This window comes from Ammoniphilus sp. CFH 90114 (assembly GCF_004123195.1).
Classification (GTDB): Bacteria; Bacillota; Bacilli; order Aneurinibacillales; family RAOX-1; genus YIM-78166.
Genome location: NZ_SDLI01000003.1, coordinates 1 through 57,671, shown reverse-complemented (window position 1 = coordinate 57,671; position 57,671 = coordinate 1). Strand labels below are relative to the sequence as shown.

The following is a 57,671-nucleotide window of genomic DNA, read 5'->3' as shown; positions in this document are numbered from 1 at the left end:
GCACGACATGCTTATCAAGTATTAAACAATGTACGCCGCGTGATAGCCATTGAAGCCATATGTTCAGCACAGGCTTGTGATATCAGAGGGAGTGGGAGACTCGCTCCCAGGACGAATCAATGGTTCCAAGAGATTCGTAGGGTGGTTCCCAAACTAAAGCAAGACCGTGTGTTATCCAAGGACATTGAAAAGTTAGCCAAGGTGATGCCATCTCTCTTGACAGAGCAGGAAGAACAAGGGTAGGATTTGATCAAAACTTTGACAGAGGTAGGTTTGCTATGATTACACTTGTTCCTCCTAACTTAGACTACGCAGGGCGTATTTTTGAGTTAACGGATCATCCTTTGGTTCATGAACACTTAGCTTTTCGTAATGTTTCTGTTGATGATGTAATCAAGTTTATAAAGATGGTTCAATATGAAGAATCAGAAGGGAAAACCGTAAGTCGCTTTGTCCTCAACGAAGGTGGAGAGGTCATTGGGGCGACAACCTTAATGGAAATTAATAAGGTGGAAGGAACATGCAAGCTAGGAAGCTGGTTAGGTCAATCTTACTGGGGCAAAGGATATAATCAAGCAGCAAAGGATGCGATTTTAAGAATTGCTTTTGAAGATTTAGGGTTACGACTTGTATTTGTGGGAGCACGGCGTGCAAATCTTCGATCTCAAAAAGCTCAAGAAAAGCTTCCCTATATTACGTTGGGTGTAGAAGAACAGTTTCCAGATATCCATCAAAAGCTAGAGGAAAAGGAAAAGCAGCCCTGTGTGCTTAATGTCGTGTATAGGGATAGATACTTTGATTATATAAAAAGGTAATCAGGTGGAGTCAGAGATCAGAAAGGTCTGACTCCTATTTTCTTCTATGCAGGGACGATATACATTAATTGTTGTAGACGATCTTCGACGAGTTTCTTCTTTTGTTGTATTGCAGGTGTTTCCTCTGGTTGATGCTCTAATTGACGATTCAAGGATTTAAGCTCAGCGTAAAGCTTAGTGAAATCGTCTATATTGTTGATTCTTCTTGTATAGGGATCCATAGCTGTCCTCCATATTTTGCTGTCAGACTTTTATTTTAGCTGGCTTTCCTTTATTAGGCAATGACAATTTGCGAGAAATTTCGACTTTTTTCCACCATATGAATTGAATTCACCCTAGTATCCTGATAGGAAACAGGTGATAATATAGAAAGATGAGAGTAGAGAGTCGATAGGAGGAAGTTCATGAACCTGAAGCCAAAGATTAAGGGGAATTGGCTGGAAGTCACCATTGAAGCCCCGTTAGAAGGAAAGTCTATAGAGGATTTGCTAAAAGAGGACCTATATATATCTGGACGTATGATTCAACGCTTGACTCGGCAAAAGGGTATTTACTTGAATCGTAAAATTCCATTCCTTAAGAAAAAGGTGAAGGAAGGCGATTTCTTGCGTGTGCTCGTTGGAGATAAAGATGAAGGAACGCTGATTCCTGAAAATATCCCTATCGATGTCGCTTTTGAGGATGATGAGGTGCTGGTTGTTAACAAGCAGGCAGGAATTGTCGTACATCCCATTAAGCAAGGACAAACAGGGACGCTAGCTCACGGCGTAGCTTTTTATTGGATGAGTAAAGGGGCAACAGGGAAGGTAAGACCTGTTCATCGTTTGGATAAGGATACCTCAGGGCTCATTCTGATAGCTAAGAATAGTTACATCCATCAGCTTTTAGATAGGCAGCTTCGTGAACAAACCATTAAGCGAGCTTATTTAACTGTGGTTAAAGGACAATTGGAGCGTAAGAAGGGGACGATTAAGGAGCCGATTGGACAAGATCCGCACAATCCAGTGAAGCGAAAAGTAACTCCAAAAGGGGAAGAAGCCATTACTCACTATGAAGTGATGGAGGAATTTGGAGATGCCAGCTTGATTCGAGTCGAGTTGGAAACGGGTCGCACCCACCAGATTCGGGTTCACTTCGAACATATAGGTCATCCTGTCCTAGGAGATAGTTTATACGGTCAAAAACACCCTTGGATCCAGCGTCAAGCTCTTCATGCTTACCAGTTGCAATTCGTGCACCCTTTTCGGGAGGAAGAACTGCAATTTGAGCAGCCAGTTCCAGAGGATCTCAAGAAATTATTGGAAAAATTGAAGGAATCCGGACCCAGTTTGTAGAAAAATAAAGATACAGGAAGAACAGCTGGACGGAGGAAAAAGCTTGTGACAGCTCCCATTCTATTAGAAGAAGAAAAAGTGTTTAAAGATCCGGTACATAAATATGTTCATGTGCGTTATAAAGTCATCTGGGACTTAATCAATACACCTGAGTTTCAGCGTTTGCGCCGTATCCGCCAATTGGGAACATCCTTGTACACTTTTCATGGGGCGGAGCATAGTCGGTTCAATCACTCTTTAGGTGTTTATGAGATTATGCGCCGCATGGTCACAAAGTTTGACCTCTCCATAGATGAGGTTTTGCTTTGTCTATGCTCGGCTTTACTCCACGATGTCGGTCATGGACCGTTTTCTCATTCGTTCGAGAAGGTATTCAAGACGGATCATGAGGTGTGGACCCAGAAAATTATTGAAGGAAATACAGAGATTAACCGGGTATTGACGGAGATTTCTCCCGACTTTCCGAAGAAGGTTTCTGAAGTGATTGGCAAAACATATCCGAATAAGATGGTCGTCAGTCTTGTCACTAGCCAGATTGATGCGGACAGAATGGATTACCTGCTAAGGGATGCCTATTATACCGGAGTAAACTATGGTAACTTCGATATCGAACGAATTCTGAGATTAATGAGGATTGTGGACGAACAAGTCGTAATTAAATATAGCGGCATGCATGCAGTAGAGGATTATATTCTATCGCGATACCAAATGTATTGGCAGGTGTATTTTCATCCTGTTACCAGAAGTGCGGAAGTGATTCTTCGTAAGATTTTCAATAGAGCGAAGGAGCTATACCACGAAGATTATACGTTTCGTATTTTCCCCGAGCCGATGCTGCCATTTTTTAAAGATGGGAAAATTTCTTTAAGACAATACTTGGACTTTGATGAAGCAACGGTATTATACTATATACAAGAATGGTGCAGAGAAAAGGATCGGATTTTATCTGACCTGTGCAAGCGTTTTCTCCACCGCAGGCTTTTTAAATATATAGAATATGATCCTAATGATTATCGTATGTGGTCTGATCTGGAAGCTCTGTTCTACAAGGAAGGCATCGATCCGCGTTATTATCTTGAGTTCGATTCTCCATCAGATTTGCCTTATGACTTTTACAGAACCGGTGAAGAGGAAGAGCGGATGCCGATCTTACTATTGATGCCTAACGGAGACTTAGAAGAACTCTCTAGGAAGTCGGACATTGTACAAGCCATTTCTGGTAAACGGAGATTTGATCACAAGCTCTACTACCCAGAAGATATGGTGTCGGATGAGATCCGCAAGCGTATAGGGGGGAAGTAGGTTGTTGCAAGAACATGCCAAGGTGCTCTTTTTATTAGAGCAGGCAGGGGAGGTTGTAGGTCGCAAGAAGTTGCAGAAGATGGTCTACATCACGCAGAGGCTCGACTACGATTTCAATCAGCGATTCCATTTTCACTTTTATGGACCGTACTCCGAAGAACTATCGCTCGAAGTGGAAGAGCTGTGTCAGCTTGGTTTTTTGGATGAGGTTTTAGAGGATAAAGGAAATTATAATGTCTATCGTTATAGCATTACGGATAAAGGGAAGGATTTTCTACAGCATGTGAAGACGGATGTAGGGAACCTTTCTCCTGTTCTAGACAAGATGAATGAGTCTTCTGCTCGTTTTTTAGAGCTGGTATCCACGGTTCTCTATTTTGAGAAGCTGACTCGGGAAGAAGTGGAAGAGAAGATTCTAACACTAAAGGCTAAATCAAACTATTCTACAGAAGAGATCACCGATGCTTATTCCTGGATTGAAGGGTTGCGTGCAGCTCGTCTAACTCTCTAGTGGAATTGTTTGACAACTAGTAGATGCGTTAGAATAGGAGTAAAGCGAAAAAGGAGCGGGTATCTTTGGATTTATTAAACAATAACAAAAAGAAGGGCATCGACTTAAATATTATCAGCAACACGAATACCCATGGTGGGTTCGGAGCTGGGATGATCAATTTAAGCAATGTGTCTTCCGTTATCATCGAAGGGGAAGAAGCCTACATTGACCTTGGCGCCCTTCATGCGAAGAGTAAAGTGGAAAAAGGGATTAAGTTCTTGACGAACAAGGATGAAGTTCCAAATGGAAAGAAATGCTTTATTGTTTGGGTTGCAGCGGATCGTAACGAGCAAGGAGCTTATTACGCAGGAGCCGCGTCATGTGAGATGATCGTAGATCGTGAAGCGCGCCGAGGATGGAAGATCCTTGCCGACCACGTCAATCGGATGGATGCAGCCATGAAGCGAAAAATCATGCTGGATAACCTTGATGCAACGGAGAAGGCTTCGCTGAAAAAATTGTTGATTGAGAACAATCCTACGATGTGGGAGAACTCTTCTGATGCGTTGAAAGAAGCTTTAGCTTAGTCCAAAATATGAATTTTTTTGACAGGCAATTGTCTCGAGAACCAAAAAGTTGTAAACTAGTTTATGTTGTTTACACACTGAAACAACAGGACAGACAAAAGGGGTAGGGATTCCTACCCCTTTTGTTGTTCTGTCAGATCGCTCTAAGACTAAACCTTACGTATCGATATCGCCGTGAAGAGGAACAATAACTTTATCCCGATCGGTGAGGTGAAAGAGATGAACAACAATCAAGATCATTTTGCACGCCATGGCGGCGTCCATTTTTCCAATAACGTTTCTCATGAACAAATTAACGAGTTTGTACGTCAGCTGCCTGCTGGAAGGCGAGAGAGCTTATTTGAAGTGTTACAGGAGCTTCAGAGTAATGGCTTAATCACCATTCATAATGACCATGTGTTTACCGATGGTGAAGGCAAACTTGGTGGAAGTGAAGAGTGTTAATTTAGGTCAAAAAAGGGTGCCTCATTTACGAGGCACCCTTTCCTTCTGTTGATTGCAAATAAACTGCTATATTTTGCAAATATATATCCACAATTTGCAAATATAATCATTCTACCAATGAAATAACCTCCTCCAGAATGACTGCTCCTTCGGTGGTTGTTCCTCCACAGGCTGTTCTGGATCCATTCCTGGCGGAAGATGATCCGTACAGTACTCCGTCGGTTCGGTCCCTTCAGCAAAGTATAGCAGCTCCTGTACGGGACAGTAGGCAGTGGCGAGCTTGTTGTTCTGCGGATTGATGTACACCGCGTTTACACCGTCTGGTACTTCGAACATCGATGGAGGTCTGCCTTCTAAAGCGGATTCCATAAACTCAGCCCATAATGGCACAGCGAGCCTAGAGTCCTCTACAGGGTCCATTTTCATCCCCTCGTCATAGCCTGTCCAAACGGCCAGAGAGAGCTGTGGAGTGTACCCAACCAGCCAGGAATCATAATCTGTGGTTCCTGTCTTCCCGGCTACAGGGCGATGAAGCTGTGAGGCTACCCGAAAACCGGTTCCACCTTCCTCGAACACACCTTGCATCAAATGGGTGAGCAGAAATGCAGGTACGGGATCGGTAACTCTTGCCGTTGCACCCTTTTCTTCTACAATGACTTTTCCTTCTTGGTCCTCAATTCGAACGACTGCGATAGGTTCTGTCTTTTCTCCAAGATTAGCGATAGCAGCGTAAGCGACGGCCATCTCCAAGGGAGAAACAGGTACGGTACCGAGAGCAAGGGATGGAATAGCTGTCATATTACTTTGGATTCCTAAACGCTGTGAAGCTTCTATAAGCTTGTCTTCCCCAAGGAGCATATGTGTCTTTACAGCATAAATATTATCTGATCGAGCAATAGCTTGGTGAAGATTAATGTAATCATGAGGGTAAGAATCTCCAAAGTTCTTGGGGATATATTCCTTATTATTTCCATAGGTAAAGATTGTTGGTTCGCTCTTTAACTCTGATAAAGGTGTAAAGCCATTTTCCAGAGCAGCGAGGTATAAGAAAGGTTTGAAGGATGAACCTGGTTGTCTCTTGGCAAATACTCGATTGTACTGACTCTCTTTATAATCACGTCCACCGACCATCGCTTTAATGGCCCCGGTTTTAGGGTCAAGAGCAACTAAGGCAGCTTGCAAAGGCCGATCTTTAGGCAGATACTTTTCAACGACAATTTCTGCTTTCTCTTGCATCACAGGATCAAGTGTCGTGTAAATCTTTAAACCGCCGTTAACGAGTTGTTCCTCCGAGATTTGGTACTTCTGCTTTACTAAATAAGTTACATAGTCTCTGAAATAAGGGGCAATAACCCTCTGTTCCGTGGGGACTAATCCAACTAACTGAAATTCTTCAGCATAAGCAAGATCTGCTTGCTCTGTGGTGATATAGCCTTGATTAACCATTGCATTTAATACCAAGCGTTGACGTTGTTTGGCCATCTCCATATTTAAATAAGGAGAATAGAAAGCAGGGCCTTTAGGGGCGCCAGCAAGTATCGTCGACTCTGCCAACGTGAGTTCCGAAACATCTTTGCCAAAATAAGTTTTTGCTGCTGCCTGTACCCCGTAGGCGGAGTGGCCGTAATAGATTTGGTTTAGGTACAGAGAGAGGAGCTGGTTCTTAGAGTAATTCAGTTCTAGCTGAATCGTAAATATCGCTTCTTTTATTTTACGCTCCCAGGTTTTATCTAAGGTAAGATAAAGATTGCGAGCCAACTGCTGGGTAATTGTGCTGGCCCCCTGAACTTTTGCCATATGTTGAATATCTACTACGATAGCACGAGCTAGACGAAGAAAGTCGAAGCCAACATGACTGTAAAAGTTCTTATCTTCAATAGAAATGGTTGCCTGAATCAGTTCGGGAGGAATTCTCTCTAGAGGAACCACGGTCCGATTTTCCCCACTAAACAAGGTATCAATCACTTCCCCATTCTCCGCATAGATCGAAGTAGTTTGTTCTATGAACGAAGGGGGAAGGGGTTGGGATCGCAAGTATAGTAAAAAGAAAGTTAAGAGAATGGCCGATAGTAATAGACCGATAAGAGCAAGCGTGAAGACTTTACGCATAAAGCGAAACATGCGACGAAGTGGAATATGACGAATGACTTCCACAAAAAATTCCTCCTTTCCTGGATTTACAAGGTTATAACTTTTATCCATTATGGGGAATTCTATTAAATCTTATACTACCTCTATTGCATATAGGGGGGTGACCGCATATAATGTAATTTGTTGTTTGAAATGGTATGGATAAACTTCTCAACATAGACAAACACTACCGATAACTATTGCAAAAAATATAGGAAATGAGGAATGGAACATGGGAGGACTTTGGTTTACTGAAAAGCAAACAGAGAACTTTGGAATTACAATTAAGATCAATAAGACTTTACATACAGAACAAACCGATTTTCAAAAGCTAGAAATGGTGGAGACAGAAGAGTTTGGCAATATGTTATTACTTGATGGCATGGTTATGACAAGCAAAGTGGACGAGTTTGTATACCACGAGATGGTGGCTCATCCTGCTTTGAATACGCACCCGAGTCCTAAGACTGTCCTCGTTGTTGGTGGGGGAGACGGTGGAGTCATTCGCGAAATCTTGAAGCATGAGAAAGTGGAGAAAGCCGTCCTCGTTGAAATCGATGGGAAAGTAATAGAGTATTCGAAGAAGTATTTACCTGAGATTGCTGGTGAGTTGGACAACCCGCGTGTCGAAGTACAGGTTGACGATGGTTTCATGCATATCATTAAGAGCAAGGACTTATACGATGTCATCATGGTTGACTCTACAGAGCCTGTTGGACCTGCAGCACCTTTGTTTGAGCGTGGCTTCTATCAAGGAATTTTTGAAGCATTGAAGGAGGATGGAATCTTCGTTGCTCAAACAGACAATCCTTGGTTTAAAGCAGATCTGATCCAAAAAGTAAACAGAGACGTTCGTGAGATCTTCCCAATCACACGCACTTACATTGCCAACATCCCGACTTATCCGTCTGGTATGTGGACATTTACCCTTGGTTCTAAGAAGTATGATCCTTTAACAGTGAAGGAAGAAGACATTAAGGATCTACCAACCAAATACTACTCTCCTGAACTTCACCAGGCTTGCTTTAAGCTTCCGAAGTTTGTAAAAGCACTAGTTGAATAGGAGGGCGCCAAACCATGAGATTTGATGAAGCTTATTCCGGCAATATTTTTATTGGGGCACAGCAAGATTACGAAAAAGCCCAAGTTGTCATCTATGGAATGCCTATGGATTTTACGGTCAGTTTTCGTCCGGGTTCTCGTTTTGGTCCTCAGCGTATCCGCGAGGTGTCTATCGGGTTGGAAGAATACAGTCCTTACGTAGACCGTCATTTAGAGGAAGTGAACTATTACGATGCAGGGGACATTCCTCTCGCTTTCGGTAATCCAAGCCGCAGCTTAGAGTTGATCGGAGATTTCGTGGGGAAAGTATTAGCGGATGGTAAGTTTCCTATTGGCTTAGGTGGAGAGCATCTTGTTTCCTGGCCTATCATTCAGGAAATGTACAAGAAGTATCCGGATATGGTTCTTTTCCACTTTGATGCCCATACGGATCTTCGTGATCATTATGAAGGCGAACCCTTATCCCATGCGACTCCCATTAAGAAAGCCTGCGATTTAATGGGTGGGAAGAACGTATACTCCTTCGGCATTCGTTCTGGCTTAAGAGAAGAATTTGCTTGGGCGAAGGAGAATATGAACCTTTATAAATTTGACGTGCTTGAGCCGCTTAAGAAGGTACTACCAACGATCGGGAACCGTCCGGTTTACCTCACGGTCGATATCGACGTGTTAGACCCATCTGCGGCCCCTGGAACGGGCACATTAGAAGCGGGAGGTATTACCTCTAAGGAATTGCTAGCTTCTATCCATGCCATAGGGGAAGCAGGAATCAATGTAGTGGGATGTGACTTGGTTGAAGTCGCTCCTGTTTATGATCCTTCCGAGCAAACTCAAATTGTAGCATCTAAAATCGTTCGTGAAATGATGCTTTCTTTTATTAAATAGGAGACGCAGTGAGGGCTGACCTTTTGAGGGTCAGCCCTTGTTTTTCCTACCCAAAATGCCTAAAATAAGAAGAATATAGGTAAGATAGGTGATTCCATGCAGTCCGTGACAATACATATTACAACGAATATAAAACAGCAAGGTCAGAAGCTGGAACAAACCTGTTCTGGAAAGTTATTTCCCAAAGGGGAGGGCTGGTATCTTGTTTACAAAGAAGATCTGGGAGAGAACCAAGAGGTTTCGTCGACGATCAAGCTCTCTAAGGAACAGGTAACGATCATCCGCACAGGATCGATACGCATGAGACAGGAATACATTCCGGGACAATGGACGGAAGGAAAGTATGAAGGTCCTTTTGGCATGATGTGGATGGAAACCAAGACGGATCATATAGATTTCAGCGAGAGGCACATGTCCTTGAGCTATCAATTAAAGTTGAACGGTGAAGATATGGGCCGCTATGAAGTGGCTATGAAGATGGAGGCTAAGTCATGAACATTGTTGAAAAAGTAAAAGAGACGATTATTGAAGAGATTAAAGAAGCTGCGCTTAAAACGGGGCTTGTGGAAGCAGAGCAAATTCCTACCTTTGTACTTGAAATTCCAAAAGAGAAGACACACGGGGATTATGCGACGAATATTGCCATGCAATTAACCAAAATTGCCAGAAAGCCTCCTCGTCAAATTGCTGAAGCCATCGTGGAGAACCTGAATACGGAGAAAGCTAGCATCTCTAAAGTAGAGATTGCAGGACCTGGTTTTATCAATTTACACATGAACAATACCTATCTTACAGCTGTGATTCCACAAGTGATTGGGGCTGGTGAAAATTATGGCCGGACGGACTATGGACAAGGGATGAAAATCCAAGTTGAGTTCGTCAGTGCGAACCCGACAGGAAGCTTGCACTTAGGACATGCCCGTGGAGCCGCCGTAGGGGATGCTCTCTGCAATGTGTTGGATATGGCTGGTTTCGAGGTAAGCCGAGAGTATTATATTAATGACGCAGGGAACCAGATTGCGAATCTCGCGCTTTCCATTGAAGCAAGATATATGCAAGCCTTAGGTAAGGATTGGCCCATGCCGGAGGATGGCTACCATGGTCAGGATATTGTTGAATTTGGACAAGAGCTTGCAAAAGAAGCAGGGGAGAAGTACGTCTCGTTAACTCAGGAAGAGAGATTCCAGTTCTTCCGTGACTATGGATTGAAAAAAGAGCTAGCGAAGCTTAAATATGATTTGAAGGATTTTGGTGTGGAGTTCGACGAGTGGTTCAGCGAAACCTCACTCTATGAAACGGGAGCTGTTGTAGAAATCGTAGAGAAGCTTCGTGAACGCGGCTATATCTTCGAGCAAGATGGGGCGACATGGCTTCGTTCTACCGATTTTGGTGATGACAAGGATCGTGTATTAATTAAAAATGATGGCAGCTACACGTATTTAACTCCAGACATCGCTTATCATCAGAACAAGTACTCTCGTGGCTTCGAGAAATTGATTAACATATGGGGAGCAGACCATCACGGGTATATCCCTCGTATGAAGGCTGCGATGCAGGCTCTAGGCTATAATGCCGATCAGCTTCATGTCATCATCAATCAGATGGTAAGCTTGTACCAAGGCGGAGAGAAAGTGAAGATGTCTAAGCGTACAGGAAAAGCCGTTACGATGCGTGACCTTATGGAAGAGGTAGGAACCGACGCGGTAAGATATTTCTTTACGATGCGCAGCTCCGATGCTCACTTGGATTTTGATATGGATCTTGCGGTTTCTAAGTCCAACGAGAATCCAGTATTCTATGTTCAATACGCCCATGCTCGAATCTCTAGCATCTTCCGTAAGGCACAAGAAGAAGGGGTGCAATGGGAAGATGCCACTGCTAATCTTAACTTGATTACTTCGGAGAAAGAAGTAGAATTGCTGAAGAAGGTCGGACAATTCCCAGAAGAAATAAGTGTAGCCGCAGATCAATATGCGCCACACCGTATCGTGCGATATGCGCATGAGCTAGCTACGCTGTTCCATAGCTTCTACAATGCGGAGCATGTGGTAACAGAGGATAAAGAACTAACGATTGCTCGTTTAAGCCTGCTGAAGGCTGTACAAGTGACGCTGCGTAATGCGTTGAGAGTGATAGGAGTAAGTGCTCCGGAGAAGATGTAACCAATGTGAAAAAAGGTGCCTCGGCCATATAAGCCGAAGCACCTTTTACTTTTATATTATTAGATTACCCCTTGAACGATCATTGCGTCCGCTACTCTCAAGAAGCCTGCAATGTTAGCTCCTACGACGAGGTTTCCAGGGTGGCCGTATTCTTCTGCTGCCTTCACGCTGTTTCTGTAGATGTTGATCATGATCTCGTGAAGCTTAGCATCTACTTCTTCGAATGTCCAAGACAATCTCATGCTGTTCTGAGCCATTTCTAGTGCGGATACAGCTACGCCACCCGCATTAGCGGCTTTCGCTGGAGCGAATAGTACCTTGTTATTTAGGAACACATCAATAGCTTCTAAGGAAGAAGGCATGTTAGCTCCTTCTCCAACGGCTTTCACCCCGTTAGATACCATGATCTTCGCAGCCACATCATTGATCTCATTCTGAGTCGCGCAAGGAAGAGCAATGTCACATGGGATAGACCAAATTCCTGAGCAACCCTCGAAATATTGAGCTTGTGGATGTTCTTTTACATATTCGCTGATTCTCTTTCTCTCTACTTCCTTTAGTCTCTTCACAGTATCAAGGTTGATGCCGTTCTTGTCATAGATATAACCATTGGAATCGCTGCAGGCAACGACCTTAGCACCTAGTTGGGTGGCTTTCTCTATAGCGTAAATGGATACATTACCAGATCCAGAGACGACCACTGTGCTTCCATTGAAGCGGAGGCCTTGATCCTTAAGCATCTCTTCCACGAAGTAGACAGTGCCGTATCCTGTAGCTTCTGTTCTAGCAAGGCTTCCACCGTATCCAACGCCCTTACCGGTTAGGACTCCTGCTTCATATGCTCCACGAAGTCTCTTATACTGTCCAAACATATAGCCTATCTCTCTAGCGCCAACTCCGATATCTCCGGCAGGAACGTCAAGATCCGGACCAATATGCTTAGAGAGCTCCGTCATGAAGCTTTGGGTAAATCTCATAACTTCTCCGTCTGATTTTCCCTTCGGATCGAAGTCAGATCCACCCTTACCTCCGCCAATCGGCTGTCCGGTAAGAGAGTTCTTAAAGATTTGTTCAAATCCGAGGAATCGGATGATACTGGCATTAACAGAAGGATGGAAACGCAATCCTCCCTTATAAGGTCCAATAGCGCTATTAAACTGAACACGGAAACCGCGGTTTACTTGTACCTTTCCTTGATCGTCAACCCAAGGAACTCTAAACGTAAACATTCTTTCCGGCTCGGAGATTCTCTCAAGGATACCTTGTTCCATATATTTAGGATGTTTAGCAAAAACGGGAACAAGAGAGTCAAAGATCTCTTTTACTGCTTGATGAAATTCGCTTTCACCTGGATTTCTTTTCTTTACCGTTTCATAAACTTCCGCTACATAAGCTTGTGCTACTTGCCATTCGCTCGGTTTCACTTCAATTAAAGTTGCCATGATCCCACATTCTCCCTTATCTCATCTTTTTTTTCTCTTTTTTTATAAGTACATGATTAGAAACCTAATCAGACTCCGTTATAGACATAGTGCTAATGATAAATTTCTTAAATTTTCACTTTGCTTACCTCTACCTGTATTTTATAATGGTTAATTAATCGAATCAATTCATAGATTAGATGATATTAATGCCATATTGATATGAATTGGGAAAACAGGAGTGGATAAGCAGTGGATTTTCGGCAGATACAATACTTTATTGAAGTGGCTAATCGAGAACACGTGACGGACGCGGCCAATGCTTTACATGTCGCCCAATCTGCTGTCAGCCGGCAAATCTTCAACTTAGAGTCGGAGTTAGGTGTGGATTTGTTTATAAGGGAAGGGCGTAATGTTCGGTTAACGCCTATCGGCAAACGTTTTTTAGTTCATATGGAGGAAGCTATAAAAATTATCGAGAATGCGAAGCGGGAAGTAGAAGAATATTTAGATCCTGAAAAGGGAACGATTCGCATCGGTTTTCCTAGTAGTTTGGCGGCATATACCCTACCTACCGCCATTTCAGCTTTTCGAGAGCTGCATCCGGAGGTGAAATTTCAACTTCGCCAAGGTACTTATCACGGCCTTATTGAGTCGGTTATTAAGGGAGAGATGGATATGGCTCTGATTGCCCCTCTTCCGAAGAGAGAAAAGAAGGTCAAGGGTGATATCTTATTTATGGAAAGGATTGTAGCTCTGCTGCCGTCTAATCATCCTCTAGCAGGTCAACGTTCCCTAAAGCTAAGTGAGTTGAGAGAGGATTCTTTCGTATTATTCCCACGTGGCTATATTTTGCGAGAGATGGTGGTCAACGCTTGTCAGGAAGTTGGATTTGCTCCGGAGGTTTCGTTTGAGGGGGAAGATATTGATGCGATAAAGGGATTGGTTTCAGCTGGACTAGGAGTCACTCTGGTTCCAGAAATCACGTTAATTGACAGCCTGCCGCGTTCAACGGTTAAGCTGCAGATTAGCGAGCCCCGAGTGGACCGTACGGTGGGAGTTATTATTCCAAATGATAGAGGTTTATTGCCTACAGAACAGCTTTTCTATGAGTTTTTGAAAAAATTCTTTACTCGCTTAGGGGGATTTGATAACCACTTTTAGGCTCCGCGGTATGAAATGGACATGGGATACCTTATTTCATACAAAAAATGGATAGGCGTCTATTAAGCGGACAAGGAGTTCGTTATATACTCAAAAAAAGTGTCCGAGGTGCGTATATGAGCGAAATAGCGGAATGTATGTCCGTCCAAAATCACTTCGAAACGATTTTAACTCAATTAAGATGCCTGATGTCCGCTAAGAAGAGGAGGGGAGCCTCTGTGATGGCTCCCCCTAACCTGCAATTAATGATCTCCATGGTTTCCTTTGTCTGGATTAGTGGCGGACCAATTATCTTGCTCTGGGTTGTAATCGATGATTACTCCATCTAAGAATTCATTCCCCTTCTCAAGAATTACTTCTAGGCCAGAGGCTTCAACGACTTCATCCTTTTCACTTGGCTTGTCTAAACCTAGGCCGTAATGGGCATGGTCTCCATGGGCATGAGAAACATAGACACGCAGCTTGAGTTCTTTATCTTCGACTCCAGCCAATATTTCTTTAATCTTTGTTACGGCATTATCCGTTAGGGTACATTTCATTTTGGAAGCTCCTTTATGGTTAATATGGCTATTGTAACGCAATAACAAAAGTAAAACAAAACGGATAGAACACTTGAACCAATTATTCCCTTATACTATAGTTAATGTGAAGAAAGATGCCGGATAACCGGCACTGCAGATGAGAACTCAGCAGCTTGTCTAAAAGGGGGTACACCACGAGATGCGGCAGGAACCAGTCACACATGAAATGCTGGAAGCTATACTAGGAGCGATTGATGAAGGGATACATGTGGTGGATGCAAAGGGGGTAACCATTTACTACAACCATGTAGCGGCTAAATTGGACGGGCTGTCGGTTGAAGAAGTGATGGGCCATCATCTGCTTGAAGTATTTCCATCTTTAAACGTAGAGACAAGCACCTTGCTTAGGGTAATCGAAAATGGTGATCCCATCTACCATCAGCATCAACGATATACCAATAAGAAGGGTAACCAGGTAATTACCGTGAATACAACCCTACCCATCCGAGTGGATGGACAGCTCGTAGGGGCAGTCGAGGTGGCAAAGGATATTTCTAAGGTGAAGGAGCTCTCCGAGAAATTGGTCGATCTTCAGGCTCAGATTGCCCAGAAAACTCAAATGCCAGGAAAGAAAAAGCAAGGATCCAAGGGGGAATCGGGAGCCAAATATCGGTTCACGGACTTAATTAGTCAGAGCCGTAAGATGGAGGAGTTAAAGCAAATGGGGGAAAAAGCAGCACAAACTCCCTCACCCATCCTCATTATGGGGGAAACCGGAACAGGTAAAGAGCTAGTCGTTCAATCCATTCATAATGCCTCCCCGCGGAGCAACGCAGCCTTTATTGCACAGAATTGTGCAGCTTTGCCTACTACTTTGTTAGAGGGAATCCTGTTCGGAACGACGAAAGGGAGCTTCACCGGAGCGGAAGATCGGCCGGGCCTATTTGAACTGGCAGATGGAGGGACCTTGTTTTTAGACGAGATTAATAGTATGCCGCTTGAGCTCCAGGCCAAGCTGCTTCGCGTTATTCAAGAGAGTCGGGTGCGCAGGGTGGGAGGTATGCAAGAGACAACAATCGATGTTCGGATTATCGCTGCACTAAACGAGGATCCGCAATTGGCTGTGAGAGAAAATCGACTTCGTTCGGATCTTTTTTATCGTCTGAATGTTGTTGCTATTCCTATCCCTCCTTTACGAGAACGGAAAGAGGATATTCCGATCCTCATTCATCATTTCATACAAAAGTTCAATTATCTCTTTGGAAAATTAGTTACTGGGGTTAGTAAAGAGGCAGAGGCGATTATTCTGCAACATGAGTGGCCAGGAAATGTGAGAGAATTAGAACATACCATTGAGGCTGCCATGAACCTAGTAGAGGGGGATCGGATTGAGCGGGACGACCTGCCGTTTTATCTGCAGCAAGTCCGTCCTGTGAACCAGACTTCCATTCCAACCCTTCCTCAATTCGAAGACAATATGTCTCTCCCCGACGCGGTGAAGAGGGTGGAAGAAGAGATGATTCGAACAGCACTTGCGCAAACGGACGGAAATATTATGCAAGCAGCAAAGCAACTAGGCATTCCACGTCAAACCCTTCAGTATAAGTTATCTAAGCTGGATTCTTGAGGATCTAAGAGGATTCTTAAATATTTTTAAGGATATCAAGGGTTATCTTTATATAATAGGGATAAAAGTGGAAAAAGACTGGAAATGACGAGTGGAGCGTTTTGTTCCTTTTTCTTCCACCTTGTATAATGAAGCTTGTGAACAAATCAATTCTTCAAACATGAAGTAGATACAGTGAGTAAGCAGTCCGTTGCGAGCATGGGTATGCCCTTTATCTATCACATAAATGAAGGACGGATCGATGTTAGTGACGATTATCTTAGGAGACTGTACATAAGCTGAGAGCTGTATTGAAAAATGGGCAGGATAGGAGACTGGGACTTCCGCTGGCTCAAATGGGCCAGGGGTAGACTATCGCAAGATGGTTTAGGGTGAGTCGTCACTGGCGAAACCTGGGTACTCTAACCTCTATGTAAATAGAGGAAGAGCTCAGGTTTTTTTATTTGTCTTGGAGTTTGAATTGGCATGATTTTTGCATAATTATTTTTAAGATCTATATTCCGGTGTTTCATCCAGCGAACTAAAAACAAGGAGGATGATGCGAGATGTTAACGAAGAGAAGACATTGGAGCGAAGTTAATCTTTGGAAGGATGTTTCGGAAGAGCAATGGAATGACTGGTTATGGCAATTAACGAATACGATAAGAACGGTTGATCAATTAAAGCAGGTCGTAAACTTAACGGCTGAGGAAGAGGAGGGTGTCCGCATTTCGACACAGACCATTCCTTTAAACATTACCCCTTATTATGCTTCTCTTATGGATCCAGATGATCCAGAGTGCCCCATCCGTAAGCAATCAGTACCCATCTCCGCAGAAATTATGAAAACAAAGTACGATTTAGAGGATCCACTTCACGAAGATGAGGACTCTCCAACACCGGGATTGACTCACCGCTATCCCGATCGAGTGCTGTTCCTTATCACAAACCAATGCTCGATGTATTGCAGGTATTGCACACGTCGTCGATTCTCGGGTCAAGTGGGAATGGGTGTACCTAAGAAGCAGCTGGATGCAGCCATTGATTATATCCGAAATAATCCTGAGGTCCGAGACGTATTGTTATCTGGAGGCGACGCGCTGTTAGTTAACGATCGGATTTTAGAATATGTCATTCGTAACCTTAGAGCGATCCCTCATGTTGAAATTATCCGGATCGGGACTCGCGCGCCCGTCGTATTCCCGCAAAGAATTACAGAAGATCTTTGTAATATGTTGAAAAAGTATCATCCTGTTTGGCTCAATACTCATTTTAACACCTCACTTGAGATTACCCCTGAAGCCAAGAAGGCCTGTGAAATGCTTGCGAATGCAGGAGTTCCTCTAGGAAACCAGTCTGTTATCCTGGCAGGTGTCAATGACAGTGTTCATATCATGAAGAAACTCATGCATGACCTCGTAAAAATCCGAGTACGCCCTTATTATATTTACCAATGCGATTTGTCTGAAGGAATTGGGCATTTCCGTGTACCTGTATCAAAGGGCTTAGAGATCATTGAAAATTTACGCGGCCACACATCTGGCTATGCTGTGCCGGCCTTCGTGGTAGATGCGCCAGGAGGCGGGGGGAAAATTACGCTTCAGCCAAACTACATGATCTCACAAAGTCCAGAAAAAGTGGTTCTGCGCAATTTCGAAGGTGTGATCACTAGTTACCCTGAACCTAAGAACTATGTCACAGGGAAAGCGGACGCATATTTCAATAAGGTGTATGGAATTGAGGAGCCTAAGCCTACCGTCGGTATTGCAGCCCTTATGAATGATGACCAGTTTAACTTAGTGCCGGAGGGGCTAAGGCGGATGAGCAAGCGAGAAAATTATCATTCGCAGGAAGGTCATAGTTCGTTGAAGGATCGTAGAGAAAAGCGAGACGAAATGAAGATGAAGCTAAAGAATAAAGATGATCAGGAAAAAGCGTCTTCTTAAGAGGAACTAGCTCCCAGTTGGCCGATATTGAACTCGTGAGGCACAGATTGATCTATTTCAAATGAAGGGGGTACCAGGGCTAACTCTGGTACCCCCTTATAGTAAAAGTTACACTTTAAAATAATCCACTGCTCTCTTCAACTCGGAGGCCATGGCGCTCGTTTCTTCAGCGCTAGCCGATACGGTTTGCATCGCAGCAGAGGTTTCTTGGATGGATGCTGATACTTGCTCCGCGTTGGCTGCCGTATGTTCAATTACGTTAGCTAGAGAGTTGATCAGTTCCACGATTTTCTCCGATGTGGCTACTTCAGCTGTGGTGATGTCTCGAATACCATTTACTTGGGATAAGGCATCATCAACAGCTGTTAAAATGTTTTCTAGGGCAAGCCCAGCTTGAGATACAATTTGAGTGCCTTCTTCTACTTCTAAGCGGTTTTGTTGCATAGAAGAAACGACATCCACCATACTTTTGGAAACCTTGTTAATGAGTTCAGATACTTTACTTGCTCCGTCGTTGGACTGTTCGGCAAGTTTACGCACTTCGTCGGCAACAACAGCGAATCCTCGGCCATGTTCCCCAGCTCGCGCCGCTTCAATGGATGCATTTAAAGCTAACAGATTGGTTTGGGCTGCGATACTTGTAATCATGTTGGTGATGGTCTGAATCTCTTTGGTATATTGATTTAAGGTTGTGATCAGTTCTTCCATCTGGAGAGTTCGGGATTGGATGCTATCCATCTTCCGGATAGTATGATCGACAATTTGTTTTCCATTTGTAGCCGTAGAATAGGTGGATTCGGAATTGTGCTGCGCTTCAGTTGCTTTTTGTTTAGCGATTTGGATTAAAGATGATAACTCTAACAATACTTTGGAAGCATCAACTACGGACTGATTTCCGGTTTCAGCTGCTTGGGCGACGTCACACGTACTAGTGGAAATCTCACCAACAGCAGCGGTTACTTCTTGAGCAGAGGCAGCCATCTCCTCAGAGGCCGCAGCCAATTCTTCTGCGGAAGTTCTAGCTGTACCCACTAGCTGACGAAGATTTTGAACCATAAGATTAAAGGAATCCGCTAAATCTTTAATTTCATCCTTATTTTTGACAGAGATATCTTCAACCGTTAAATCTCCACCTGAGATTCGTTTTGCCTCTTCTGAGAGTTTTACTATAGGAAGGGAGATATTCCTTCCGGCTATCCAACCGATGAACACAGCTAGAATAGCAGAAAACAAAATGACCACCCCTAATATGATAGTAGAAGTGTTAAAATTAACATTGTTGGCTTGAAGGGCTTGGTTAGCCGCCTGCTCGTTTAAATCCATTAATTCTAAAAGGGCAACACTTGCTTTAGTAAATGGTTCTCTTCCTTTTTTAATTCCCTCGAAGGCTTCCGGATAGTCACCCTTACGAATCAATCCGATGTTTAGATTTACCCGTTCTGAAAACTCTCCCCAAGCTCCTTTAAATTCTTCGAATTTTTCTTTTTCCGCCATACTCATGGTCGTTTTCTCATAAGCTACTATAAGCTCATTAATTTCCACGAGATTTTTGGCCGCTTGTTCTGTCGTGGCCGGGTCTTCATTTAAAATGGCCTGCAACATTTGAACTCTTGTATTCTCGGCGAATTTACTTATTTTCCCTAGCTTAGACATCGGAAGGAGCTGATTTTGATACATTTTCTCCCCGTTTTCGTTAATGGTATAGGCGGTGAACATAGAGTATACCCCTACACCCAACATCAGCGCTACGATAAAAAGAAATGATAGAATGAGCTTCCTTGTTAATCTGGCCATATTAATCTCTCCCCCATAAATAAAAACCAACCCTTGTAATCATTCATTATAAAGAAAATGAAGTCTGTTATTTGTTAAAACTTTTCAACACTTATGGTAGGAAAAAAATGGATTACATAAATGAATGATCATTCAACTTTGTTAATTAATTTGATATAGTGTTCATAATCAGAAAATTAAAGGAGTGAAATGGATTGGCTTTTATTAATTTTATCGTCTTCCTTGCTGTTACGGGTTACGCTGTCTATTTGTTTGCTCATCTTATATATAGCCGCGTAACGTTCATTAAATTAGGAAAAAAGTCAGATCTAAAGCAAGATACTAAACAACGTCTTCATGAGATTCTTGTTAATGTATTCGGGCAGAAGAAGCTTATGAAGGATCCTAAGAGCGGGCTCATGCACGTGATCATGTTCTATGGGTTTATCATTTTACAGTTCGGAGCCATAGAATTGATTATTAAAGGGTTTGTGAAGGGGTTTACATATCCTATTGGAGGAGCTCATCATTTCTTTAGCATGAGTCAAGAAATTACGACGCTCCTTGTCTTATTGGCAGTGGGCTATGCCTTTTATCGAAGATATGTGGAGAAGCTTCCACGTTTAAAGCGCGGATTGAAGTCCGGATTAGTAATTATCTTCTTAACTGTACTAATGTTGTCCATTTTCCTATCTCTTGCCTTCGAGCAAATTTGGATAGGTTATGAAGGATTCCTTGGCTTTGCTCCGATCTCATCTGTTATCGCTGGCCTGTTTTCCTCGATGAGTCCAGAGGCAGGAGCTGTTCTGTTTTATATTTTCTGGTGGGTGCACTTGTTAACCTTGCTTACCTTCTTGGTCTACGTACCACAATCCAAGCACGCTCATCTCTTGTTTGCTCCAGTGAATGTGGCTCTTCGTGATACCAAACCAGTTGGAAAACTTACGTCTATTGACTTTGAAGACGAAACACAGGAGGTTTACGGGGTAGGAAGGATTGAAGATTTCCGCCAAAATCAATTGATTGATTTATATGCCTGTGTGGAGTGTGGACGATGTACTAATATGTGCCCCGCATCGGGAACGGGCAAGACGCTATCCCCTATGGATCTTATCGTAAAGATGAGAGATCACCTTACGGAAAAAGGGGCGGTGGTAACCTCCCGAACACCTTGGATGCCTAACTTTGCTTTCCCTAACAACAAAGGTAATCATCTGGCTATGCAAGCTTCAGAAGTGGCAGCGACGAGTGAAGGCTCAGCAGTAGAAGCTCTAGAATACGATGTGAATCTCATTGGCGATGTCATTACAGAAGAAGAGCTCTGGGCCTGTACGACCTGTCGCAATTGTGAGGATCAATGTCCAGTGGCAAACGAGCACGTAGAGAAAATTGTGGATATGCGCAGGTACTTGGTATTAACGGAAGGGACTATGCCGCATGAGGCAACTCGTTACTTCCAGAACATTGAGAGGCAAAGTAATCCGTGGGGGATCAACCGAAAAGAGCGAATTAAGTGGCGTGACGAACGGCGGGACATCGAAGTGCCAACCGTGGCAGAAGTAGAGGAGTTTGAATATCTATTTTGGGTAGGCTCGATGGGAGCGTTCGATAAGCGGAGTCAAAAGATTGCTCAATCTTTCGCGAAAATCATGAATGTGGCAGGCGTAAAGTTTGCGATTCTTGGAAACGATGAACGCAATTCGGGTGATACCGCTCGCCGGATGGGGAATGAATTTTTATTCCAACAGCTTGCTCAAGAAAATATCGGAAATTTTCAGGCTTGTGAGGTGAGGAAAATCGTCACGATTGACCCTCATGCCTATAATACGTTTAAACATGAGTATCCTGAATTTGGTCTTGAGGCAGAGGTCTATCATCATACCGAGCTAATCTATCAGTTAATAAAAGAAGGACGAATTAAACCTACGAAACAAGTAAAGGAAGCGATTGCCTATCATGATTCCTGTTACTTGGGACGCTATAACGACATTTTTGATCTCCCCCGACAAATTTTAAAATCCATTCCAGGCGTAGAAGTGCTAGAGATGGAGAGGAACCGGGAGGATGCTATGTGTTGCGGTGCTGGTGGCGGCATGATGTGGATGGAAGAGACGCAAGGAAAGCGCGTGAATGTGGAACGCACGGAACAGGCTCTTCGGTTAAACCCCACCACGATTGGAAGCAACTGTCCATATTGCCTCACGATGTTAAGTGATGGTACGAAAGCGAAAGAAATGGAAGAACAAGTGAAAACATTAGATATTGCCGAAATAGTTGAAAAATCGTTATAGAAATTTGGAATGTTCTGGATGTATAATAAAGGGAGAAAGCGCCTTAATAGGAACGGATGTGGAAAACTTGGCCGTGGATATCGCTATGTTAAGCGAGCGCGGTCAAAGGTTTTCCTCTTTAACAACAGGTGAATGAGCGGTCAGTCAGAATGGGTTCGAATGCGGATAAGAGGGGGCAAACTCATGACGAAAAGCGTGATTGTTAGTGCGGCTAGAACACCTTTCGGAAAGTTTGGCGGGGTCTTGAAGGATCTGTCTGCGGTTGATTTAGGGGCAGTTGTAATTAAGGAAGTGTTAGAACGAGCCGGACTCGTTGGAGATCATGTGGATGAAGTTATTATGGGAATGGTCGTGCAAGCTGGCGCCGGGCAGATCCCCTCTCGACAAGCCGCACACAAGGCTGGACTCCCTTGGGAAGTTCAGACGGAAACCATAAATAAGGTTTGTGCTTCTGGACTTCGCGCGGTTACGCTGGCCGATCAAATCATTCGTGCGGGTGATGCTGAAGTCATTGTGGCTGGTGGGATGGAAAGTATGAGCAACATTCCGTATGCCATGCCGAATGGTCGCTGGGGCGCCCGCATGGGGGATGCGACGTTGAAGGATTTGATGGTTTCCGATGGATTGACCTGTGCTTTTACGGATCTACATATGGCTGTTCACGGAAGTACGGTGGCCGCGGAGTACAGTATACCACGTGCAGATCAGGATGCGTGGGCCCTACGCAGCCATCAGAGAGCGGTTCGTGCGTTAGAAGAAGGCAAGTTTAAAGAAGAGATCGTCCCTGTGACCATACCGCAAAGAAAGGGGCCATCGCTGGTTATCGATACGGATGAGGCTCCGAGAAAGGATACGAACTTAGAGAGTCTAGCTCGACTGAAACCCATTTTCGTCAAGGATGGTACGGTCACAGCAGGGAATGCCCCTGGAGTTAATGATGGTGCCGGGGCTCTCCTCATCATGTCGGAGGAGAAAGCAGCAGCACTCGGAAAGAAACCTCTAGCTACAATACTGGGTCATGCTGCCGTAGGTCAAGAAGCCCCTTATATTGCTACCACGCCTGGACTTGCGATCCAGAAGTTATTAACGAAGACGGGATACTGCTTAGAAGAGATAGATTTATTTGAAGTCAATGAGGCCTTCGCAGCCGTGACGTTGACTAGTGGAAAGATCGTTGGATGGGACCCGGAAAAAGTAAATGTAAACGGTGGAGCCATTGCTCTCGGGCACCCGATCGGAGCGAGTGGAGCTAGAATTGTTACTACGCTCGTTTATGAGTTGCACCGACGTGGTGGAGGGCTTGGAATCGCTGCGATCTGCAGCGGAGCTGCACAAGGAGACGCTATTTTAGTTAAAGTAGAAGCTTGAAACGAATCGGTACAAAGGGGAGCAAACTAAATGCGAATTGAAAAACTAATGGTGATTGGTGCAGGTCAGATGGGGAGTGGTATTGCCCAAGTAGCGGCAGCGGCTGGGCTTCAAGTTTTACTTAACGATCTGAAACTAGAATTTGTAGAGAAGGGTCTAGCGGGTATCAAGAAAAACCTCTCACGCGATGTTTCTAAGGGTCGAAAAACGCAAGAAGAAGCAAACGCCATCTTGACACGGATGCAATCATCCACGGACATCAACGATGCCAGGGAAGTGGATTTTGTCGTAGAAGCTGTTATTGAGAACATGGAAATTAAGGGAGAGCTGTTTAAAAAGTTAGATGAAATATGTCCTTCTCATGCGATTTTAGCAAGCAATACGTCATCTCTGCCCATTACCGAGATTGCCGCAGTAACTCGTCGCCCGGAGAAAGTGATCGGGATGCACTTTATGAATCCGGTACCGGTCATGAAGCTGATTGAGGTCATCCGTGGACTGGCAACCTCAGATGAGACGTATGCAACGGTAGAGGATCTATCCAAGAAAATGGGGAAAGTCCCGGTCGAAGTCAATGATTTTCCAGGCTTTGTGTCCAATCGGATCCTGTTGCCGATGATTAACGAGGCGATCTACTGCGTTCACGAAGGAGTGGCCACTCCGGAAGCAGTAGATGAGGTGATGAAGCTTGGAATGAACCATCCCATGGGACCTCTTCAGTTAGCTGATTTTATCGGTTTAGATACATGTCTTTACATTATGGAAGTGTTGCATGATGGGTTAGGAGACTCGAAGTATCGACCATGCCCATTACTTAGAAAGTATGTCAAGGCAGGTTGGTTAGGGAAAAAGTCTGGCCGAGGGTTCTATATCTACGAATAATGCATGCGAAAGGGGAAACGGATATGGAACTCGCGTTTACAGATGAACAAGAAATGATGCGCAAGATGGTCCGAGATTTCGCCCAAAACGAAATAGCCCCAATCGTTCAACATATGGAAGAGACGGATGAGTACCCATTGGCATTGGTACGCAAGATGGGGGAATACGGCCTGATGGGTATTCCTATCCCTGAAGAATACGGTGGAGCAGGTATGGACTTCACCTCTTATATTCTTGCAATCCATGAGATCTCGAAGATCAGTGCAACCGTGGGAGTTATTCTATCTGTTCACACCTCGGTTGGTACGAATCCCATACTGTACTTCGGGACGGAAATGCAAAAGAAAAGATACATCCCCAAACTAGCTGCTGGGAACTTCATTGGGGCGTTTGCATTAACAGAACCTGGTTCTGGTTCTGATGCGGTAAGGATGCGGACAACAGCGGTGAAGCAAGGGGATAACTACATCCTAAATGGCTCAAAGATCTTTATTACAAATGCAGGCGCTGCGGATGTGTATATCACCTTTGCTGTGACTAACCCAGGTATTGGAGTAAAAGGCATTTCGGCTTTTATCGTGGAAAAAGACACTCCAGGCTTTAAGGTAGGGAAGAAAGAGAAGAAGATGGGGTTGCATGGTTCGAATACATGCGAGTTGATCTTTGAAAATGCTGTAGTCCCAGCTGAAAATCTGTTGGGGGAAGAGGGAGAAGGCTTTCATATCGCGATGTCTAATTTGGACAATGGCCGTATTGGAATAGCCGCACAAGGGCTCGGGATAGCCGAGGCGGCTTTGGAATACTCTGTTCGTTATGCCAAGGATCGCGTGCAGTTTGGAAGGCCAATTGCTTCTAACCAAGCTATTGCGTTTAAGATCGCCAACCTAGCTACTCAAGTAGAAGCGGCAAAACTATTGGTGTATCGCGCAGCAGATCTGCGAAATCGAGGTTTGAAGTGTGGAAAAGAGGCTTCTATGGCCAAGTGCTTTGCTACCGATACAGCGATGAAGTCGGCGATTGAGGCTGTTCAAGTTTTTGGCGGGTATGGCTATACTCGCGAATATCCGGTTGAGAGACTGTTCCGAGATGCTAAGGTCACTCAAATATATGAAGGAACGAATGAAATTCAGCGTTTGGTTATTTCTAAGTATCTATTAGAGAATTAAATTCAGCGGGGGAGAGGGGAAGTTCATGGATTTTTTATTATCGGAAGAACATCAAATGATGCAAAAGATGGTCCGTGATTTTGCCGTGAATGAGTGTGGTCCGACAGCAGCTGAGAGGGATGAAGAGGAGAGATGGGATATGGCCATCTGGCACAAGATGGCGGAGCTTGGGATGTGTGGAATCCCGTGGCCGGAGGAGTACGGCGGCGCAGGGTTTGATTACTTAAGCTATGTCCTTGCCATTGAGGAGCTATCTCGTGTGGATTCATCCGTAGGAGTGACACTTTCCGCACATACCTCTCTTGCTTGTTGGCCTATCTATAAGTTTGGAACGGAAGAGCAGAAACAAAAATACTTGCGAGCGATGGCCGAAGGTCGCAGTATGGGAGCTTACTGCTTAACGGAAGCGGGCTCAGGCTCGGATGCTGCGGGAATGAAGACGACAGCAGTCTTGGAAGGAGAAGAATACATCTTAAACGGCTCCAAGATGTTTATAACCAATGGAAGCCATGCCGATATTTTTGTTGTTTTTGCCCAAACCAACCCAGCCCTTAAGCATAAAGGCATCGCGGCATTCATCGTAGAAAGAAATTTTCCTGGCTTTTCTGTAGGAAAGAAAGAAAAGAAGTTAGGCATTCGTTCCTCTTCTACAACAGAAGTGATTATGGAAAACTGTCGCGTTCCCAAGGGGAATCTGTTAGGGCAAGTGGGAGAGGGCTTTAAGATTGCGATGATGACCTTAGATGGAGGGCGGAATGGGATAGCGGCTCAAGCTCTAGGAATTGCCCAAGGAGCCTTAGACGCTTCGCTTGAATACGCGAAGGAACGAAACCAATTTGGCAAGCCCATTGCGAAGCAGCAAGCCATTCAATTCAAGCTTGCAGATATGGCCACCAAGATTGAGGCGGCTCGCTTGCTCACCTATCAAGCGGCTTGGCGTGAAGATCAAAACTTGTCCTACGGATTGCAATCAGCGATGTCTAAGCTTTTTGCTGGAGACATAGCGATGGAAGTGACGGTAGAAGCGGTGCAGGTGTTTGGGGGGTACGGGTATACGCGTGAATATCCCGTTGAGCGTTTTATGAGAGATGCGAAGATCACGCAAATCTATGAGGGAACGAATGAGATTCAACGCATCGTCATTTCTAATTATCTTTTAAAAGATTAACGACTGGGAGGGGGACTTTTTTTAGGTACCCTCCCTCTGGTAAATGCTAATACCCCCTTGGCTTCTCGAGTTGGTTAGGGGTATAGTGGATATACGACCTAACGCTCAGTCGAAGAAATAAGAGAAAAGAGGGGGAAAAAGAGGTTGACTAGCGGTAGAAAAAGCATTCCATCCTTAGTAAAGGATCAAAAATTAGTAGAAAAACGAAGAGAGCAGATTGTCGAAGCGGCTGTTAATTTATTTATATCTAAAGGTTTTCACAAGACGACTACAAGAGAAATTGCGCGTGCATCCGGTTTTAGTATCGGAACGCTTTATGAATATATTGAATCCAAGGAAGATGTGTTGTATTTGGTTTGTGATTCTATCCACTCGGAAGTGGAAAAGAAAATGGAGGAAGCGATGGTAGAGTCTCGCACAGGCGCCGAAACATTGCGACATGCGATCAAGGGAATTTTTCATGTGATGGATGACGTGGATGACAAGGTGTTGTTGATCTATCAAGAAATTAAATCTCTCCCAAGCGAACCCATGCAATATGTGCTAGATCGAGAAGAAAAAATAACTGAATTTTTCGAACGTATTATATTGAAAGGGATTTCTGACGGCTCCCTTCATATCCATCCGGAAGCTGTAAAATTAATGGCTCACAATATTGTCGTCTTCGCCGAAATGTGGACGTTCCGCAGATGGGCTCTGCGCAAGCACTACACATTGGAGCAATACGTGGACATCCAGACCAGTCTGCTGTTAAACGAGGTTCATGCAGTGAAGAATTAGCAGGGAAGAGTGAGGTGGCTTATGGATGGAAACAGAGATCTATCGCCCAAGGCAACATGTTCGCTTTGTGACGGCTGCTGCATTATTTGATGGTCATGATGCTTCGATAAATATCATGCGGCGAATTTTGCAGGCCTCTGGTGTGGAGGTCATTCATCTTGGACATAATCGGGCCGTTGATGAGATTGTGACCGCTGCAATTCAAGAGGATGCACAAGCCATTGCTGTAAGCTCGTATCAAGGTGGACATGTCGAGTACCTCAAGTATATGTATGATTTGCTTCAAGAAAAGGGAGCGGGCCATATTAAGATTTTCGCAGGTGGGGGCGGAGTCATTATCCCGTCCGAGATGAAAGAGCTCCATGCGTATGGGATTGCGAAGGTCTTTTCTCCTGACGATGGCCGGATATTAGGCCTGCAAGGGATGATTAATCATATGGTGCGCGAGTCAGACCGACCCACACCGAAACAGCTGGAACAAGCGTTAGAGCTGCTTAAAGAGCAGAATTGGGGAGCGATCGCTAGTCTAATTACATTAGCAGAAGAATTAGCAGAAGGCGAAAAGCCGGATGATACACTAGCAACCACGTTAGAGAAAATTCAAGAAATGGTTGCTGCTACTGTCCCTGTACTTGGAATAACAGGAACAGGAGGAGCAGGGAAAAGCTCTTTAACAGATGAGTTAGTTCGACGTTACCTTGAACACTTCCCTAATCGATCCGTTGCGATTATTTCGGTGGATCCTTCCAAGCAAAAGACAGGTGGAGCCTTGCTTGGCGACCGAATTCGTATGAATGCAATTAACAGCCCTAGGGTTTATATGCGCAGTCTGGCAACACGGGGCTCTAAGAGTGAGCTGAGTGCTGCCACCAAGGAAGCGGTAAATATCGTTAAAGCAGCAGGCTATGATTTCGTTATCGTGGAGACGAGTGGAATTGGTCAGGGGGATTCCAGCATTGTGGATCTAGTGGATGTCTCGATGTACGTGATGACGAGCGAGTTCGGGGCGGCTACTCAGCTGGAGAAGATCGATATGATTGATTATGCTGACCTGATCGTAATCAATAAGTTTGAACGACGAGGGTCTGAAGATGCTCTCCGCGATGTGCGCAAGCAATTTAAGAGAAGCCGTAATGTATTCGATTTGGCAGATGAAGATGTCCCTGTTTTTGGTACGATTGCCAGCCAGTTTAATGATCAAGGAACGAATATTTTATTTGCCAACCTCATGAAAACGATAGAGACAAAGGTAGGGGGAAGCTGGTCTACTTCTCTAGATGCGAAGGTTAGTAAAGTGACCAAGAAAAACATGATTATCCCTCCAGAGAGAGTACAGTACTTAGGAGAGATTGTTTATACGATTCGCCAGTATAAGAAGTTTACTGAAGAGCAAGTGGGATATGCTCGTAAGCTTTTTCAGTTGCGCGGGACTCGAGAGCTTTTTGCTGGGGATGCAGAATTTGTATCGAAGCTAGAAGAGATGATTGCTTTTTATGAGGGTAAACTTCACCCTGAGTGCAAACAGTTCCTTGAAAGCTGGCCAAGACTGAAGAAAGCTTATACGAAGGATCAATTTATCACTCAGATTCGGGATGGAAAGTTAATTACCGAGCTTTTTACCGAGACGCTCTCAGGCAATAAGATTCCAAAGATTAGCTTGCCCAAATATGAGGACTTGGGTGAGTTGTTGCTGTGGGCAATGAAGGAAAATTTGCCAGGCTACTTTCCGTATACGGCAGGAGTATTTCCGTTCAAGCGAACGAATGAGGATCCGAAGCGAATGTTTGCGGGTGTTGGGACACCTGACCGGACGAATCGTCGATTTCACTTTCTCTGTGAGGGTGAGGAAGCCAAGCGGCTATCGACAGCATTTGATAGTGTGACTCTATATGGGCAAGATCCGGATTATCGCCCTGATATCTATGGGAAAATTGGCAATAGTGGTGTAAGCGTATGCACACTGGATGATATGAAAAAGCTGTTTGCAGGGTTTGATCTCTGTCACCCTTCTACAAGTGTATCGATGACGATTAATGGTCCAGCTCCTATTATCCTAGCCATGTATATGAATACAGCTATTACGCAGCAACTCAAGCGGTTTGTGCAGGAGAACGGTCGCGAACCCCATCCGGAAGAGGCAGAAAAGATCAAGGATGATACGTTAGGTGTCGTACGGGGCACGGTTCAGGCTGATATTTTAAAAGAAGACCAAGGACAAAACACTTGTATTTTCTCTACCGAGTTTGCTTTGAAAATGATGGGAGATATACAGGAGTACTTCATCGAAAAGAAGGTTCGCAACTATTATTCTGTTTCCATCAGCGGTTATCATATTGCTGAAGCCGGAGCAAACCCGATATCTCAGTTGTCATTCACCCTTGCGAATGGCTTTACTTTTGTGGAGTATTACCTAAGCCGAGGTATGCACATTGATGATTTTGCTCCGAACTTATCGTTTTTCTTTAGTAATGGCCTTGACCCAGAGTATACTGTACTCGGGCGTGTCGCTCGTCGAATCTGGTCTACTGTGATGAAGCACAAGTACAATGGGAATGAACGAAGCCAAAAGTTGAAGTACCATATTCAGACTTCAGGTCGATCCCTCCATGCCCAAGAAATGGACTTTAATGATATCCGCACAACGCTGCAAGCGTTGATTGCCATCTATGATAATTGCAACTCGCTGCATACGAATGCCTATGATGAAGCCGTTACAACTCCAACAGAAAATTCTGTGCGACGGGCTATGGCGATTCAGATGATTATTAATAAGGAGTTCGGGTTAGCGAAGAATGAGAATCCACTGCAAGGGTCGTTCATTATCGATGAGCTTACAGACTTGGTAGAGGAAGCCGTGATGGCTGAGTTTGAGCGGATCAATCATCGCGGAGGGGTCTTAGGTGCGATGGAAACCCAATATCAGAGGGGGAAGATTCAAGAGGAATCTCTTTTTTATGAGCACAAGAAGCACACGGGAGAGCTGCCGATTATCGGGGTGAACACGTTTTTTAATCCGACTGCGGATGAAAGTGCCTATGAGATTGAATTAGCTCGCTCTACGGAAGAAGAAAAGGAAACTCAAATTCGCAATCTTCGGTCCTTCTGGGAACAGCATAAAGATGTGGCGCCGGCTGCTTTGGAACGCTTGAAAAACACAGCTCGTGCAAATGGGAATCTGTTTGCGGAATTGATGGAGACGGTGAAAGTGGCTTCCTTAGGCCAGATTACGAAGGCTCTATACGAAGTAGGAGGGCAGTATCGAAGGAATATGTAACGGAAAAAGCTTGGCGGGCGCCAAGCTTTTGTATAAACCTGTTGCCAAAAGGAGAAAAAGAAAAGGGGAAGAGTAGGCTAAGGATGAGTCGGACATAGGAACCTTTATCTTCCTAGAAATCCTCTCGTGGATAGTTTTTCCGGACACAGAATCCGCTATTTGCTCCAAAACAGGTAAAAGAGCGCGTGTTTTTAACAAATAAAGGAACGTATGTCCGATTGACCTTAATTCCAAGCCGTTTTTACCCAAATAAGGTACCTGATGTCCGCGAACGTAGGAATCCCTAATTAATTTTCTTAATTACCCCTCTGGTGAAGACTTCAATAAGTTGCTCATGGCTAGAACCGGGTACGACAAGGTAGGTTCCCGGACTAAGATGTTCAATTGCACCGAACTTAACAAGGGACTCATTAAATTCCTGTCCATTGGCTACTAGACCTGCGTCCTGGACAGCTTGTGCCAGTTGAAGGGCATTCATTCCGGGCTCGAACGTAAAGGGTATCGCTTCTGTCAACTGCTTCTTCAGCTCTTCATTTTCTTGTTGAAGGGAGGCAATCTTCGCTTCTAGTTCAGCTTTTTCTTTTTCCCAGTCGCTTAGGGGCTTGTCAACTTCGGCTTCTTGCGGTTCAATGATGTTCTCTTGAGACTCTGGCTCCTCTTTAGAAGAAAAGGCCTCATATACCGTCGGATTAGACTCCGGTTCATGTTCTTTATTCAATTTAAATTCATAAATATAGCCCGAGACGGAAATCAGGATCAAAAGAAAAAAGGATAAGGTTAATACAGGTTTCTTCTTCTTTGGGCTAGTTGGACGAGGTCGAGAGGTTTCCCGAATGACTTTTCCTGTGTGACGGATGTCCTTCAGGATCCAGCAGTCCTTGGCCTCGCTAATGGTTACGGTATAGGTTAGTCCCTTATAATCTAAGCTAAGAGTGAAAATCGTCTCGAATACATCTTCGGCGATCTCGTCAATGACACCCTCTTCGAGTGCTTTAATAGTGGTTGCACCAGGAGCAAAGCCCTGAAGAAAGGGGGCAGGTCGCTCGGAAACAGTCTTAGACAGGATAATAGGCTTGGATTTTGCCTTGAGCAGTTTACCAAATGTAGAGCCTATGGAAGAGTATATGCTGTACGTCATTGTAACTCCTTTTTCAACTCTATTGTATATACTTGATATTGTACCATACATAAAACTGAAAAAGATGCGAGGAAATGTTTGACACTAGTACTATTTTATATAAAAATAGGAATACTAGATGAATAGAATTTTTTCTAGAAGGGAAGTGCGGATCTTGGCAAATCAAACAGAGCAGGACAAATGGCAGGAAGTTGCTCTTGTAGATATTTCTTACGAGGTATTAGATCGTGCAAGCAAGACCATGAACTACAAGGAAATCTTTAAGGATGCAGCCAACTTAAAGGGGCTTACCGATGAAGAACTAATGGAGCTTGTTCCGCAAGTATATACGGAGATGAACCTGGATGGCCGATTCATCTGTATCAGCGCCGGTGAATGGGGACTCAAGAAGTGGTACACTACAGAGGCGATTGAAGAATCCATTGAGGCCTTGGCAAGAGCGAAGGGTATCGATGATGATGACGATGATTATGGCTTCGATGATGAAGAAATTACAGATGAAGATTTCACAGAGATCGAGGACTACGATAATCCTGATGAAGACGAAGAAGTAGATGATGAAGAGGTTGAAGAAGAAGAAGACCTAGAATTTGAAGAAGAGGAAGATGGCGAGTTCGAAGAGGAAGGCGACGATGAATTTGCCGATGATGAAGAGGGAGATGACGTCGACGAAGAGGACGACGATAAATAGGCTCAACCTAAGTTAATTTTTCCTTGACAACAAGTTGTTTCCTTATGTAGAATTCTCGATGGGCTAATTAATGGTATCGAAAGAAATAAGAAACAAAAGTGCCCCTTACCGACTTAGAGGTTTGGGAGTATCTTTTGTTTTTTTTTTGTTTAACTTGCAAAAGATAGAAACTAATGACATGTTGGATCATGCAGAAAAGAGGGGTAGCTATGGCAAAGTACATTTTCGTCACGGGAGGAGTTGTTTCTTCTCTTGGTAAGGGTATTACGGCAGCGTCGTTAGGTCGACTGCTTAAGAACAGAGGACTGCGGGTCACGATGCAGAAGCTAGATCCGTACATCAACATTGATCCAGGTACAATGAGTCCGTATCAGCATGGAGAAGTTTTTGTTACCGATGACGGAGCAGAGACGGACTTGGACTTGGGCCACTACGAGCGCTTTATCGATGTTAACCTGAATTCCAACAGCAATGTGACAACAGGGAAGATTTATTCTTCTGTCATTAATAAGGAACGCCGTGGAGATTATCTAGGTGGAACGGTTCAAGTTATTCCACACATCACGAATGAAATTAAAGAGAGAGTGTTCCGTGCTGGACGTACAGGAGATGTGGATGTGGTCTTGACGGAAATCGGGGGAACGGTAGGGGATATCGAGAGCTTACCATTCTTAGAAGCGATTCGTCAGATTAAGAGCGATATCGGTCGGGAAAATGTGATGTACATCCACTGCAGCTTGATTCCTTATCTTTCTGCTGCAGGAGAATTAAAGACGAAACCTACTCAGCACAGTGTAAAAGAGCTTCGCAGCTTAGGAATTCAACCGAATGTCGTGGTTTGCCGAACAGAGCAGCCTCTCTCTCAAGATATGAAGGATAAATTAGCACTGTTCTGCGATATCGATCCGAAGGCGGTTATTGAAGCACGCGATGCGGAGACGCTATATGAAGTTCCGTTAATGATGAAGGAACAAGGCTTAGATGACTATGTGGTGAAACACTTGGGTCTGCAGGCAGGCGAACCGGATATGACCGAGTGGGAGGAGTTAGTCCGTAAGGTTAAGAATCTTACAGATACGACTCGAATTGCCATTGTTGGTAAGTATGTAGCGCTTCACGATGCTTATCTCAGCGTAGCAGAAGCCTTATACCATGCTGGATTTGATAATGGAACAGATATAGATATCAAGTGGGTGGATGCCGAAGAGGTAACTCCGGACAACGTTCAGGAAATGTTGGGAGATGTGGACGGAATCTTAGTACCGGGCGGATTTGGTGATCGCGGAGTGGAAGGGAAGATTACTGCTGCTCGTTTTGCTCGTGAGAATAAAGTTCCTTTCCTTGGGATTTGCCTAGGTATGCAAATTGCCTGCATAGAGTATGCTCGTCACGTCCTGGGATACGAGGGAGCCAACAGTTCGGAGATTAACCCTGATACGAAGTATCCGGTCATTGACTTGCTACCAGAACAAAAGGATATTGAAAACCTTGGGGGTACGATGCGTCTAGGCCTTTCTCCTTGCAAGGTGGAAGAAGAAAGCTTAGTTTATCATGCTTACGAGAGTACCTTAATCTACGAGCGCCATCGTCACCGTTACGAGTTTAACAATGAGTACCGTGAAGAGATGAAGAAGGCTGGATTCCGTTTCAGTGGAACTTCTCCTGACGGACGCTTAGTAGAGTGCATTGAAGTTGTGGATCATCCATGGTATGTGGCTACACAGTTCCATCCGGAGTTTACCTCTCGTCCGAACCGTCCACAACCGTTATTCCGTAAGTTTGTACAAGCTTCTAAGCAATTAAAGCAATAAATTCAGATTTTTTTAGCAGGAATTTTCTACCTCTACGACGAATGTAAGAGATGGTGTTTAGAAAAAAAGATGGAACTCGTTTTCCAATCACGTCATAGAGGAGGAACAGCAGGTATGTCTCAGAACAAGGTACTTATTGTAGACGATCAGTATGGAATTCGCGTGCTTCTTTATGAAGTGTTTGGCAAGGAAGGGTACGAAACCTTCCAAGCAGCCAACGGTAAGGAAGCTCTGGACATTGTGACGAAGCAATCGCCTGACTTGGTAATCTTAGATATGAAGATCCCAGGGATGGATGGACTCGAGATATTGAAGGAAATTAAAAAGATTGATAAGAGCATTAAGGTTATCATGATGACTGCATACGGTGAACTGGACATGATAAAGGAAGCCACTGAACTTGGCGCTATTACCCATTTCACCAAGCCGTTTGACATTGATGAACTTAGATTGGCGGTTAAGAGCCAATTGGCTGTGTAAGAACAACTCCTGGGAAAGCAACATGTCTTTCCCATCCTGTTAAAGAAAGAACCATTTTTAGGAGGATCGATCATGCCGTTAGTGTCGATGAGAGAAATGCTGAACAAAGCTGTAGAAGGAAAGTATGCTGTAGGGCAGTTTAACTTGAATAACCTAGAGTTTACCCAAGCCATTCTTCAAGCAGCGAAAGAAGAGAACTCTCCAGTAATCCTTGGAGTCAGTGAAGGTGCTGCTCGTTATATGGGTGGATTCAAGACGGTTGTCGCTATGGTGAAGGCTCTTATGGAAGAGTACCAGGTGAATGTACCCGTAGCGATTCACTTAGATCACGGTTCATCTTTCGAAAAATGCGTTGAAGCGATGTACGCTGGATTTACATCCGTTATGATTGATGGATCCCATCATCCGCTTGAAGAGAACATTGCCTTAACGAAGAAGGTTGTAGATGTTGCTCATACCTTAGGAATTTCCGTAGAAGCTGAATTAGGACGCATTGGTGGACAAGAGGACGACTTGATTGTTGATGACGCGGAAGCTGCTTATGCGGTACCTGCTGAATGTGATCAGTTAGTCCGCGAAACAGGCGTAGATTGCTTTGCTCCGGCTCTGGGATCTGTTCACGGACCTTACAAGGGTGAGCCAAATCTAGGATTTGACCGTATGGAAGAGATCCAAAAGCTTACAGGTGTACCTTTAGTTTTACACGGAGGAACAGGTATTCCAACAAAGGATATTGGGCGTGCGATTTCCTTAGGGACAGCTAAAATCAATGTAAACACCGAGAACCAAATGGCATCTGCCGCAACGGTTCGTAAGGTTCTAGCTGAGAAGCCAAATGAGTATGATCCACGCAAATACTTAGGTCCTGCTCGCGAAACGATTAAGGAAACGGTAAAAGCGAAGATGCGCGAATTCGGAAGCAGCAATCAAGCGTAAACCAAACCAGGAGGAACGCAATGAAATTTTTCATCGATACGGCGAATGTTAATGAAATCCGTGAAGTGAATAGTTGGGGAGTACTGGCTGGAGTTACGACCAATCCTTCTCTTGTGGCTAAGGAAGGGCGGGATTTCATTGAGAACCTCAAGGAGATCATTGAAATCGTAGATGGCCCAATTAGTGCTGAAGTGATTAGTACAGAAGCAGAGGGCATGATTGAAGAAGGGGAAAAGCTGGCTTCTTTATCGAAGAACATTGTCATTAAGGTTCCGATGACAGCAGAAGGTCTTAAGGCTGTTAAGCATTTCGCAAGCAAACAAATTAAGACGAATGTGACGCTTGTCTTTTCCGCTAATCAAGCCTTACTGGCTGCTCGAGCTGGTGCGACTTATGTTTCACCGTTCTTGGGGCGCCTAGATGATATCGGTCAGGATGGGCTATTGCTGATCTCCGATATTGTTGACATTTTCAATGCTCATGGTTTGGAGACGGAGATTATCTCAGCGAGTATTCGTCATCCTATTCATGTCACAGAAGCAGCGAAAATGGGAGCTCATATCGCAACTATCCCGCATAAGGTGTTTGAGCAGATGCTGAAGCATCCTTTAACAGATCAAGGGATTGAAAAATTCTTGGCTGATTGGGAGAATGCAAAAAAATAAGAAGTTAATTGGAGCCCATGGGGCACCTCAAACAAGCTATAAATTTCGACAGTAGAAAAAAAGCACCTTATATAAGGTGCTTTTCCTCCTGTCAGCCTGTATTAGAGAAGTTTCCTAGACTCCAACCTCAATCCCTTAACCTCACCTAATTATTGTCAAATCAAAAAGATCACAAAAAAGAGACAACAGAGAAGAGAACCGAGCGGGAGGCAATTATGGAGAAACTGTGCATTAAAGGCGGAATACCGCTTAAGGGGAAAGTTTCAATCAGTGGAGCCAAAAACAGTGCCGTCGCATTGATTCCTGCAACCATCTTGGCTGAATCTCCGACGATTATTGATAATCTTCCAAAAATTAATGATGTACAAATCTATATCGAGATCTTAAAAGAACTAGGGGCTAAGGTCGAGCTAGATGGCCATTCTCTTTATGTGGATCCAACCGGAATCGCACCTAAGCCTCTTCCAAACGGGAAAGTAAAAAAGCTTAGAGCCTCCTATTATTTAATGGGTGCTTTATTAGGACGTTTCGGCGAAGCATTCATTGGGCTGCCTGGAGGATGTAACTTAGGTCCACGTCCAATTGATCAGCATATTAAAGGTTTTGAAGCACTGGGGACAAAAATTGAATCTCGTGATGGAGCGCTTTCCTTAGTGGCTGAGGAGCTCATCGGAAATAAGATCTATCTTGATGTTATCAGTGTAGGAGCAACCATTAATATTATGTTGGCTGCTTCAAGGGCAAAAGGCACAACCATTATTGAGAACGCGGCTAAAGAGCCGGAGATCATTGATGTAGCAACCTTGCTGTCATCTATGGGTGCCTCGATTAAAGGGGCGGGTACGGACGTTATTCGAATTACGGGTAAGTCAGAGCTCAGCGGATGTCGTCATTCGATTATTCCTGATCGTATTGAAGCCGGTACTTATATGATTGCTGCTGCTGCAACGCAAGGGGATGTTGTGATTGATCAGGTGATCCCCCGTCATCTTGAAGGAATCTCTGCGAAGCTAGAAGAGATGGGTGTAAAAGTGATTGAACAGGATGAGTCTATTCGGGTCATTGGAGAGAAATTTTATCGTTCTATTGATGTGAAAACAGGAGCTTATCCGGGCTTTGCTACTGATCTGCAGCAACCTATGACAGCGTTGCTTACCCTTGCACAAGGGACAAGCATGGTAACCGATAATATCTATACTGCACGCTTCCGTCATGTGGATGAGTTAGTTCGTATGGGAGCGCAGATTAAGGTAGAAGGACGTTCCGCTATCATCGAGGGCGTGAAGCAATTGCAGGGGGCAACCGTAAAGGCGGCTGACTTGAGAGCTGGAGCAGCCCTTATCGTCGCAGCACTTGCAGCTGAGGGAGTCACCGAAATTACTGGAGTCGAGCACATTGACCGAGGGTATGATATTTTAGAAGAGAAGCTGCGGTTCTTAGGTGCAGAAATTTGGCGTGAACAGAAGGAAAGCACGGAAGAATAATAGGCATATTTTCTTCAAAAGTGCTATCATATTTAACGGAAAAGTGTTTAATGTGTTATCCTTAATTCCGTAAGGGTCGACAGGATAGATAAGAGAGGATGATGGAGATGGAACGGAGTTTATCACTAGAATTAGTGCGCGTAACAGAAGCGGCTGCCTTAGCCTCTGCGCGTTGGATGGGTTTTGGAAAAAAGGATGAAGCAGATGATGCCGCTACGACAGCTATGCGTGCGGAGTTTAACTCTGTACCGATGGTGGGTACGGTCGTGATTGGAGAAGGAGAGATGGATGAGGCTCCGATGCTTTATATCGGGGAAAAACTCGGACTTGGTCTCGGACCTTCTGTTGACGTAGCTGTAGATCCATTAGAAGGTACCAACATTGTAGCTAAGGGATTATGGAACGCCATGAGTGTCCTTGCTGTTGCAGATAAGGGAAATCTGCTGCATGCTCCAGATATGTATATGGATAAGATTGCTGTTGGTCCAGAGTGTGTAGGAGCGATTGACATCGATCGTACAGTCCGTGAAAACCTTGAGGCGGTAGCCAAATGTAAAGGGAAAGATCTTCGTGAGTTAACAGCGATTATCTTAGATCGCCCTCGTCATGAGAAGATTATTCAAGAGGTTCGCGATGCTGGAGTTCGTATTAAGTTGATCTCCGATGGCGATGTTTCAGCGGCTATTAGTACGGCATTCCAGGACACAGGTGTGGATATTCTATTTGGGGCCGGCGGTGCACCAGAAGGCGTAATTTCAGCTGTTGCTTTGAAGTGTCTCGGTGGAGAAATTCAAGGTCGTCTGCTTCCGCAGAACGAAGAAGAGATCGAGCGATGCAAGCGAATGGGATTAGTGGATCCTCACCAGGTTCTTCGTATGGAAGATTTAGTAAAAGGTGATGACGCCATCTTTGCTGCTACCGGGGTTACAGATGGGGAATTCCTTCGCGGCGTTCGCTTTAGTGGAAACAGAGCAACGACTCATTCCGTTGTGATGAGAGCGAAAACGGGAACGATCCGTTTCGTTGAAGGGCAGCATCGTTTAGAGCTTAAGCCTAATCTTGTTATGAAAAATGTCTAGTGATGTAATAAAATGATAGGAAGCTGGGGATAATGGTTGGATAGTTTATGGACTTTTCGATTCTATCCCTAGTTGGCTATAATAGATCTTATAGACATAGGATATATCATGAAATTGGAACTGAAAGTTGGTGTTAATTCTAGCATATGGACATGCATTTAGCGGAATTAGAAGAGAAGAAATTAACGGATTTGTACAAGCTAGCTAAGCAATTCCAGATATCGTATTATGGGACCATGAAAAAGAAAGAACTGATTTTTGCGATTCTGCGGGCTCAAGCAGAAAAAAGCGGCTTTATGTTTATGGAAGGGGTATTGGAAATCCTGGCAGACGGATACGGTTTCCTTCGACCGATCAACTATTTGCCAAGCGCAGAGGATATTTATATATCTGCTTCACAGATCCGCAGGTTTGATCTGCGTACTGGGGACAAGGTTTCCGGTAAAGTTAGACCCCCGAAAGAAAACGAACGCTATTTCGGCTTATTGCATGTAGAGGCTGTCAATGGTGAAGATCCCGAAATCGCTTCGGAACGGCTTCATTTTCCTGCCCTAACACCTCTCTATCCCCAAAAGAAGCTTGTATTGGAAACCTCACCTGATCGTTTATCTTCAAGAGTTATCGATCTTTTAGCTCCTGTCGGTCTAGGACAGCGCGGTCTTATTGTAGCGCCGCCTAAAGCAGGGAAGACGGTTTTGTTAAAGGAAATTGCGAATAGTATCGCAGAAAATCATCCAGATATTGAATTGTTCGTCTTATTAATTGATGAACGTCCAGAGGAAGTAACCGATATGCAACGATCCGTGAAAGCGGAAGTGGTGGCTTCTACCTTTGATGAACTTCCTGAAAACCACATTAAAGTAGCAGAGCTTGTTTTGGAACGTGCCCAGCGCTTGGTTGAGCATAAGAAAGATGTCGTTATTCTTATGGATAGTATCACACGTCTCGCACGGGCCTACAATCTAGTTATCCCACCAAGTGGTCGTACGCTTTCTGGGGGGATTGATCCTGCTGCTTTCCACCGTCCTAAGCGTTTCTTTGGATCCGCTCGTAACATTGAAGAAGGCGGAAGCTTGACCATCCTAGCGACGGCTCTTGTTGAGACAGGTTCGCGGATGGATGACGTGATTTACGAAGAGTTCAAAGGTACAGGAAATATGGAGCTGCATCTTGACCGTAAATTGGCAGAACGGCGAATTTATCCTGCTATTGATATCCGACGTTCGGGAACTCGCCGTGAGGAGTTATTGTTATCTAAGTTCGAATTGGAAAAGATCTGGACCATGCGCAAGACGATGTCCGAGCATCCGGAATTTACCGATATGTTCTTAAGAAAAATTGGCGAAACCAAAACCAACCTAGAGTTCTTGGAAGCGATCGAGAAGTTCCAGCCGCAAGGACGTTCCAGTCGAACTGCTTCCACGACAGCATAGCAGAAGCCAAAAGGAGTATTTTGCATGAATCTTGTGTATGCCGATAAAAACGGACAAGTCTACGACCATCCTGACCTGCTAGCTGTGGCTAGGAGTGGGGAGAGTCTGTTGGAAATCTTAGAGGAAGAGCTTATTGCCCTGCCAGAGGGGGCTACCTTAGTCAGCCTGCCGAATACCAGACCGATTGGAATGGATCCGGATACGGGTGAGATGACAGCTCTAGAAGAGGCAACAGCAGTCGGCGCGCTTCTGCCTCAGGGATTTACCCGACTTATGCTGCCTGGATATATGAAGACCGATCGAGACTATAAGTTTCCTCTCTTCGGTTACACGGCAGTCGTGTGGAAGGATGACGGATTTTACGTTGCTGCTCGTCAGAGTGATGAGCATTACAAGTGGAATCCGGCCCATTGTTCTTATGAGGAAGTAAAGGTGAAGGTAGGCGAGATGCTGGATGAATATCCAGACAATCGCGTCATGAAGCACCTATCGAACTGTGCATTGGAATATGAATGCTTAACGGCGTCGAATACCTTCCTCAATCGATGGGAAGGGGGAATACCTGTTTCCTATTCCTGTAATGCCGGTTGTTATGGCTGTATTTCTGAACAGCCTGAGGAATCCGGTTTTGTAGCTCCACAAACCCGAATGAATTTTAAGCCGACGATTGAAGAGCTAGTGGAGGTCATGAAGCATCACCTGAAGACGCCTGAGAGCATTATTAGCTTTGGTCAAGGTTGCGAAGGGGAGCCTTCTACCCAAGCGGCTCTTATTACGGAAGCCATTCGAAGGGTCCGTGCGGAGACATCCATAGGCTATATTAATATGAATACAAATGCTGGTTTAACCGATCATATCAAAGCGATTGTAGATTCGGGTTTAGATTTGATCCGTGTTAGTACGATTAGTGCGATAGATGAGCATTACAATGCGTACTATAAACCGCGTGGGTATAATCTGCTGAATGTAGAGAAGTCTCTTCGATACTGTGCAGATAAAGGGGTCTATACGTCCATTAACTATCTTTGCTTCCCGGGAGTGTTTGACCGAGAGGAAGAGATGGAAGCGATGATTGAATTCATTCGACGTTCTGGAGTTCGGTTGATCCAGTTAAGGAATCTGAATATTGACCCAGACAGCTATCTAGAGATGATCCCAAAACCTCAAGGAGAAATCTTCGGAATGAAGCAAGCGATTGAAATTTATCAAGAAGAGCTTCCTGATGTGGTAATTGGTTCGTATACGCATATCCCTCCGAAAGATTTTCCTCTCCGTAGGAGATAATGCCAGTTGAAAAGGGAATTTTCCCATGTTATAATGACAATTGTGTTTAATTTGTACTCTGGTCTACAGATAGGATCAGGGCGGAAAGAGGTGAAAAGAATGAAACCAGCAATCCATCCTAATTATAAAGTGACTAAGGTTACTTGCGCTTGTGGAAACGAGTTCGAAACAGGATCTGTAAAAGAAAACCTTCGCGTTGAAATCTGCTCTGAGTGCCATCCTTTCTATACAGGTAAGCAGAAGTTTGTAGATGCAGGCGGACGTGTGGACAAGTTTAAGAAAAAATACGGTATCTAATTCCATACCGAGAGCAAGCGGGCAGGGTTTCCTGCCCGCTTTATTTTGTACTCAAGGAGACATCTGTATGGCTCAATTGTATTTTCGTTATGGTGCAATGAATGCTTCGAAGTCCATTCAGCTGTTAACCGTTGCACACAACTATGAGCAGTCCGGGAAGCGTGTCTTGGTTTTTACTCCAGCGATTGATGATCGTTATGGAGTAGGAAAAGTCGCTTCAAGAGTTGGGATTAGTCGAGTGGCCATCGCGATTCATGAAGATACTGACCTATATGCAATAACGAGTAGTCAACAGGAGCTTCCGCATTGTGTGTTGGTCGACGAGGGTCAATTTCTAAGTGCTGCTCATGTCGTTCAACTTACTCACATTGTGGATAAGTTAAATATCCCGGTAATTGTGTACGGATTGTTGAAGGATTTTAAAAATCAATTATTCGAAGGCTCCCGTGCGATTCTTTGTGAAGCGGATAAAATTGAAGAAATTAAAACCGTGTGTGTCTATTGCAATAAGAAGGCAACACATATTTTGAAGTATAAAGAAGGCCAACCCGTATACTCAGGGGAGACCATTGAGATCGGCGGAGAAGAGACGTACAGCAGTGTATGTAGAAAGCATTATTATCACCCGCCACAAACTTAAAGCCGCAGATAAACAGCTCATTCCCCATTAGGTGGGAATTGGGCTGTTTTTAATTTTGACGAATCTTATGTGGCAGGTATCGCCATGGAGCTGTGGATAAGATATGAATTGGGGACAGAGGTTAGTGGAAAAAAGTTTGCAGAGAGAACCATCGGACTTAAGGATACCCTAAGAAACGAGGGAGGTGTCACTCTTGCAACGTAAAACTCTATATTATGCCTTTATGCTCTGCCTGGTGATGTTGGTTTCTGCTGCTTGTTCTCCTGCCGCTGGCCCGGATCAAAACCGCAAGTTTGGAGTAGCGAATTATACTCCTAATAATGCTTACCATAACCCTTCGGGATTTTATGATGATGACAAAGGGTTTAAGAACGACTTTGTTCCAGCTGATTTGAATCCCAATTTAGTTACTGGAACTAATGACTTGTACAACTTAGATGCCGATGCTCAGATTATGGCTGAGATTGCATCTATGGTACAAGGGGTAGAGGATGCAAGGGTTAATCTTAATGGTGGAACCGCTCACGTTAACCTCGACTTAGAAGAGGGAGTGGATGTTGCAGCTGTAAAAGCCACTGTTTATCAACGTGTACAGTTCAAAATGCCTCGATATCGAATAGATGTGGACGTGAGATAGCCCGGATTATTCCGGGTTATTTCATTATCTGATTTCCTTTTAGTCATCCTCAGTGGTTAGCGGACATCGGGTGCGTTATCAGGGCCAAAATCGATTGAATTGCAGTTAAAACGGACAGGAGATGCGTTATTTCTTTAAAATACAGCTTGGTGTCACCATTATTAAGGGAATAAGGAACTCCATGTCCGATAAAAGCTCCGTTGAAGGTGTTTTAGATAAAATAAGATATCATATGTCCGTTGAGCCCAAGTCAAAGTAACAACCAATGAGATAATTTGTACAAAGTCGGGGATGGCCCCGCTTTTTCAATTTTAGGCGTATAGATTTACACATTCCTTTGACATGCTACATAATAATCATTATAATTATAATGTTCTAAGTGAAAATAAGTTAGAGGTGAACTGCTGTGTTTGATCGTTTGGAAGCAGTAGAAGAACGTTACGAGAAATTAACCGAGTTACTATGTGATCCCGATATAATGAACGATCCGTCTAAGCTTCGAGATTATTCAAAAGAACAATCGGACATGGAAGAGACGGTTCAAACCTACCGTGAATATAAATCTGTAACTGCCCAGTTGAAAGATGCGAAAGCCATGCTTGATGAGAAGCTCGATGATGAGATGCGCGAGATGGTCAAGATGGAAATTGATGAATTGACTGAGCGCAAGGAAGAGCTTGAGCAGCAGATCCATGTCTTATTGTTGCCGAAGGATCCGAATGATGATAAGAACGTGATCGTCGAGATTCGTGGAGCGGCAGGTGGAGATGAAGCAGCACTATTTGCTGGTGACCTTTACCGTATGTATACTCGTTTCGCAGAAAAAGCAGGATTCAAGACCGAGATTATGGAAGCAAGCTATAATGATCTAGGTGGTTTTAAGGAAGTTATTTTTGCCGTGAAGGGTAAAGGAGCTTATAGCAAGCTGAAGTTCGAGAGCGGTGCACACCGTGTACAGCGTATTCCTACTACCGAATCTGGTGGACGGATTCATACGTCGACTGCCACAGTCGCTGTGCTTCCAGAAGTAGAAGATCTTGAAGTTGAGATTCACGATAAAGACATTCGAATTGATACCTTCTGTTCTAGTGGAGCGGGTGGACAGAGTGTTAATACGACGAAGTCTGCCGTCCGTGTATTGCATGTTCCAACAGGGATCATGGTTAGCTGTCAGGATGAGAAGTCACAGCACTCCAATAAGGATAAAGCGCTTCGCGTTCTAAGAGCACGCTTGTATGATCTAGAGCAGCAGAAGAAGGCAGCGGAATACGGTGAAATTCGTAAGAGCAAAGTGGGAACGGGAGACCGAAGTGAACGTATTCGTACGTACAATTTCCCGCAGAGCCGAGTTACAGATCATCGCATTGGATTAACGTTGCATAAGCTTGATTATATCTTGAACGGTGAGCTAGATGAGATTATTAATGCTCTAGTTGTAGAAGAACAAGCAGAATTGATGCAAAACGCAGAAGGTCTATAATCATGAACAGTATGACAGTTAGAGAAGCCCTGAGAAGGGCTTCTTCGTTTATGGAGTCATTAGAGGACAACCGCTTTTTAGCCGAAATTATGATTCGTCACGTTCTGAACTGGGATCGTACACAATTCTTTCTTGGCATGGAGGAGACCATTACTGAACGTCAGTGGGCTGAGGTCGAGAGTTTGGTAAAGATAAGAGTTCAAGGAACTCCCATCCAATATCTTACGGGGGAACAGGAGTTTTATGGGCTGACCTTTAAGGTTAATCCCTCTGTTCTCATTCCGCGTCCTGAGACGGAAATTCTAGTGGAAGAAGTGCTGAGAAGACGTAATCCACAAGCTCGTCTTTCGGTTGCTGATATTGGAACAGGCAGTGGGGCCATTGCGGTAACCTTAGCTGTTCACTCAACATGGAAAATGTACGCTGTGGATATTGCGCAGGAATCACTGGATACGGCCAGAAAGAACAGTGAAGTACATGGAGTAGTTGATCGAATTTCCTTTCTTAAGGGAGATCTGTTAAGTCCATTACCAGAGCCTGTGGATATCTTGGTATCGAATCCACCCTATATTCCCACACAGGATGTCCTAGAGCTTGATGTTCAGGTTAAAGATCATGAACCGATGCGAGCCCTGGATGGCGGAATGGACGGTCTAGACTTTTATCGTAGAATATGTGATGGCCTTTCAGGGGTATTGCGATGGGAAGGCTTGGTCGCGTTCGAGGTAGGGATGGGACAAGCGCAAGAAGTAGAAAAGCTATTACAGGAAAGTGGTATGATCGCCAGAACTGAGATCATTAAAGACTTAGCTGGGATCCAAAGAATCGTGATCGGAGAAGGAAAGAGAAGCCTGCAGTCATAGACTGACAGGCTTCTTTGGCAATTTCTCTTCTAACTCATAGGCTGGAAGCGGTCGGCTAAAGTAATATCCCTGGGCTTCCTGGCAGCCCTCATTAGCGAGGAACTCAAGATGATCGCTTGTTTCGACTCCTTCTGCTGTAACGATCAAGTTAAGGTTGAGTGCCACATTAATAATTGTACGAACAATAGCAGCGTCTTGTGTGTCCCTCAACATATCTTGTATAAACGATTGGTCAATTTTAAGTATATCAATGGGAAATCTTTTTAGATAGCTTAGGGAAGAGAACCCTGTCCCAAAATCATCTAACGATAGCCTGACACCCAAACTTCTTAATTGGTTTAACTTCTCGATACAACGGTCCACATCCGTCATAGCTACAGATTCGGTGATTTCTAAGTTTAGATATTGTGGAGGGAGTCCAGACTCTTCTAATGCTGACTCAATGACACGTAAGAGGCGATCCTGAAGAAACTGACGGGTTGATATATTCACACACACGGTAAGGGGGCCATATCCTTCATCCTGCCATTTCTTATTTTGCTTGCAAGCCTCTCTTATGACCCACTCGCCTATGGGTACGATTAACCCAGTCTCTTCAGCAAGTGGAATAAATTGATCGGGGGGAATCGCACCTAATTTCGTATGATTCCAACGCAATAGGGCCTCTGTAGCGATCCATTCACCCGTGCGAATATCTACCTTCGGTTGATAATATACTTTGAATTCTTTTTTATCTAAGGCTCTTCTTAATCCGCTCTCCAACTGTAATCTTTTACTGTTCTGTCCATCCATGTCTTCCGTAAAGAAGTGATAACGGTTTTTTCCTAATTCTTTGGCTCTATACAGGGCAGAATCAGCATGCTTAAGCAACTCATCAGAGCTTGTACCGTCTTGGGGGTAAAAGCTAATTCCGATACTAGGTGTGACGTAAAGTTCGTGATCATTAATCATATAAGGAAAGGAAATGCTCCACAGTATATGTTCCGCTCTCAATTTTGTTTCTTCAGCAGAAGTATCTCCCAAAAGGATAAAGAACTCATCGCCGCCCTGACGACATATAATCTCATCGTTCCCAAGACTGCTGGTTAATCGGTGAGCAACTTGCCGAAGAAGCAGGTCTCCGAATTCGTGACCTAGAGTGTCGTTAATGACTTTGAAACGGTCTAAGTCGACTATCATGACAGCAATCTGTTGATCTACCTGTTCGTCAATAGCATCTAATTTCTCTTTTAATTGTTCTTGAAAATAATGTCGGTTAGGCAGCCCTGTTAAAGAGTCGTAGTAAGCTAAATGGCGGATTTTTTCTTCATTCTGTTTTAGTCTTTGGTTACTCTCTAGTAATACCTGATTGATATTCTTAATTTCTTGTTGTTGTTTTTTTAGTCGATCGGTTAGAAAGCCCATTCCAATAGAAATCATAAAGTTAACGGAGTTATAGACAATTAGAGAATAAATGTTTTCGTATGTATAGGCTACACCCAAGTTGTAATAAAGAAACTCCGTTAGGGAACAGAGGACGAGGGAGAGGCTTGCACCGATGAGTCCGCCACGTAACCCATAATAAAAAGTGAGGAACATGGCCGGGATAAGATGCAACAGCCAAAAAATTTTGTAGGTTGGACTGAGCGAAATATGATTGATGATAGGGAGGAAATAAAGGATGGGGATGGCCCAACTCAAGTGAGGGCGACCAGGGAACATAAGGTTCATAGTAAGGCCTCTTTCCTTTGTGTGATTCATAAGTTAGCCTATCGATATGATATCATACTTTACAGAGCACAGATAAACAAATTTATTCAGAAAATAATTAATAATGTTTAAACCCTTTCTTTTCTGGCTAGACTGATGGCTAAGGAGAAAGAAAAGAGAGGGGAAACAGAAAAATGAAAAAGACAAGCTTAATTTTATTTGCATTTATCATATTGACTATGAGCTGGGAAGAACAGCGTTCTATAGCAACTCTAGTAAAAGAAGAACCTATTCCACAAGAGTCGATCCGATTGCGAGTGATCGCCAATAGCGACTCACCTCAGGATCAGTGGTTAAAGCAAGAAATACGTGATGAAATCAATCTTTATCTTACGAGTAAAGTAGATAGCCTAGACACGGTGGAAGAAGCTCGTGAAAAAATGGAAGAAGAGCTGCCACAACTTCAAGAAATTGTAGAGAAAACGATTACCAACAACGGCTTCTCTTATAATAGTCAAGTAGAGTTAGGAAAGGTGCCTTTCCCAACCAAAATGTATGGACAGTACGTTTATCCTGCCGGAGAATATGAGGCTCTTCGCGTGACAGTTGGACAAGGTATGGGTCAAAATTGGTGGTGCGTCTTATTCCCTCCACTATGCTTTGTAGACATAGACACAGGGGATGCGGTGAAGAAGGAAGAAGAGAATGGCGAGGATGGCGAAGGACCGAAGATTCAAGTGAAGTTCTTTGTATTAGAGGTATTTCAAAAGCTGTATAAGAGTCTCTTTTCCTAAGTAAATCCGTTGACAAATCAGAACGGCATCACGTATGATTACGTTAATATAAATTCTTAAGTATGCAACAAATCTAACACTTTTCTTATTTGGAGCAGGTGGAGGGACTGGCCCGATGAAACCCGGCAACCCGTTAAGGTGTACGACGCCTTAAGACAGGGTGCTAATTCCTGCAGGTACATTCGTTTCCTGGGAGATAAGAAGGGGCTCAAGAAGTTTAAGTTGACTGATTCGGAGAACCTTCTGGCTTATAAGCTGCAGAAGGTTTTTTTATGTTGAGATAAGACTTGGGTGAAAGGCAGGGGAGTGAGAGCATGAGAGAAAAGTCAGGGTTGCGGGAGTTGCTGCAGAATCGAGTATTAATTGCGGACGGAGCGATGGGGACGCTGTTGCATCGATACGGCATACCAGTAGGTACTTGTGGGGAAGAGCTGAATGTGACTCGTCCTGATGTGGTCCGAGATATTCATTTGCAATATGTGCTGGCCGGATCAGAGTTGATTGAAACGAATACCTATGGAGCGAATCGAGAAAAGCTATCTAAATATGGCTTAGAGGACCAGGTGGAGGAATTAAATCGGGCTGGAGTTGGGCTGGCTAGAGAGGCTGCAGGAGACTTGGCTTTTGTAGTCGGTTCCGTAGGAGGGATCCTAGGTGGGAGAAGAAGAAATATCCCGTCAGAAGAACTTAAGGAGGTTTATGCTGAGCAAATTAAGAGTTTAGTGGAAGCAGGAGTAGATGGTCTATTACTTGAGACGTTCTGTTTCGTCGATGAAGCGATCATCGCTCTATCTGTAGCTCGACGCTTTAGCTCGCTGCCTATCATCTGTCAGCTTACGATTCAAGATATCCAAAGAACACAGGATGGCTATTCATTGGAATCCGCTTTTGGCCGTCTAGTGGATGCCGGTGCTGATATTGTGGGCTTGAATTGCTATAACGGTCCAGCCAATATTATTCGTTCTCTAGAGTCTTTACCTGTAAAAGAGGGATTACAGCTGTCTGTGTATCCGAATGCAGGGCTGCCTGAATATGTGGATGGACAGTTCTTGTATCCTTCTTCAGCTGAATATTTTGCTGACTCTGCTGAGAAACTGCATCAGTTAGGAGCCAGAATCATAGGGGGATGCTGCGGAACGACACCAGAACATATTAAGGCCGTGGCATCACGGCTGAAGGGCAGAACCCCGATTTATAAGAAAGAATCAGCAGTAAAAGAGATTACCAACGAGCCGAAGGTCATCATTTCTTCTGAAGTTTTTCAAGAAAAAACCATTCCTGAGCTTGTGAAGGAACAGCCTACCGTTATCGTTGAGCTTGACCCGCCCCGAGATCTTGATTTTCAACCTTTCTTGGAAGGGGCCGCATCCTTGAAGGAAGCGGGAGCGGATGCCATTACAATGGCGGACAATTCCTTAGCCATGACAAGAATGAGTAATATGGCCTTAGGAGCATTAGTTAAGGAGAAAGTGGGCATTCGCCCGTTGGTTCATATTACATGCCGTGACCGGAATTCGATTGGACAGCAATCTCACCTTATGGGTTTATATGCGCTAGGAATTGATCACGTCTTGGCAATCACAGGAGATCCTACCCGCTACGGCGATCTTCCTGGTGCTTCTTCGGTTTATGATATGACTTCCTTTGAGCTTATTCGCATGACGAAGCAATTAAATGAAGGAGTAGGTTTCTCGGGACGGACATTAAAGAAGAGAGCGGCCTTTACCGTTGCAGCGGCTTTTAACCCAAACACACGACACTTGCATAAAGCGGTAGAACGCTTGGAGAAGAAGGTCGATGCGGGAGCCGACTATGTGATGAGCCAGCCCCTGTATGATCATGAACAGATCTTTCAGGTGGCGGAAGCGACCCGCCATGTGAAGGTTCCTATTTTTATAGGGATTATGCCGCTGACGAGTCATCGCAATGCTGAATTTCTCCATAACGAAGTGCCTGGAATAAGGCTATCGGATGATGTACGTGCACGGATGGCCCGATATGAAGGGGAAGATGCAAAAAAACAGGGGGTTGAAATTGCCCTAGAGCTCATTGATACGGCTCGTCAATATTTTAACGGAATCTATCTCATCACTCCTTTCATGCGCTATGAAATGACTGCTGAACTTACGAAGTATGTGAAAAATAGCTGATTCTTTAGCATACTCTATCAAACTTCTTCATATCTATGATAGAAATGATAGAGAAGAGGGGTGCTTTTGTTTATGAGTCTTGTCATGCGGGTAGCTAGAAAGAATGATGTAGAGCAAATGGTAGAACTGTTGAAAAAGGGTAAACTAAATGTAGAAGGAATTGAGGATCATCTAGATCATTTTCTGGTAGTGGAAGATTCAAACAGTCAGCGTGTAGTAGGGACGGCGGGTCTAGAAGTTCTTGGGGACCAATATGGACTACTGCGCTCCCTAGCCGTTGAACCGGCTTTCTTTAATGAATCAGTAGGATGGGAGTTGTTGCGGGTTCTTCTATCCCTGGCAGGAAAAAAGGGGCTGCTAGAAGTTTATTTACTTACACGTTCGTCGTCTTTTTTTCAGTTGTGTGGGTTTACAGAAATCGATTGGGAAGATATCCCCGGAGAAGTGAAGTCATCCACACACTTTCAACAGTATACACCCAGTTTATCCACGGCTATGGTGTATAAGAGACCAGCAAAGGCCCAGATTGAAGCGTAAAACGAATGCACTTATTCACAACTTATCCACAAACTGTTGATAAGTTGTTTGTTTTAGCCCCACTTTATAACGGGAAAGTCTTAGAAAAAGGAATGGAAGCGAACATGATTCATTATCAGACAAAAAAATGGTGTGTGGATAACTCTGTGGGAAATGAACGGCTTTATCCACAACTTGAGGAACCAGCGAAGCTATTAGCCTTAAACGAGGTTGTTGCTTTTCCTACGGAGACAGTCTACGGTCTAGGGGCGAATGCCTTGTCATCTAGCGCCGTTTGTAAGATTTTCGAAGCTAAGGGGAGGCCAAGCGACAACCCGCTAATTATCCACATTGCCCACAGGAAGGATCTGGATAACCTTGTTTTAGCGTTACCTGAGAAAGCTGAAAAGCTCATGGATGCTTTTTGGCCAGGTCCTCTCACCTTTATTCTGCCTCGAAAAGAGGGGATTGCTCCAGAAGTGACGGCGGGGCTCGATACGGTTGGTATTCGGATGCCGGATCATCCGATAGCCTTAGCTCTCATTGAGAAGGCTGGGGTACCTATAGCTGCACCGAGCGCGAATCGCTCAGGGCGTCCGAGTCCGACAACAGCAGAGCATGTACAGGAGGACCTTGAAGGACGTATTGCAGGGATTGTGGATGGTGGTCCAACAGGAGTTGGGGTGGAATCAACGGTACTCGATGTAACGATGGACCCACCTATGATCTTGCGCCCTGGGGGAGTAACCAAAGAGCAACTTGAATCCGTAGTAGGTCTGGTTCTTCTTGATCCAGGATTAATGGAAGAAGAAGATAAGCCAAGATCTCCTGGAATGAAATATCAGCATTATGCCCCTCAAGGGGAAATGTGGATTATTCAAGAAGAAACCTTAGAAAAGCAGCAAGAGACGATTCGTTCCTTAATTGGACAAGCTAAGGAGTCTGGACGCCGAGTGGGGGTATTAGCCACGGAGGAAACAAAGCATAACTACGCGGAAGCTGATGTAGTGGTCATCTGTGGTGCTCGTGAAGACTTGGCGACGGTGGCGCGTTCTCTCTATGATGCTTTGCGCTCCTTTGATCAACAAAGGATTGATTATATTCTTGCCGAATCATTTCCGTCCAAGGGAGTGGGCTTGGCTATCATGAATCGGTTAAACAAGGCGGCGGGACATCGGATTTATCGCGCGGAAGTGGACTAGGGTAAGCATCTTTCCTAACCTGTCCGCATATTCTTGAGGAGACAAGGGATATGCTGGAGGGGATCGAATGGAATGGGACATCATCCAATGGGGGCAATTTTATACCATCCTCATGATCGGGATAGCACTTGGAATGGATGCATTCTCCTTAGGAATAGGAATGGGAATGCTGAGAATTCGGTTGCGAACTATTGCTAAGGTTAGCTTATTGATTGGTTTGTTTCATGTCATTATGCCACTCATTGGAATCGGAAGCGGTAAGTTTTTATCCTCTGTAGTCGGGGATGTGGCCACCTTTATTGGGGGGCTGATTCTTTGTTTCTTAGGTGCAAATATGATCTGGGGGTCTATATTTCAGGTTGAAGGAGAGCGAACCAATTATAAGACCGAGGGGTTCGGACTTCTTTTGTTTGCTCTTAGCGTGAGTGTTGATGCCCTTTCTGTTGGATTATCATTTGGTTTATTCAAGACGGATATTATCTTAGCCGTACTTATATTCGGGATCATCGGAATGGCGATGACTTGTTGCGGGCTTCTCTTGGGCAAGCATGTTGGTCATCGGTTAGGTGGTTTTGGCGAAGCGCTAGGCGGAGTCATTATCTTTGCTTTTGGCATAAAGTTTATGCTTTAGGAGGTGGAAGATAATGGAGCTATTAATCCTAAGTTCACTCACAGGACTTACCACGCTGTTTGGAGCTGCGCTCGCGCTGTTGTTTGGTCAGCCAAGCAAGAAGATCCTTGCCTTCTACTTAGGCTTATCATCGGGCATCATGGTATTAATTGTACTTATTGATTTGCTTCCAACAGCCTTCATGCAAGGGCCTTATCAGGCTGTGGGAATTGGTCTCGGGCTAGGGTTAGCGATGATGCTAGGGATCTATGGATTCTTGGAAAACCTAGTTCGTCATGGGGTTAGTCTTAAGCCCAAAAAGCCGGAATCCTATCGTGTTGGGATGTTAATAGCTATAGCCATTGGGCTTCATAATATTCCTGAGGGGATCGCTATTGGCGCAGGGTTCGAGACGCACAATCATCTCGGGGTGTTGCTAGCCTTATCCATTGCGATTCATAATATTCCCGAAGGAATTGGGATGGCGATTCCGCTTGCAATGGCTGGAGTCAAGAAAAGATGGGTATTGCTTCTCTCTTTCATATTAAGTTTATGCATTCCTCTTGGAGCTTGGCTGGGTCAAAAGTTCTTTGTCGGGTCACCTTTTCTGGTGGCGGCGGGAACCGCCTTTGCAGCTGGGGCGATGGGATTTATAGTTTGGAAAGAAATTGGACCAGCATCCCTTAGATATAACCGGTTGTTCGCGTTATGGGGGATGGCGGCCAGTGTAGTGTTGGTTTACATAATCCATGCTTTGAGGTGAAAAAACGATGAATCTGTTGTTTGTTTGTACTGGGAATACTTGTCGTAGTCCGATGGCAGAGGGGTTAATGAGAAAACTGGTAGAGCGTGAAGGGCTAAAAGTTGAGGTGCAATCAGCTGGTGTTGCCGCTTATGCAGGGACACCAGCTTCTGTCCATACTTCCACTATTTTACGGGCTCGAGGAATAGAATCGCAACATGCGTCTCAGCCTGTAACGTCTGAATTAGTGTCATGGGCCGACCTCATTTTAACGATGACGATGAGTCATAAACAGGTGGTGGCAGGACAATTTCCAGAAGCACAAGGAAAGCTTTACACGTTAAAAGAGTACATAGGTGGTCTCGGAGATATGGATATCATGGATCCTTTTGGCGGTTCATTGGATGTCTATCGTAGAACGGAGACGGAGTTGGATGCTGCCTTAGAGAAACTTAAAGATAAAATCGACAAAATGTAGCAGGGTTTTGCCCGGATAAGGACGAATTAGTTAACATTTAAGAACGATTTTTTATGGGGGAGTCTTTTTCATGGGCAATAAGATTCGGTTTGGTTTACAGAAAAAAATAGTCCTTGGGATTGCTGTTTTATCTGCAGTTACATATGGGACAAGCTTTTTTTTCCTTACGTTTTTGGAGGGGTTCTTTCTTACGTATATGTCACCTGGGATGTTTCAGGCAGTTGTCCTTATTAAAGGAGTGTTGTGGTCTTCCTTCTTCGGTTGGATAGCAGCTCGTATGTTGACCAAGCCAATTGTTCAATTAGAAAAGACCGCAGAAATGGTATCGACAGGAGATCTTCGAGTGAAGGTAGAGATCCCACGCGGTAAAGATGAGCTTCGCTCTTTAGCCTTGGCATTTGAACGGATGTTAGGCAATTTACAGGCGATGGTGAAGGATATTGAAGAGAATTTTCGTCAGACGGGAGAACATGTACAAGAATTGACGCATGCTTCTCATTCGGCTGCTTTGCAAGCCGAGCAGATTGGAATGACGATAGATGATATTGCTCAAGGGGCGCAGATGCAATCAGCGGCAACCTCTCACATGGCTGTTTCCTTTGAGCAGCTTAATCATATGATTGAACAAGTCAATGAGAGTGCTGACCAAACAAGAGATTTATCCTCGAAGATGGTACATACAATTGAAAAGAGTTCTAAGGTAGCTGGAACCCTGATTGAAGGGCTTCACCACTTGGCGAAGGAAAGTGAATCTTCTATTGAGGTTGTACGAAAACTGGATGAGCAGGCGAAACAGATCGGTGATATCTCTAAGCTCGTCGGTACAATGGCTGAGCAGACGAATCTTCTGGCACTGAATGCATCTATTGAAGCTGCTAGAGCAGGGGAACACGGCCGTGGATTTGCGGTTGTAGCCGGAGAAGTTCGTAAATTAGCGGATGAAAGCAAAAAGGCGGTACAAGCGATTGATCAGTTGATTCATGAGATTCAGCAGGAAGTAGGTTTGGCTGTTAAGCAAATTAATGAGCAAGTCAAGTTGGCGACACTTGAATCTAAGCGAGGAGAAGAAACCAGCAGGGCCCTCGGCGATATCTCTGTATCTGTTCATGGTGTTGTGGAAGCTGTAAATCAAATTGTCCATATGGTTGGGAATCAGACGGCCAATATGAAGCAAGCCCTAGAAGAAGCAAGAGAAATGGCGAGGATTGCGGAAGAGACTTCTGAAGGGGCACAATCCGTGGCGGTGGCGGCTCAGGATCAGACCGCCTTTATGGAGGAGATCTCAGCAGCAGGTCAGGTTCTGCGTGGTCAGTCTGAAAAGTTGCAAGAGCACATTCGTAGGTTCACTATCTAAAATACGAACATTATATATAAATTTTATGTTTAATATTAAGAAAAAAGACTATATGGTTTTTGAATAATAGGGTATAATAGGGATGAAATGTTGAAAACGGAGGAGATAGCTTTGAAAATCGCACTAGGTGCAGATCATGGCGGCTTTCAGTTGAAAGAGGAAATCAAGAAGCTACTTCAATCTATGAACATGGAAGTAGTGGATGTGGGGTGCGATTGTGAGCAGTCCGTAGATTATCCGGATTACGCATTACCTGTTGCTGACAAGGTTGCTGGGGGCGAATGTGACCGAGGGATCTTAATTTGCGGAACAGGAATTGGAATGTCGATCGCAGCCAATAAGATTAAGGGCATTCGATGCGCTTTAGTTCATGATTTGTTCTCTGCTAAGGCTACTCGTGAACATAATGATTCAAACGTGTTGGCTATGGGGGCTCGCGTTATTGGCCCAGGTGTAGCGCAAGAGATTGTGAAGATTTGGCTTGAGACGGAATTTACCGGAGGACGGCATAGTCAGCGCCTAGATAAGATTGCAGATATCGAGGCTAAAGAGCATGTCTAATCAACCGGAATTAGAACGGCAGGTTCGAACAGTCATAGAGGAACTCCTAGCTGCTTATCCTATGGGCTCTAGGCAGATTCTCGTGATTGGAACAAGCACGAGCGAAGTAATGGGAGAGCGAATTGGGACGTCCGGAAGCGAACAGGCGGCTGAGACGATCTTTCGTGTGTTGAAGGAATATCAGTCCAAGTTTTCGTTCCACCTAGCTTTTCAATGCTGTGAGCACTTGAATCGTGCACTTGTAGTCGAGCAGGAAACAGCGGACCTCTTCCGCCTTGATGAAGTGACAGTTGTTCCTGTGCCGAAGGCAGGAGGATCTATGGCAGCCCATGCCTTCCAACAGCTCGCTCATCCTGCCGTGGTCGAATCGATACAAGCCCATGCGGGCATTGATATCGGGGATACGTTTATCGGGATGCACTTAAGATCCGTGGCTGTTCCTTTACGACCATCCATCCGCCAGATTGGGAATGCGCATGTCACGATGGCGTATACTCGCCCGAAGTTAATTGGGGGAACTCGAGCGGTTTATCCGGAGAAGCCGCAAAACCTAAGCTGTACTTAATATAAATATAGAAATCGGAGGGAAAGTCATGTTTCAATATTTAACTAAGCAAGATCCACAAGTGGCAGAAGCTATTAATCAGGAGTTAGGCAGACAGAGAAACAAGATTGAACTTATTGCATCCGAGAATTTTGTAAGTGAAGCGGTATTAGAAGCATTGGGTACTGTGATGACCAACAAATATGCGGAAGGATACCCAGGTCGTCGTTATTATGGTGGTTGTGAGTATGTGGATATCGTAGAAGAATTAGCCCGTGATCGTGCAAAGCAATTATTCGGTGCGGAGCATGCCAACGTTCAGCCTCATTCCGGTGCACAAGCAAATATGGGAGTTTATTTCTCCATCCTTAAGCCAGGGGACACCGTTCTAGGTATGAATTTGTCTCACGGTGGACACTTAACCCATGGAAGTCCAGTTAACTTCTCTGGTACCCTTTATAATTTCGTAGATTACGGTGTAACTCCAGATACGAATGTTATCGATTATGAAGATGTGCGTGCGAAGGCATTAGAGCACAAGCCAAAGTTAATCGTAGCGGGAGCGAGTGCTTATCCTCGTGTGATTGATTTTGTAAAAATGCGCGAAATCGCAGATGAAGTTGGAGCTTACTTTATGGTAGATATGGCTCACATTGCTGGATTAGTTGCGACAGGCCATCATCCAAACCCTGTCCCTCATGCACACTTTGTAACCACAACTACTCATAAGACGCTTCGTGGACCTCGTGGCGGTATGATCTTGTGTAAGGAAGAGTTTGCTAAGGCGATTGATAAGTCCATGTTCCCTGGCGTTCAGGGCGGTCCATTGATGCATGTGATTGCAGCGAAGGCGGTTGCTTTTGGAGAAGCGCTTAAGCCTGAGTTCAAAGAGTACAGTGCGAATGTAGTGGCTAATGCGAATCAATTAGCTGAATCATTGAAAGAAGAAGGAATCAAGATCGTATCTAACGGAACAGATAATCACCTCGTACTAATCGATGTTCGCAACCTCAACCTAACGGGTAAAGAAGCCGAGCATCTACTTGACGAAGTAGGCGTAACAACCAACAAGAATACGATTCCGTTTGACCCAGCTAGTCCATTTGTAACAAGTGGCGTTCGTATCGGTACTCCTGCGGTTACCTCCCGTGGCTTTGATGTTGAATCCATGAAGGAAGTAGCGGCTATCATCGCCTTGACGTTGAAGAATCCTCAAGACGAAGCGAAGAAAGAAGAAGCTCGTGCAAGAGTAGCGGGACTGTGTGAGAAGTTCCCTCTCTATGCAGATATGAAGTTAATTTAATTTGTGGAACCAAGCCTTGCTCTAAGGCTTGGTTTTTTTTGTGTTGTGTATTGGTTTGGTGGTAGGTGTTGGTGATCGGCGCAGAGGCGGATAGCAGGAGATTTTTCCGTTATTCTTGGGATCGAGTCAAATAGAGGGGAAATAAGCGGAGTTTTTACCGTTATATCATGAAAAAGGGCTCAGGGAAGTGGTTTTATGAGGAATAACCTCTAAAGCCCCCTAACAGGATTGGACAC

53 protein-coding genes and 1 riboswitch (1 of these 54 running past the window's edge) are annotated in these 57,671 nt (G+C 44.4%); of the genes, 46 read left to right on the top strand and 7 right to left on the bottom strand.

Annotation, left to right across the window (positions count from 1 at the left end):
* Positions 1-243 carry the 3' portion of a histidine ammonia-lyase gene (gene hutH, locus EIZ39_RS07950; protein WP_129199275.1) on the top strand. Its footprint begins 1,263 nt before the window's first position, so the window shows 243 of its 1,506 coding nt (coding positions 1,264-1,506); its start codon lies beyond the left edge, outside the window; the stop codon is at positions 241-243.
* A 35-nt stretch (positions 244-278) separates the two neighbouring features.
* Positions 279-815, top strand: a complete 537-nt coding sequence (locus EIZ39_RS07945) for a GNAT family N-acetyltransferase (protein ID WP_129199273.1) — start codon at positions 279-281, stop codon at positions 813-815.
* A gap of 44 nt (positions 816-859) precedes the next feature.
* Here EIZ39_RS07945 and EIZ39_RS26470 read toward each other — a convergent pair whose 3' ends face one another.
* Positions 860-1,036, bottom strand: coding sequence for a hypothetical protein (locus tag EIZ39_RS26470; protein WP_164984968.1), 177 nt, complete (start codon positions 1,034-1,036; stop codon positions 860-862).
* A 183-nt stretch (positions 1,037-1,219) separates the two neighbouring features.
* Between EIZ39_RS26470 and EIZ39_RS07940 the strand changes: the two genes are divergently transcribed.
* The 5 genes from EIZ39_RS07940 (at position 1,220) to EIZ39_RS07920 (ending at position 4,975) form a co-directional block, all read left to right on the top strand.
* Positions 1,220-2,149, top strand: coding sequence for an RluA family pseudouridine synthase (locus EIZ39_RS07940; protein WP_129199271.1), 930 nt, complete (start codon positions 1,220-1,222; stop codon positions 2,147-2,149).
* Between the two features lie 45 nt (positions 2,150-2,194).
* Entirely contained in the window at positions 2,195-3,451 is a 1,257-nt protein-coding gene (locus EIZ39_RS07935; protein ID WP_129199269.1) for an HD domain-containing protein, read from the top strand.
* Between the two features lies 1 nt (position 3,452).
* Positions 3,453-3,962, top strand: coding sequence for a YwgA family protein (locus EIZ39_RS07930; protein ID WP_129199267.1), 510 nt, complete (start codon positions 3,453-3,455; stop codon positions 3,960-3,962).
* 65 nt (positions 3,963-4,027) lie between these two features.
* Positions 4,028-4,531: a YwhD family protein gene (locus EIZ39_RS07925; RefSeq protein ID WP_129199266.1), complete on the top strand. Its 504-nt coding sequence runs from the start codon at positions 4,028-4,030 to the stop codon at positions 4,529-4,531.
* A gap of 219 nt (positions 4,532-4,750) precedes the next feature.
* Positions 4,751-4,975 (top strand): hypothetical protein, encoded by a 225-nt coding sequence (locus EIZ39_RS07920; RefSeq protein ID WP_129199815.1) that lies wholly within the window; start codon positions 4,751-4,753, stop codon positions 4,973-4,975.
* Between the two features lie 111 nt (positions 4,976-5,086).
* On the opposite strand, the gene EIZ39_RS07915 is transcribed toward EIZ39_RS07920, so the two are convergent.
* Entirely contained in the window at positions 5,087-7,129 is a 2,043-nt protein-coding gene (locus EIZ39_RS07915; RefSeq protein WP_129199264.1) for a transglycosylase domain-containing protein, read from the bottom strand.
* A gap of 208 nt (positions 7,130-7,337) precedes the next feature.
* On the opposite strand from EIZ39_RS07915, the gene speE reads away from it, so the two are divergent.
* From speE to argS, 4 genes are all read left to right on the top strand, one after another.
* Positions 7,338-8,168, top strand: coding sequence for a polyamine aminopropyltransferase (speE, locus tag EIZ39_RS07910; RefSeq protein WP_129199262.1), 831 nt, complete (start codon positions 7,338-7,340; stop codon positions 8,166-8,168).
* A gap of 14 nt (positions 8,169-8,182) precedes the next feature.
* Entirely contained in the window at positions 8,183-9,052 is an 870-nt protein-coding gene (speB, locus tag EIZ39_RS07905) for an agmatinase (protein ID WP_129199259.1), read from the top strand.
* Positions 9,053-9,148: 96 nt separating this feature from the next.
* Complete coding sequence (locus EIZ39_RS07900; RefSeq protein WP_129199257.1) at positions 9,149-9,547, top strand: YwiB family protein; 399 nt, start codon at positions 9,149-9,151, stop codon at positions 9,545-9,547.
* Positions 9,544-11,214 carry an arginine--tRNA ligase gene (gene argS, locus EIZ39_RS07895; RefSeq protein WP_129199255.1) on the top strand — a complete coding sequence of 557 codons (1,671 nt, stop codon included), beginning with the start codon at positions 9,544-9,546 and terminating at the stop codon, positions 11,212-11,214. Before EIZ39_RS07900 ends, argS begins: the two co-directional genes overlap by 4 nt.
* Positions 11,215-11,273: 59 nt before the next feature.
* Here argS and gdhA read toward each other — a convergent pair whose 3' ends face one another.
* The gene (gene gdhA / locus EIZ39_RS07890; RefSeq protein ID WP_129199253.1) at positions 11,274-12,656 is read right to left on the bottom strand and encodes an NADP-specific glutamate dehydrogenase; all 1,383 of its coding nucleotides are present in this window, start codon (positions 12,654-12,656) and stop codon (positions 11,274-11,276) included.
* A gap of 231 nt (positions 12,657-12,887) precedes the next feature.
* Here gdhA and gltC point away from each other — a divergent pair, with 231 nt between their 5' ends.
* Positions 12,888-13,799: a glutamate biosynthesis transcriptional regulator GltC gene (gltC, locus tag EIZ39_RS07885; protein ID WP_129199251.1), complete on the top strand. Its 912-nt coding sequence runs from the start codon at positions 12,888-12,890 to the stop codon at positions 13,797-13,799.
* A 242-nt stretch (positions 13,800-14,041) separates the two neighbouring features.
* Here the strand turns inward: gltC and EIZ39_RS07880 are convergent, their stop codons facing one another.
* Positions 14,042-14,338 carry a HesB/IscA family protein gene (locus EIZ39_RS07880; protein ID WP_129199249.1) on the bottom strand — a complete coding sequence of 99 codons (297 nt, stop codon included), beginning with the start codon at positions 14,336-14,338 and terminating at the stop codon, positions 14,042-14,044.
* 181 nt (positions 14,339-14,519) lie between these two features.
* Here EIZ39_RS07880 and EIZ39_RS07875 point away from each other — a divergent pair, with 181 nt between their 5' ends.
* Positions 14,520-15,947 carry a sigma-54 interaction domain-containing protein gene (locus EIZ39_RS07875; RefSeq protein WP_129199247.1) on the top strand — a complete coding sequence of 476 codons (1,428 nt, stop codon included), beginning with the start codon at positions 14,520-14,522 and terminating at the stop codon, positions 15,945-15,947.
* A 545-nt stretch (positions 15,948-16,492) separates the two neighbouring features.
* Positions 16,493-17,872 carry a lysine 2,3-aminomutase gene (kamA, locus tag EIZ39_RS07870; protein WP_129199245.1) on the top strand — a complete coding sequence of 460 codons (1,380 nt, stop codon included), beginning with the start codon at positions 16,493-16,495 and terminating at the stop codon, positions 17,870-17,872.
* A gap of 108 nt (positions 17,873-17,980) precedes the next feature.
* Here kamA and EIZ39_RS07865 read toward each other — a convergent pair whose 3' ends face one another.
* The gene (locus EIZ39_RS07865; protein ID WP_129199243.1) at positions 17,981-19,666 is read right to left on the bottom strand and encodes a methyl-accepting chemotaxis protein; all 1,686 of its coding nucleotides are present in this window, start codon (positions 19,664-19,666) and stop codon (positions 17,981-17,983) included.
* A 194-nt stretch (positions 19,667-19,860) separates the two neighbouring features.
* Between EIZ39_RS07865 and EIZ39_RS07860 the strand changes: the two genes are divergently transcribed.
* The 7 genes from EIZ39_RS07860 (at position 19,861) to icmF (ending at position 30,574) form a co-directional block, all read left to right on the top strand.
* Positions 19,861-21,936, top strand: coding sequence for a (Fe-S)-binding protein (locus EIZ39_RS07860; protein ID WP_129199242.1), 2,076 nt, complete (start codon positions 19,861-19,863; stop codon positions 21,934-21,936).
* A gap of 183 nt (positions 21,937-22,119) precedes the next feature.
* Entirely contained in the window at positions 22,120-23,304 is a 1,185-nt protein-coding gene (locus EIZ39_RS07855; protein ID WP_129199240.1) for an acetyl-CoA C-acetyltransferase, read from the top strand.
* Positions 23,305-23,334: 30 nt separating this feature from the next.
* Positions 23,335-24,186 (top strand): 3-hydroxybutyryl-CoA dehydrogenase, encoded by an 852-nt coding sequence (locus EIZ39_RS07850; protein ID WP_129199238.1) that lies wholly within the window; start codon positions 23,335-23,337, stop codon positions 24,184-24,186.
* A 23-nt stretch (positions 24,187-24,209) separates the two neighbouring features.
* Positions 24,210-25,352, top strand: a complete 1,143-nt coding sequence (locus EIZ39_RS07845) for an acyl-CoA dehydrogenase (RefSeq protein ID WP_129199236.1) — start codon at positions 24,210-24,212, stop codon at positions 25,350-25,352.
* A gap of 25 nt (positions 25,353-25,377) precedes the next feature.
* A complete protein-coding gene (locus EIZ39_RS07840; protein ID WP_129199233.1) occupies positions 25,378-26,520 on the top strand; it encodes an acyl-CoA dehydrogenase in 1,143 nt (380 codons plus the stop codon).
* 144 nt (positions 26,521-26,664) lie between these two features.
* Positions 26,665-27,300: a TetR/AcrR family transcriptional regulator gene (locus EIZ39_RS07835; RefSeq protein ID WP_129199232.1), complete on the top strand. Its 636-nt coding sequence runs from the start codon at positions 26,665-26,667 to the stop codon at positions 27,298-27,300.
* Positions 27,301-27,325: 25 nt separating this feature from the next.
* A complete protein-coding gene (gene icmF / locus EIZ39_RS07830; RefSeq protein WP_129199230.1) occupies positions 27,326-30,574 on the top strand; it encodes a fused isobutyryl-CoA mutase/GTPase IcmF in 3,249 nt (1,082 codons plus the stop codon).
* Positions 30,575-30,857: 283 nt separating this feature from the next.
* On the opposite strand, the gene EIZ39_RS07825 is transcribed toward icmF, so the two are convergent.
* Complete coding sequence (locus EIZ39_RS07825; RefSeq protein WP_129199228.1) at positions 30,858-31,712, bottom strand: hypothetical protein; 855 nt, start codon at positions 31,710-31,712, stop codon at positions 30,858-30,860.
* A gap of 154 nt (positions 31,713-31,866) precedes the next feature.
* Here EIZ39_RS07825 and rpoE point away from each other — a divergent pair, with 154 nt between their 5' ends.
* The 14 genes from rpoE (at position 31,867) to prmC (ending at position 45,492) form a co-directional block, all read left to right on the top strand.
* Positions 31,867-32,403, top strand: a complete 537-nt coding sequence (gene rpoE, locus EIZ39_RS07820; protein ID WP_164984967.1) for a DNA-directed RNA polymerase subunit delta — start codon at positions 31,867-31,869, stop codon at positions 32,401-32,403.
* Positions 32,404-32,612: 209 nt separating this feature from the next.
* Positions 32,613-34,214: a CTP synthase gene (locus EIZ39_RS07815; protein ID WP_129199224.1), complete on the top strand. Its 1,602-nt coding sequence runs from the start codon at positions 32,613-32,615 to the stop codon at positions 34,212-34,214.
* A gap of 114 nt (positions 34,215-34,328) precedes the next feature.
* Positions 34,329-34,694 (top strand): response regulator, encoded by a 366-nt coding sequence (locus tag EIZ39_RS07810; RefSeq protein ID WP_129199222.1) that lies wholly within the window; start codon positions 34,329-34,331, stop codon positions 34,692-34,694.
* Between the two features lie 72 nt (positions 34,695-34,766).
* Entirely contained in the window at positions 34,767-35,630 is an 864-nt protein-coding gene (gene fba / locus EIZ39_RS07805) for a class II fructose-1,6-bisphosphate aldolase (RefSeq protein ID WP_129199220.1), read from the top strand.
* 20 nt (positions 35,631-35,650) lie between these two features.
* Positions 35,651-36,295 (top strand): fructose-6-phosphate aldolase, encoded by a 645-nt coding sequence (gene fsa / locus EIZ39_RS07800; protein WP_129199218.1) that lies wholly within the window; start codon positions 35,651-35,653, stop codon positions 36,293-36,295.
* Between the two features lie 215 nt (positions 36,296-36,510).
* Complete coding sequence (locus EIZ39_RS07795) at positions 36,511-37,779, top strand: UDP-N-acetylglucosamine 1-carboxyvinyltransferase (RefSeq protein WP_129199216.1); 1,269 nt, start codon at positions 36,511-36,513, stop codon at positions 37,777-37,779.
* A gap of 107 nt (positions 37,780-37,886) precedes the next feature.
* On the top strand, positions 37,887-38,858 hold the full coding sequence (gene glpX, locus EIZ39_RS07790) for a class II fructose-bisphosphatase (protein WP_129199214.1): 972 nt from the start codon (positions 37,887-37,889) through the stop codon (positions 38,856-38,858).
* A gap of 152 nt (positions 38,859-39,010) precedes the next feature.
* On the top strand, positions 39,011-40,291 hold the full coding sequence (rho, locus tag EIZ39_RS07785; protein ID WP_129199814.1) for a transcription termination factor Rho: 1,281 nt from the start codon (positions 39,011-39,013) through the stop codon (positions 40,289-40,291).
* A 24-nt stretch (positions 40,292-40,315) separates the two neighbouring features.
* Complete coding sequence (locus EIZ39_RS07780) at positions 40,316-41,575, top strand: radical SAM family protein (protein WP_129199213.1); 1,260 nt, start codon at positions 40,316-40,318, stop codon at positions 41,573-41,575.
* A 99-nt stretch (positions 41,576-41,674) separates the two neighbouring features.
* On the top strand, positions 41,675-41,872 hold the full coding sequence (gene rpmE / locus EIZ39_RS07775) for a 50S ribosomal protein L31 (RefSeq protein ID WP_129199211.1): 198 nt from the start codon (positions 41,675-41,677) through the stop codon (positions 41,870-41,872).
* Positions 41,873-41,939: 67 nt separating this feature from the next.
* Positions 41,940-42,512 carry a thymidine kinase gene (locus EIZ39_RS07770; RefSeq protein ID WP_129199209.1) on the top strand — a complete coding sequence of 191 codons (573 nt, stop codon included), beginning with the start codon at positions 41,940-41,942 and terminating at the stop codon, positions 42,510-42,512.
* Between the two features lie 193 nt (positions 42,513-42,705).
* Positions 42,706-43,149, top strand: a complete 444-nt coding sequence (locus tag EIZ39_RS07765) for a hypothetical protein (protein ID WP_129199208.1) — start codon at positions 42,706-42,708, stop codon at positions 43,147-43,149.
* Between the two features lie 406 nt (positions 43,150-43,555).
* Complete coding sequence (prfA, locus tag EIZ39_RS07760) at positions 43,556-44,629, top strand: peptide chain release factor 1 (RefSeq protein WP_129199207.1); 1,074 nt, start codon at positions 43,556-43,558, stop codon at positions 44,627-44,629.
* Positions 44,630-44,631: 2 nt separating this feature from the next.
* Positions 44,632-45,492: a peptide chain release factor N(5)-glutamine methyltransferase gene (gene prmC / locus EIZ39_RS07755; RefSeq protein ID WP_129199205.1), complete on the top strand. Its 861-nt coding sequence runs from the start codon at positions 44,632-44,634 to the stop codon at positions 45,490-45,492.
* Here prmC and EIZ39_RS07750 read toward each other — a convergent pair.
* The gene (locus EIZ39_RS07750; protein ID WP_164984966.1) at positions 45,487-47,202 is read right to left on the bottom strand and encodes a putative bifunctional diguanylate cyclase/phosphodiesterase; all 1,716 of its coding nucleotides are present in this window, start codon (positions 47,200-47,202) and stop codon (positions 45,487-45,489) included. The genes prmC and EIZ39_RS07750 overlap by 6 nt on opposite strands.
* Positions 47,203-47,375: 173 nt before the next feature.
* On the opposite strand from EIZ39_RS07750, the gene spoIIR reads away from it, so the two are divergent.
* The 11 genes from spoIIR (at position 47,376) to EIZ39_RS07695 (ending at position 57,435) form a co-directional block, all read left to right on the top strand.
* The gene (gene spoIIR / locus EIZ39_RS07745; protein WP_129199201.1) at positions 47,376-47,975 is read left to right on the top strand and encodes a stage II sporulation protein R; all 600 of its coding nucleotides are present in this window, start codon (positions 47,376-47,378) and stop codon (positions 47,973-47,975) included.
* Positions 47,976-48,057: 82 nt separating this feature from the next.
* Positions 48,058-48,178: riboswitch (SAM riboswitch) on the top strand.
* 111 nt (positions 48,179-48,289) lie between these two features.
* Positions 48,290-50,125 (top strand): bifunctional homocysteine S-methyltransferase/methylenetetrahydrofolate reductase, encoded by a 1,836-nt coding sequence (locus EIZ39_RS07740; protein WP_129199199.1) that lies wholly within the window; start codon positions 48,290-48,292, stop codon positions 50,123-50,125.
* 72 nt (positions 50,126-50,197) lie between these two features.
* A complete protein-coding gene (locus EIZ39_RS07735; protein WP_129199197.1) occupies positions 50,198-50,662 on the top strand; it encodes a GNAT family N-acetyltransferase in 465 nt (154 codons plus the stop codon).
* A gap of 104 nt (positions 50,663-50,766) precedes the next feature.
* Positions 50,767-51,843, top strand: a complete 1,077-nt coding sequence (locus EIZ39_RS07730; RefSeq protein ID WP_129199813.1) for an L-threonylcarbamoyladenylate synthase — start codon at positions 50,767-50,769, stop codon at positions 51,841-51,843.
* 67 nt (positions 51,844-51,910) lie between these two features.
* Positions 51,911-52,474, top strand: coding sequence for a manganese efflux pump MntP (locus EIZ39_RS07725; RefSeq protein WP_129199195.1), 564 nt, complete (start codon positions 51,911-51,913; stop codon positions 52,472-52,474).
* A gap of 13 nt (positions 52,475-52,487) precedes the next feature.
* The gene (locus tag EIZ39_RS07720) at positions 52,488-53,216 is read left to right on the top strand and encodes a ZIP family metal transporter (RefSeq protein ID WP_129199193.1); all 729 of its coding nucleotides are present in this window, start codon (positions 52,488-52,490) and stop codon (positions 53,214-53,216) included.
* 7 nt (positions 53,217-53,223) lie between these two features.
* The gene (locus EIZ39_RS07715; protein ID WP_129199191.1) at positions 53,224-53,673 is read left to right on the top strand and encodes a low molecular weight protein arginine phosphatase; all 450 of its coding nucleotides are present in this window, start codon (positions 53,224-53,226) and stop codon (positions 53,671-53,673) included.
* A gap of 70 nt (positions 53,674-53,743) precedes the next feature.
* On the top strand, positions 53,744-55,027 hold the full coding sequence (locus EIZ39_RS07710) for a methyl-accepting chemotaxis protein (protein WP_129199189.1): 1,284 nt from the start codon (positions 53,744-53,746) through the stop codon (positions 55,025-55,027).
* A 111-nt stretch (positions 55,028-55,138) separates the two neighbouring features.
* On the top strand, positions 55,139-55,588 hold the full coding sequence (rpiB, locus tag EIZ39_RS07705; protein WP_129199187.1) for a ribose 5-phosphate isomerase B: 450 nt from the start codon (positions 55,139-55,141) through the stop codon (positions 55,586-55,588).
* Positions 55,581-56,153, top strand: coding sequence for a TIGR01440 family protein (locus EIZ39_RS07700; protein WP_129199185.1), 573 nt, complete (start codon positions 55,581-55,583; stop codon positions 56,151-56,153). The genes rpiB and EIZ39_RS07700 overlap by 8 nt, the downstream gene beginning before the upstream one ends.
* A gap of 28 nt (positions 56,154-56,181) precedes the next feature.
* Entirely contained in the window at positions 56,182-57,435 is a 1,254-nt protein-coding gene (locus tag EIZ39_RS07695; RefSeq protein ID WP_129199183.1) for a serine hydroxymethyltransferase, read from the top strand.
* The last annotated feature ends 236 nt before the right edge of the window (positions 57,436-57,671 follow it).

Coding starts and splice junctions, on each gene's coding strand:
- EIZ39_RS07740 (WP_129199199.1), top strand. CDS start 48,290: ATGAGAGAAAAGTCAGGGTTGCGGGAGTTGCTGCAGAATCGAGTATTA.
- fsa (WP_129199218.1), top strand. CDS start 35,651: ATGAAATTTTTCATCGATACGGCGAATGTTAATGAAATCCGTGAAGTG.
- fba (WP_129199220.1), top strand. CDS start 34,767: ATGCCGTTAGTGTCGATGAGAGAAATGCTGAACAAAGCTGTAGAAGGA.
- EIZ39_RS07810 (WP_129199222.1), top strand. CDS start 34,329: ATGTCTCAGAACAAGGTACTTATTGTAGACGATCAGTATGGAATTCGC.
- EIZ39_RS07825 (WP_129199228.1), bottom strand. CDS start 31,712: ATGACGTACAGCATATACTCTTCCATAGGCTCTACATTTGGTAAACTG.
- EIZ39_RS07845 (WP_129199236.1), top strand. CDS start 24,210: ATGGAACTCGCGTTTACAGATGAACAAGAAATGATGCGCAAGATGGTC.
- EIZ39_RS07730 (WP_129199813.1), top strand. CDS start 50,767: ATGATTCATTATCAGACAAAAAAATGGTGTGTGGATAACTCTGTGGGA.
- speB (WP_129199259.1), top strand. CDS start 8,183: ATGAGATTTGATGAAGCTTATTCCGGCAATATTTTTATTGGGGCACAG.
- rho (WP_129199814.1), top strand. CDS start 39,011: ATGCATTTAGCGGAATTAGAAGAGAAGAAATTAACGGATTTGTACAAG.
- argS (WP_129199255.1), top strand. CDS start 9,544: ATGAACATTGTTGAAAAAGTAAAAGAGACGATTATTGAAGAGATTAAA.
- EIZ39_RS07850 (WP_129199238.1), top strand. CDS start 23,335: ATGCGAATTGAAAAACTAATGGTGATTGGTGCAGGTCAGATGGGGAGT.
- EIZ39_RS07815 (WP_129199224.1), top strand. CDS start 32,613: ATGGCAAAGTACATTTTCGTCACGGGAGGAGTTGTTTCTTCTCTTGGT.
- EIZ39_RS07940 (WP_129199271.1), top strand. CDS start 1,220: ATGAACCTGAAGCCAAAGATTAAGGGGAATTGGCTGGAAGTCACCATT.
- EIZ39_RS26470 (WP_164984968.1), bottom strand. CDS start 1,036: ATGGATCCCTATACAAGAAGAATCAACAATATAGACGATTTCACTAAG.
- EIZ39_RS07700 (WP_129199185.1), top strand. CDS start 55,581: ATGTCTAATCAACCGGAATTAGAACGGCAGGTTCGAACAGTCATAGAG.
- EIZ39_RS07795 (WP_129199216.1), top strand. CDS start 36,511: ATGGAGAAACTGTGCATTAAAGGCGGAATACCGCTTAAGGGGAAAGTT.
- EIZ39_RS07875 (WP_129199247.1), top strand. CDS start 14,520: ATGCGGCAGGAACCAGTCACACATGAAATGCTGGAAGCTATACTAGGA.
- EIZ39_RS07720 (WP_129199193.1), top strand. CDS start 52,488: ATGGAGCTATTAATCCTAAGTTCACTCACAGGACTTACCACGCTGTTT.
- EIZ39_RS07865 (WP_129199243.1), bottom strand. CDS start 19,666: ATGGCCAGATTAACAAGGAAGCTCATTCTATCATTTCTTTTTATCGTA.
- prmC (WP_129199205.1), top strand. CDS start 44,632: ATGAACAGTATGACAGTTAGAGAAGCCCTGAGAAGGGCTTCTTCGTTT.
- EIZ39_RS07695 (WP_129199183.1), top strand. CDS start 56,182: ATGTTTCAATATTTAACTAAGCAAGATCCACAAGTGGCAGAAGCTATT.
- EIZ39_RS07725 (WP_129199195.1), top strand. CDS start 51,911: ATGGAATGGGACATCATCCAATGGGGGCAATTTTATACCATCCTCATG.
- EIZ39_RS07750 (WP_164984966.1), bottom strand. CDS start 47,202: ATGAACCTTATGTTCCCTGGTCGCCCTCACTTGAGTTGGGCCATCCCC.
- gdhA (WP_129199253.1), bottom strand. CDS start 12,656: ATGGCAACTTTAATTGAAGTGAAACCGAGCGAATGGCAAGTAGCACAA.
- icmF (WP_129199230.1), top strand. CDS start 27,326: ATGGAAACAGAGATCTATCGCCCAAGGCAACATGTTCGCTTTGTGACG.
- EIZ39_RS07780 (WP_129199213.1), top strand. CDS start 40,316: ATGAATCTTGTGTATGCCGATAAAAACGGACAAGTCTACGACCATCCT.
- EIZ39_RS07710 (WP_129199189.1), top strand. CDS start 53,744: ATGGGCAATAAGATTCGGTTTGGTTTACAGAAAAAAATAGTCCTTGGG.
- EIZ39_RS07735 (WP_129199197.1), top strand. CDS start 50,198: ATGAGTCTTGTCATGCGGGTAGCTAGAAAGAATGATGTAGAGCAAATG.
- EIZ39_RS07920 (WP_129199815.1), top strand. CDS start 4,751: ATGAACAACAATCAAGATCATTTTGCACGCCATGGCGGCGTCCATTTT.
- EIZ39_RS07855 (WP_129199240.1), top strand. CDS start 22,120: ATGACGAAAAGCGTGATTGTTAGTGCGGCTAGAACACCTTTCGGAAAG.
- glpX (WP_129199214.1), top strand. CDS start 37,887: ATGGAACGGAGTTTATCACTAGAATTAGTGCGCGTAACAGAAGCGGCT.
- speE (WP_129199262.1), top strand. CDS start 7,338: ATGGGAGGACTTTGGTTTACTGAAAAGCAAACAGAGAACTTTGGAATT.
- EIZ39_RS07770 (WP_129199209.1), top strand. CDS start 41,940: ATGGCTCAATTGTATTTTCGTTATGGTGCAATGAATGCTTCGAAGTCC.
- EIZ39_RS07880 (WP_129199249.1), bottom strand. CDS start 14,338: ATGAAATGTACCCTAACGGATAATGCCGTAACAAAGATTAAAGAAATA.
- EIZ39_RS07715 (WP_129199191.1), top strand. CDS start 53,224: ATGAATCTGTTGTTTGTTTGTACTGGGAATACTTGTCGTAGTCCGATG.
- EIZ39_RS07840 (WP_129199233.1), top strand. CDS start 25,378: ATGGATTTTTTATTATCGGAAGAACATCAAATGATGCAAAAGATGGTC.
- EIZ39_RS07945 (WP_129199273.1), top strand. CDS start 279: ATGATTACACTTGTTCCTCCTAACTTAGACTACGCAGGGCGTATTTTT.
- kamA (WP_129199245.1), top strand. CDS start 16,493: ATGTTAACGAAGAGAAGACATTGGAGCGAAGTTAATCTTTGGAAGGAT.
- EIZ39_RS07900 (WP_129199257.1), top strand. CDS start 9,149: ATGCAGTCCGTGACAATACATATTACAACGAATATAAAACAGCAAGGT.
- rpmE (WP_129199211.1), top strand. CDS start 41,675: ATGAAACCAGCAATCCATCCTAATTATAAAGTGACTAAGGTTACTTGC.
- spoIIR (WP_129199201.1), top strand. CDS start 47,376: ATGAAAAAGACAAGCTTAATTTTATTTGCATTTATCATATTGACTATG.